41 protein-coding genes and 1 pseudogene are annotated in these 50,025 nt (G+C 45.3%); 10 read left to right on the top strand and 32 right to left on the bottom strand.

The window, feature by feature from the left end; all coding sequences use genetic code 11:
• Window positions 1-418: 418 nt before the first annotated feature.
• The 8 genes from ACTTJ8_RS03235 to ACTTJ8_RS03200 all read right to left on the bottom strand — a co-directional run bounded on the left by ACTTJ8_RS03235 (window position 419) and on the right by ACTTJ8_RS03200 (window position 10,094).
• On the bottom strand, window positions 419-1,246 hold the full coding sequence (locus ACTTJ8_RS03235; RefSeq protein WP_442720294.1) for an EFR1 family ferrodoxin: 828 nt from the start codon (window positions 1,244-1,246) through the stop codon (window positions 419-421).
• 264 nt (window positions 1,247-1,510) lie between these two features.
• Window positions 1,511-2,857, bottom strand: a complete 1,347-nt coding sequence (locus ACTTJ8_RS03230) for a butyryl-CoA:acetate CoA-transferase (RefSeq protein WP_442720293.1) — start codon at window positions 2,855-2,857, stop codon at window positions 1,511-1,513.
• A gap of 11 nt (window positions 2,858-2,868) precedes the next feature.
• Window positions 2,869-3,648, bottom strand: a complete 780-nt coding sequence (locus ACTTJ8_RS03225) for an enoyl-CoA hydratase-related protein (protein ID WP_442715070.1) — start codon at window positions 3,646-3,648, stop codon at window positions 2,869-2,871.
• A gap of 18 nt (window positions 3,649-3,666) precedes the next feature.
• On the bottom strand, window positions 3,667-4,506 hold the full coding sequence (locus ACTTJ8_RS03220) for a 3-hydroxyacyl-CoA dehydrogenase NAD-binding domain-containing protein (RefSeq protein WP_442715071.1): 840 nt from the start codon (window positions 4,504-4,506) through the stop codon (window positions 3,667-3,669).
• Window positions 4,507-5,131: 625 nt separating this feature from the next.
• Window positions 5,132-6,436, bottom strand: a complete 1,305-nt coding sequence (locus tag ACTTJ8_RS03215; protein WP_442715072.1) for an FprA family A-type flavoprotein — start codon at window positions 6,434-6,436, stop codon at window positions 5,132-5,134.
• 66 nt (window positions 6,437-6,502) lie between these two features.
• The gene (locus tag ACTTJ8_RS03210) at window positions 6,503-7,282 is read right to left on the bottom strand and encodes an FAD-binding protein (RefSeq protein WP_442720292.1); all 780 of its coding nucleotides are present in this window, start codon (window positions 7,280-7,282) and stop codon (window positions 6,503-6,505) included.
• A gap of 303 nt (window positions 7,283-7,585) precedes the next feature.
• Window positions 7,586-8,755 carry an acyl-CoA dehydrogenase family protein gene (locus tag ACTTJ8_RS03205; RefSeq protein WP_442720291.1) on the bottom strand — a complete coding sequence of 390 codons (1,170 nt, stop codon included), beginning with the start codon at window positions 8,753-8,755 and terminating at the stop codon, window positions 7,586-7,588.
• A 130-nt stretch (window positions 8,756-8,885) separates the two neighbouring features.
• On the bottom strand, window positions 8,886-10,094 hold the full coding sequence (locus ACTTJ8_RS03200; RefSeq protein WP_442718661.1) for an acetyl-CoA C-acetyltransferase: 1,209 nt from the start codon (window positions 10,092-10,094) through the stop codon (window positions 8,886-8,888).
• A gap of 418 nt (window positions 10,095-10,512) precedes the next feature.
• Between ACTTJ8_RS03200 and ACTTJ8_RS03195 the strand changes: the two genes are divergently transcribed.
• Window positions 10,513-11,628, top strand: coding sequence for an ABC transporter ATP-binding protein (locus tag ACTTJ8_RS03195; RefSeq protein ID WP_442715076.1), 1,116 nt, complete (start codon window positions 10,513-10,515; stop codon window positions 11,626-11,628).
• 648 nt (window positions 11,629-12,276) lie between these two features.
• Here ACTTJ8_RS03195 and ACTTJ8_RS03190 read toward each other — a convergent pair.
• From ACTTJ8_RS03190 to ACTTJ8_RS03175, 4 genes are all read right to left on the bottom strand, one after another.
• Entirely contained in the window at window positions 12,277-12,489 is a 213-nt protein-coding gene (locus ACTTJ8_RS03190; RefSeq protein WP_442715077.1) for a hypothetical protein, read from the bottom strand.
• A gap of 260 nt (window positions 12,490-12,749) precedes the next feature.
• Window positions 12,750-13,385 (bottom strand): HEAT repeat domain-containing protein, encoded by a 636-nt coding sequence (locus tag ACTTJ8_RS03185; protein WP_442720290.1) that lies wholly within the window; start codon window positions 13,383-13,385, stop codon window positions 12,750-12,752.
• Between the two features lie 107 nt (window positions 13,386-13,492).
• On the bottom strand, window positions 13,493-13,891 hold the full coding sequence (locus tag ACTTJ8_RS03180) for a GrdX family protein (RefSeq protein ID WP_442720289.1): 399 nt from the start codon (window positions 13,889-13,891) through the stop codon (window positions 13,493-13,495).
• 18 nt (window positions 13,892-13,909) lie between these two features.
• The gene (locus tag ACTTJ8_RS03175; RefSeq protein WP_442720288.1) at window positions 13,910-16,309 is read right to left on the bottom strand and encodes an asparaginase domain-containing protein; all 2,400 of its coding nucleotides are present in this window, start codon (window positions 16,307-16,309) and stop codon (window positions 13,910-13,912) included.
• Window positions 16,310-17,041: 732 nt separating this feature from the next.
• Between ACTTJ8_RS03175 and ACTTJ8_RS03170 the strand changes: the two genes are divergently transcribed.
• Both ACTTJ8_RS03170 and ACTTJ8_RS03165 read left to right on the top strand, forming a co-directional pair.
• Window positions 17,042-19,135: a methyl-accepting chemotaxis protein gene (locus tag ACTTJ8_RS03170; RefSeq protein WP_442715081.1), complete on the top strand. Its 2,094-nt coding sequence runs from the start codon at window positions 17,042-17,044 to the stop codon at window positions 19,133-19,135.
• A gap of 638 nt (window positions 19,136-19,773) precedes the next feature.
• Window positions 19,774-21,966 carry a methyl-accepting chemotaxis protein gene (locus tag ACTTJ8_RS03165; RefSeq protein WP_442720287.1) on the top strand — a complete coding sequence of 731 codons (2,193 nt, stop codon included), beginning with the start codon at window positions 19,774-19,776 and terminating at the stop codon, window positions 21,964-21,966.
• 140 nt (window positions 21,967-22,106) lie between these two features.
• On the opposite strand, the gene ACTTJ8_RS03160 is transcribed toward ACTTJ8_RS03165, so the two are convergent.
• The 8 genes from ACTTJ8_RS03160 to trkA all read right to left on the bottom strand — a co-directional run bounded on the left by ACTTJ8_RS03160 (window position 22,107) and on the right by trkA (window position 33,047).
• The gene (locus ACTTJ8_RS03160; protein WP_442720286.1) at window positions 22,107-24,194 is read right to left on the bottom strand and encodes a methyl-accepting chemotaxis protein; all 2,088 of its coding nucleotides are present in this window, start codon (window positions 24,192-24,194) and stop codon (window positions 22,107-22,109) included.
• 535 nt (window positions 24,195-24,729) lie between these two features.
• A complete protein-coding gene (ucpA, locus tag ACTTJ8_RS03155; RefSeq protein WP_442715686.1) occupies window positions 24,730-25,527 on the bottom strand; it encodes an SDR family oxidoreductase UcpA in 798 nt (265 codons plus the stop codon).
• Between the two features lie 434 nt (window positions 25,528-25,961).
• Window positions 25,962-26,975, bottom strand: a complete 1,014-nt coding sequence (locus tag ACTTJ8_RS03150; RefSeq protein ID WP_442720285.1) for a 5-oxoprolinase subunit C family protein — start codon at window positions 26,973-26,975, stop codon at window positions 25,962-25,964.
• Window positions 26,965-27,702, bottom strand: a complete 738-nt coding sequence (pxpB, locus tag ACTTJ8_RS03145; protein ID WP_442719526.1) for a 5-oxoprolinase subunit PxpB — start codon at window positions 27,700-27,702, stop codon at window positions 26,965-26,967. The genes ACTTJ8_RS03150 and pxpB overlap by 11 nt, the downstream gene beginning before the upstream one ends.
• Before the next feature lie 234 nt (window positions 27,703-27,936).
• On the bottom strand, window positions 27,937-29,124 hold the full coding sequence (locus ACTTJ8_RS03140; RefSeq protein WP_442720284.1) for an NRAMP family divalent metal transporter: 1,188 nt from the start codon (window positions 29,122-29,124) through the stop codon (window positions 27,937-27,939).
• 105 nt (window positions 29,125-29,229) lie between these two features.
• Window positions 29,230-30,003, bottom strand: a complete 774-nt coding sequence (locus ACTTJ8_RS03135; RefSeq protein WP_442720283.1) for a LamB/YcsF family protein — start codon at window positions 30,001-30,003, stop codon at window positions 29,230-29,232.
• A 180-nt stretch (window positions 30,004-30,183) separates the two neighbouring features.
• On the bottom strand, window positions 30,184-31,626 hold the full coding sequence (locus ACTTJ8_RS03130; protein ID WP_442720282.1) for a TrkH family potassium uptake protein: 1,443 nt from the start codon (window positions 31,624-31,626) through the stop codon (window positions 30,184-30,186).
• Window positions 31,623-33,047: a Trk system potassium transporter TrkA gene (gene trkA / locus ACTTJ8_RS03125; RefSeq protein WP_442720281.1), complete on the bottom strand. Its 1,425-nt coding sequence runs from the start codon at window positions 33,045-33,047 to the stop codon at window positions 31,623-31,625. The genes ACTTJ8_RS03130 and trkA overlap by 4 nt, the downstream gene beginning before the upstream one ends.
• Window positions 33,048-33,443: 396 nt before the next feature.
• Between trkA and ACTTJ8_RS03120 the strand changes: the two genes are divergently transcribed.
• On the top strand, window positions 33,444-34,181 hold the full coding sequence (locus tag ACTTJ8_RS03120) for a LysM peptidoglycan-binding domain-containing protein (protein WP_442720280.1): 738 nt from the start codon (window positions 33,444-33,446) through the stop codon (window positions 34,179-34,181).
• Window positions 34,182-34,400: 219 nt separating this feature from the next.
• Here ACTTJ8_RS03120 and ACTTJ8_RS03115 read toward each other — a convergent pair whose 3' ends face one another.
• The 12 genes and pseudogenes from ACTTJ8_RS03115 to ACTTJ8_RS03060 form a co-directional block, all read right to left on the bottom strand.
• On the bottom strand, window positions 34,401-34,571 hold the full coding sequence (locus tag ACTTJ8_RS03115) for a hypothetical protein (RefSeq protein ID WP_442715691.1): 171 nt from the start codon (window positions 34,569-34,571) through the stop codon (window positions 34,401-34,403).
• Window positions 34,572-34,666: 95 nt separating this feature from the next.
• On the bottom strand, window positions 34,667-34,819 hold the full coding sequence (locus ACTTJ8_RS03110) for a hypothetical protein (RefSeq protein WP_442715692.1): 153 nt from the start codon (window positions 34,817-34,819) through the stop codon (window positions 34,667-34,669).
• A 223-nt stretch (window positions 34,820-35,042) separates the two neighbouring features.
• Window positions 35,043-36,671 (bottom strand): ATP-binding protein, encoded by a 1,629-nt coding sequence (locus ACTTJ8_RS03105; protein WP_442720279.1) that lies wholly within the window; start codon window positions 36,669-36,671, stop codon window positions 35,043-35,045.
• Between the two features lie 80 nt (window positions 36,672-36,751).
• Complete coding sequence (gene era / locus ACTTJ8_RS03100; protein WP_442720278.1) at window positions 36,752-37,831, bottom strand: GTPase Era; 1,080 nt, start codon at window positions 37,829-37,831, stop codon at window positions 36,752-36,754.
• Window positions 37,832-37,846: 15 nt separating this feature from the next.
• Window positions 37,847-38,689, bottom strand: coding sequence for an RnfABCDGE type electron transport complex subunit B (locus ACTTJ8_RS03095; RefSeq protein ID WP_442715695.1), 843 nt, complete (start codon window positions 38,687-38,689; stop codon window positions 37,847-37,849).
• A gap of 15 nt (window positions 38,690-38,704) precedes the next feature.
• On the bottom strand, window positions 38,705-39,277 hold the full coding sequence (locus ACTTJ8_RS03090; protein WP_442715696.1) for an electron transport complex protein RnfA: 573 nt from the start codon (window positions 39,275-39,277) through the stop codon (window positions 38,705-38,707).
• Between the two features lie 139 nt (window positions 39,278-39,416).
• Window positions 39,417-40,073: pseudogene (rsxE, locus tag ACTTJ8_RS03085) on the bottom strand (electron transport complex subunit RsxE); the annotation flags it as partial.
• 12 nt (window positions 40,074-40,085) lie between these two features.
• Window positions 40,086-40,664, bottom strand: coding sequence for an RnfABCDGE type electron transport complex subunit G (locus ACTTJ8_RS03080; RefSeq protein ID WP_442720277.1), 579 nt, complete (start codon window positions 40,662-40,664; stop codon window positions 40,086-40,088).
• On the bottom strand, window positions 40,661-41,683 hold the full coding sequence (locus tag ACTTJ8_RS03075; protein ID WP_442719374.1) for an RnfABCDGE type electron transport complex subunit D: 1,023 nt from the start codon (window positions 41,681-41,683) through the stop codon (window positions 40,661-40,663). Before ACTTJ8_RS03075 ends, ACTTJ8_RS03080 begins: the two co-directional genes overlap by 4 nt.
• A 3-nt stretch (window positions 41,684-41,686) precedes the next feature.
• Window positions 41,687-43,063 carry an electron transport complex subunit RsxC gene (gene rsxC / locus ACTTJ8_RS03070; RefSeq protein WP_442715699.1) on the bottom strand — a complete coding sequence of 459 codons (1,377 nt, stop codon included), beginning with the start codon at window positions 43,061-43,063 and terminating at the stop codon, window positions 41,687-41,689.
• 186 nt (window positions 43,064-43,249) lie between these two features.
• A complete protein-coding gene (locus tag ACTTJ8_RS03065; protein ID WP_442719373.1) occupies window positions 43,250-44,017 on the bottom strand; it encodes a leucine-rich repeat domain-containing protein in 768 nt (255 codons plus the stop codon).
• A 55-nt stretch (window positions 44,018-44,072) separates the two neighbouring features.
• Window positions 44,073-45,557, bottom strand: a complete 1,485-nt coding sequence (locus ACTTJ8_RS03060) for a M81 family metallopeptidase (protein ID WP_442719372.1) — start codon at window positions 45,555-45,557, stop codon at window positions 44,073-44,075.
• Between the two features lie 434 nt (window positions 45,558-45,991).
• On the opposite strand from ACTTJ8_RS03060, the gene ACTTJ8_RS03055 reads away from it, so the two are divergent.
• The 6 genes from ACTTJ8_RS03055 to ACTTJ8_RS03030 form a co-directional block, all read left to right on the top strand.
• Window positions 45,992-46,828 (top strand): transporter substrate-binding domain-containing protein, encoded by an 837-nt coding sequence (locus ACTTJ8_RS03055; RefSeq protein ID WP_442720276.1) that lies wholly within the window; start codon window positions 45,992-45,994, stop codon window positions 46,826-46,828.
• Between the two features lie 76 nt (window positions 46,829-46,904).
• Window positions 46,905-47,594: an amino acid ABC transporter permease gene (locus ACTTJ8_RS03050; RefSeq protein WP_442720275.1), complete on the top strand. Its 690-nt coding sequence runs from the start codon at window positions 46,905-46,907 to the stop codon at window positions 47,592-47,594.
• The gene (locus ACTTJ8_RS03045) at window positions 47,587-48,324 is read left to right on the top strand and encodes an amino acid ABC transporter ATP-binding protein (RefSeq protein ID WP_442720274.1); all 738 of its coding nucleotides are present in this window, start codon (window positions 47,587-47,589) and stop codon (window positions 48,322-48,324) included. The genes ACTTJ8_RS03050 and ACTTJ8_RS03045 overlap by 8 nt, the downstream gene beginning before the upstream one ends.
• A 12-nt stretch (window positions 48,325-48,336) precedes the next feature.
• A complete protein-coding gene (locus ACTTJ8_RS03040; protein ID WP_442720273.1) occupies window positions 48,337-49,140 on the top strand; it encodes a hypothetical protein in 804 nt (267 codons plus the stop codon).
• A complete protein-coding gene (locus tag ACTTJ8_RS03035; RefSeq protein ID WP_442720272.1) occupies window positions 49,134-49,712 on the top strand; it encodes a GNAT family N-acetyltransferase in 579 nt (192 codons plus the stop codon). The genes ACTTJ8_RS03040 and ACTTJ8_RS03035 overlap by 7 nt, the downstream gene beginning before the upstream one ends.
• Before the next feature lie 66 nt (window positions 49,713-49,778).
• Window positions 49,779-50,025, top strand: a 247-nt coding sequence (locus ACTTJ8_RS03030) for an AAA family ATPase (protein ID WP_442720271.1), incomplete at its 3' end; no start/stop codon positions are given.

The following is a 50,025-nucleotide window of genomic DNA, read 5'->3' as shown; positions in this document are numbered from 1 at the left end:
TTAAAATGCAACAGTCTTCAGAAATATCAGTTTCTGAAGACTGTTGCATTGGTGCGCGGAACGCGCATACGTTAATAAGCGAGTTTGCGGGTGAGCAAACTCGACGTGTTTTTCAGCCGCGCTATTTTAGCGGCTGAAAATAAACTTTCCTTAAAATGCAACAGTCTTCAGAAATATCAGTTTCTGAAGACTGTTGCATTGGTGCGCGGAACGCGCATACGTTAATAAGCGAGTTTGCGGGTGAGCAAACTCGACGTGTTTTTCAGCCGCGCTATTTTAGCGGCTGAAAATAAACTTTCCTCAAAATGCAACAGGTGAACAAAATATCAATTTTGGAAACTGTTGCATTTTAGGGTTCCATTTGTGCGATTTAGAACTCGTCGACCTATTCGAAAACGCAGTTATCGAATAGGTCTATTCACACAAAAAACTCAGAAACGGCAGGGCGTGTGTAGTTCTGTTCCAGCATCGCTTTATGTGAAAGAAAAAGCTCGTTATCAAAATATTTTGCATTTGTATGGCAATGGAACACGCATGCCTGACACTTAATACAGGTTCCCGGTACTGAAGTAACATCATTTTTATCGATTGCCGCCATCGGGCAACGGGCAGCGCATACACCGCAGTTGTCGCATTTTTCCGTATCGGTAGCAGGTTTTGCTTTTAAGAAGTTAACCGGCTTTCCATCCAGCCCCAGCGGAACATAATACGCGGTAAGCGCTTCATTCCGCCGGACTGTTATACTGCTCTGCAGCAATCCGGTTTCTATCTGGAGTTTTTCTGCAACGGAATCGGTAAACGCAGCAAGAGCCTCCATATCTGCAGTATTCGGGCGGTCAATCCCTACTTCGGCAAAGGCATGGTGACAAACCACTGCTGCTGCTCCCAATACCGAAAATCCGTTTTTTTCCAATTCATCATGCAGTTCGCTTAAAGAATTGTCAAAACTGCGGTTGCCGAAAGTAACAACTGCTGCAGCCTGCGCTCTGTTGCCTTTAAATAAGGTTTGCACAAAGGGCAGCACCTTATTCGGTATACGCCCTGCATACGTCGGCACACCGAACACTACCAAATCCTCTGCACTATAGGTTCTTACTGCGGTATGGGCAGCAGGCAGAGTGAAATCGTCTTGTTCAACCGGAAGTCCAAGCTTTTCCGCTAAGCGGTTGCCGACAGCCTCAACCATCGCTTTTGTATTACCGGTTGGACTGAAAAAAACAAGTGTGATTTTTTTAATTTTTTGCATACTCTTCTCCCATAAAAATAAAAGTAGTGCCCTGTGTACGGCTTTTATTTTACATGCCTTCATTTAAAAAAAGACCGGATGTGCAAAAGCACATCCGGCTGCCGATACTCAGTAGGAGGCATACCATCGGCATTGTTTAGATCAAACCTGCTCGACAACTGCATTTTCGAACGGGTTTATTATTAATTTGACACAATATAACGCACCGCAAAACTGCGGGAGACGACGTTTTGTATTGCTCTTGTACGGTAAATGCCGAAAAGTCTATGAGCGCTTGTTGCTCCGTGTCCAAATATGGAGTTTTTCCGCCTCTGCGATAAGCTGATCCCGGAAATCAGGATGCGCTACAGAAATCAAGGCTTCGGCTCGTTGCCAGGTAGACAACCCTTTGAGGTTGACCTTACCGTACTCGGTTACAAACCAGTGGACATTGGTACGGGTGTCGGTAACAACGGAACCGTTTGCTAAGGTTGGGCGAATACGGGATATCAGCGTACCGTCTTTATCTTTGAAGGTTGAAGAACAGCAGATAAAGCTCTTTCCTCCCTTAGAAAGATATGCCCCCAACACAAAGTCAAGCTGTCCGCCTGCACCGGAGATATGCTTAGTTCCCGATGTTTCGGAATTTACTTGCCCGAACAGATCAATATCAACTGCATTATTGATCGACATAAAGTTGTCAATCTGAGCAATTACCCGTGCATCATTGGTATAGGACACCGGAGCGCCCATACATGCCGGGTTATTATGCACGTAGTCGTAGAGCTTTTTGGTTCCTGCAGCAAATGCGTACACCTGTCTACCAGTGTCGATTGACTTTCTAGCCCCGGTTATTTTTCCAGCCTGCGCAATATCGACAAAAGCATCAACATACATCTCTGTATGTACGCCAAGGTCTTTAAGATCAGACTTGGCAATCATTGCACCTAGCGTGTTGGGCATGCCGCCAATACCGAGCTGTAAGCACGCGCCGTTCGGAATTTCTTCGATAATAAGCTTTGCTACCGCCTTATCGACATCAGTAGGTTCACCCTTATCCACAAGCTGATCTATGGGCGGGTTATCGCCTTCGATAATCATATCAACCTTGGAAATATGAATCTTATCATCGACACCGTTTACAGCGTACGGCATATTCTTATTGACTTCAACAATAACGATGTCGGCACAGTCGGTTGCCGCTTTTAAGTGAGAAGCATTCAGACCGAAGTTGAAAAAGCCTTCACTATCCATCGGAGTTGTCTGGAAGATAGAAACATTCAAGTGTTTGATATTTTCGTAGTACCAGCGAGGTAATTCCGAATACCGGAGCGGCGCATAGTAGCCGAACCCGGCAGCGATCGTTTTGCGCTCATAGCCAGACATATGCCAAGAATTCCACGTAAGATGTGCAGCAGGATTTTCAATCTTAAAAATTTCCAGTTGCCGCAAAACAACTCCGCCGCGGAAGTTTACACCTTCAAGTTCAGGCAAGCGGGCGGCGATCGCTTTATCAAAAGCAGCAGAGGTAGAGTTTCCCCAGCCGAAGTCAACCCAATCACCCGACTTTACAACCTGTGCAGCTTTTTCAGCTGAGGTCAGTTTTTGTTTATATAATGCGGTATAGTCCATCGAGAAACTCCTTATCGGTTATAAAATTTTTCTACTTTTTCCTTTTTAACAAAAGCGTTCATTCCCATTTTTTGGTCTTCCGTTGCAAAACATTGAGCAAATTCTTCCGTTTCAACAGCAACCGCCTTATCAATACTTACCTGCAATCCTCTATTGATGGCTGCTTTTGCTTTTTTTATCGCAAAGGGTGCTTTTTGGCAAATAACTTGCGCCATAGCGACCGTTTCCGCCATCAAATCCTCCGGCTTTGTCACCTTATTGACAAGCCCGATTGAGAACGCCTCGTCTGCCTTGACATGACGACCCGTATAGATAAGCTCTTTGGCGCGCCCTGCACCGATAAGCCGTGCAAGCCGCTGTGTACCGCCGAAACCGGGCGTAATACCCAAGCCTGCTTCAGGCTGTGCAAAGCGGGCTGTTTCCGAGGCAATACGGATATCGCATGCCATTGCAAGTTCACAGCCGCCGCCCAAAGCAAAACCATTGACGGCAGCAATGACCGGGCAATGGAAGTCTTCTATACGGAAAAATATTTTGTCCGCAAATTCTGCATACTGAGCAGCTTGTTTTGCATCCATATCTTTCATCTCTGAAATATCCGCTCCGGCAACAAAGCTTTTTCCACCCGCTCCGGTAAGAATAACCGCATAAATATTCTCTACCTTTTCAACTTCGTCCAAGGCTTTATTAAGATCCGCCAGTACTGCCGTGCTGAGCGCATTTAAAACCTCGGGCTTGTTAATGGTAACCGTTGCAATATGATCGTTTATTTGAACTAAAACTGTACTCATCTGTATTCTCCCCACTGTTTATTTTGAATAATCGTAGAAACCCTTGCCGGTTTTACGACCAAGCAGCCCGCCCCGCACCATCTTACGGATAAGCGTACAGCAGCGGTATTTACTGTCGCCGGTTTCGCGGTACAATACATCCATAATTGCCAATACAACATCCAATCCGATTAAATCGCCGAGTGCCAAAGGTCCCATCGGGTGATTTGCGCCAAGCTGCATAGCGGTATCAATATCCGCTGCAGAAGCAATTCCTTCCTGTAAAATACAAGCAGCCTCGTTAATCATCGGAATAAGGATTCTGTTGACAACGAATCCCGGTCCTTCCTGTACTTCTACCGGTGTTTTGTTCAAGCTCTTTGCCAACTCGATAATCGCATCTTTTACCTGTGCCGGTGTGTTAATACCCGAAATAATTTCTACCAGCTTCATGCGGTCTGCAGGATTAAAGAAGTGCATACCGATAACATGGTGTTTAATACCTTTTGCAATCTCCGTTATTGATAACGAAGAGGTATTGGTTGCAAAGATTGTTGCTTCTTTGCAAATGCCATCCAGCTCGGTAAACAGTTTTTTCTTTGCCTCGCTGGTTTCTAATATTGCTTCGATGACAACATCGCAATCTGCTAAATCTTTATACTCGCCTGTTTTTAAATGACTTTTGACAGAATCGGCAAAATCAGCGGTAATTTTTCCCTTACTCGCTAATTTATCGTAATTCGCAGCAATCTTATCGATGCCCGACTGTGCCCACTCAATTTTTACATCGCAAACAGTAACCTGATATCCGCTTGCGGCAAACGCTGTAGCAATTCCTTGCCCCATTGTGCCTGCGCCTACAACACCAATTTTGTTCATACGAAAACTCCTTATGAGCCTTTTTATATGTGTTATTCAAAATTGCTTGTGGGAACCTCTAAAAACCTCAAGCCTATTGGCTTGTTCTGTAAGGAAATGATTAAACCCATTCGATAACTGCGTTTTCGAATAGGTCGACGAGTTCTCAATCGCACAAATAGCACGATTGAAAACATCGCATTTCATGGTAACCTGTTCGGCAACGTAAGTTTCCGAACAGGTTTATTTATCATATCCGCTCAAGCGGATCGCGAATCAGTTTTTAGAGGTTTTCCTCAGATTCTTTTTGGATAACGTTTTCCGGCAACGCCGATACATACGAAGTAAAGCCTCTGCCGCACCACTTGTGCTGTTAAGAAGCTCTCCTTCATACCCATTTAGCATAACACAAAATATACCGAAGATAAAGCCTCATTCAGCTAAGAAAAATAGTACACAATCTTATATTCATGCGGAAGATTTACCTCCCCCGATGCACTGATCGGGGTTGTTAATTTAAAATTTTACACTAAAAGAAAGCAGCCGCAGTAAAGGGTATCTCTCAAAATTCGGTTAGATTTTAGGGTATTTCCCAAATACTTTTAGTGCGGCTGCTTTATAATATCGTTTAGCAGCTCAGTGCGGATTACCGCCGTTCCCGTGCGAAATGAATACCGGAAACATCAAGCTGCGGAACACCTTCTGGTAAGGAAATATCCGTTGCATTGATAGAATCAATAACAGCTTGAGCCATAGAATCAAGTTCATACCCCTTGTCCGGACTCATTGTTGAAGCGATAGTAATACGTTCATTGATAATTTCCATATCATCCATGTTCTTTTCAATGAATTCCTGAATAAGATCGCCCGACCGTACTGCCCATGAACCATTTTCTACAATAGCAATCTTCCTATTCTGTAAGTTCAAGAGCCGCATGTGATCCAAGAACTCGTGTACCGGCGGGAAAATATTCAAGTTGTATGTCGGAGAACAAATGATAATATGGCTGAACTTGAATGCTTCGGAAATAAGATACGACACATGGGTACTTGATGCATCGTACACTGAAACGTTCGTCATGCCTTTTTCAGCAAGTTTTGAAGCAAGTGCAAAAGCCGCTGATTCCGTATTTCCATAAATGGAGCCGTACACCAGTAACACACCTTTTTCTTCCGGCGTATAGGTTGCCCAGTGCAGATATTTGTCAAGGATGTAGGGGAAGTTATCTGCCTCCCATACCAAACCGTGCAGCGAACAGATATACTTAATCTTAGGCAAGAGATCGAGCTTGAGTACCTTACCTACCAAGTGCATAACTTCCGGACCATACTTACCGACGATATTCGTCAGATAGCGGCGTGCTTCATCCATCCAGTCGCGCGGATAGTTTACTTCTTTTGCAAAGAGCTTACCGTCAAGCGCGATAAAGGAACCGAAGGCATCTGCAGAGAAGAGCACTCCGTTGGTTACATCAAGGGTAACCATAACTTCCGGCCAGTGCACCATCGGCGCTTCAACAAAGGCGATAGTGTGATCTTCAAATGTGCGGGTATCCCCTTCTTTGACGGTATCCGTTTTGTAGTTATCTGGATCATAAGCGAACTGACGCATCAGCATAAAGCCCTTTTCAGTCGAAATGATCGTCGGCGCCCACTTATCCAACACAGTGGTAACAGAGGAAGAGTGATCGCATTCCATGTGGTTTACAACAAGGTAATCGACCTTATCGCGTCCGTATTTTTCCAGCAGATAAGTGATGTTTTCCATCAGCTGCGGGCAGGATGTCCATTCTGCCGTATCAAAAAGGATGGTACTCTTCTTATCAAAAAGAAGATACGCATTATAGCTCACTCCGAGGGGTATCGGGTGCATATTTTCAAACAATGTTAAACGGTGATCGTGTCCGCCGACCCACCATACATCTTTTGTAACTTCACGTACACTGTACATAATAAACTCCTTAAAATAGTAAACAAGCTGCTTTTACGCGGTATATTCCGTAACAGTATTCGACTGTTAATTGTTGCGGAATGTCAGCTTGATAAAGCGGTCTTTTGCTTCACCGCAGTCGGGGCAGGTAAATTCAGGGTCAAGATGCTCGAACAAAGTTTCCGGCGGAATATCAGCATCCTTATTTCCTTCTTCCGGCACATACTTATAACCGCAGCCCAAACAAACATACTGCGACCCGATCCGGGACGGACGCGGCACAGGAGCTTTCTTAATTTTCGGATAGGGGAAAGTCAGCTCTTCTTTTGCAACAGCATTTAATTCTTCAATCAACAGAGGGATAACTTCTTCCAAATCCCCGACAATACCGTAGTCGCAATGAGAAAAAATCGGAGCTTTTTTGCTTTTATTGATGGCGATGATACGCGAGGCATCCTTGATACCTTTTAAGTGCTGAATAGCTCCGGAAATACCGATTGCAAAATAGAGATTTCCTTTAAACTTCTGGCCGGACATACCGACATACCGCTGCACGGGAACATACTTTAAGGTTTCTGCTGCGGGACGTGATGAACCGATTGAGGCACCGGCAGCTTTTGCTAAATCTTCTATTAAATGCCATGTTTCCTTGTCTTTTACACCGCGACCGCCGGAAACACCGATGGGAGCCATTGCCATAACCGAATTGATATCCACATCTTTGTAAAACTTGAAACGTTCAACCTCAACCAACTGCTGAACCAGTTTATGAACCTTTTCTTTCATCGTATCACCGTCAGGAAAGATACGTTTGCGCATTCCGGTAATACCAATTTTCGGATCACCTTTTAATCGAGCTACTGCCATTTCATACTCCTCTCATTTCTCAAATTCATATTAGGGCATCTCTAAAAACTCGGCTAGCTTTTAGGGGTACCCACTCGCTGACAGGTATATCTACCGGATATCCGGCAGTACACCCGCAGCAAAACGGAAACCCGAACAAACAATTTGTTCAAGTTTCCGCTGTAAAGCGCTCAAGGCTGTCTTAAAAGTTAGCAACTTTTGAGACAGTCCAAATGCCGTTAATGCAGCACATCATGGAAACGGTGCTGCAATACACACAACACGTGCGAATCTCTAAAGACTTCCGCTTCTACAGATTCCTAACTAGCGGTTTGCCTTTCCTAGTTTACCCAGTATCTTAGATGCAATAACGAGGCGCTGGATTTCATTGGTGCCTTCGTAGATGGTGGTGATCTTTGCATCACGGTACATCTTTTCAACCGGCATACCCTTAATAAAGCCTGAACCGCCATGGATCTGCAATGCTGCATTCACCACTTCCAGTGCGATATCGGAAGCATAGAGCTTTGCAATAGCGGAATCGAGACCATAGTCTTCATGGTGCTCTTTCTTTTCTGCTGCTTTGTAGATCAAAAGCCGGGCTGCTTCAATCTTTGTCAGCATATCGGCAAGTTTAAATGCCAGATTCTGCTGTGCTCCGATCGGTTTTCCGAACTGTTCACGGCTGCGGGCATATTTTACCGCTTCTTCATAAGCGCCTTGGGCAATACCGAGCGCCTGACTTGCAATACCGATACGCCCGCCGTCGAGGGTTTTCATAGCAATCTTGAATCCTTCGCCTTCCTTACCGAGCAAGCGGTCATGCGGCAGTGTTACTTCATTGAAAATCAGCTCTGCAGTTGCAGAAGTACGAATACCGAGTTTGTCATAGTGTTCGCCGAACTCGAAGCCTGCATCGCCTTTTTCTACGATAAATGCACTGATTCCCTTGGTTCCGGGAACATCGGGATTTGCAGCAAACACAACGTAGGTATCCGCCTTAGGTGCATTGGTAATGAATATTTTTGAACCGTTCAGAATATAGTTGGAACCATCGTCAATATATTCGGTTTCTGTACCGCCGGCATCACTTCCTGCATTCGGTTCTGTAAGACCGAACGCACCGATCTTCTCGCCCTTTGCAAGCGGAATCAAATATTTCTGCTTTTGTGCTTCCGTACCGAATTCTGCAATCGGATACGAGCCAAGGGATGTATGCGCGGAACAGATAACACCGATACCGCCGTCTACGCGGGAGAGTTCTTCTACAACAATCGCATAGCTCATAACATCAAGCCCTGCACCGCCGTATTCTTTTGCATAAGGAATACCCATCCAGCCATGAGCGCCCATTTGTTTTACCTGCTCTTCCATCCACGCATCTTCAACAGAACCGCGGTCTTTTTCGAGCACGATCGGTTTCACTTCTTTCTCTGCCCATTCACGTACCTGCTTGCGCAAGGCTTCATGTGCTTCAGTTGTCTTGAATAACATTATATACCTCCTGACATTATTCATTTGGGATATCTAAACACACAGTGAGTTTTAGAAGATACCCCTTTATATGGTAGAAAACCTGGGGACGGCTCAAAACCGAGAGCGTTTTTGCCATCCTCGGCTACCCCTAGCGTTTTACGATAACGGCTGTTCCCTGACCGCCGCCGATACACAAGGATGCAAGTCCGATTTTTTTATCTGCCCGGATCATTTCATGGAGCAAGGTTACCAAGATACGGTTACCGGAAGCCCCAACCGGGTGACCGAGTGCGATTGCTCCGCCGTTGACATTCGTGCACTTGAGTAATTCATCGCGGTTTACTCCATGCTCTGCTACCAATTCGTGCACAACTCCGAGAGACTGTGCAGCAAAGGCTTCGTTCAGCTCTACCAGTTCCACATCGGAAAGTTTAATCGATGCGGATTTCAGTGCATTGCGGATTGCCGGTACCGGTCCTAAGCCCATAACCAGCGGATCTACACCGCCCTGCCCTATACCGATAATTTCTGCAATCGGCTTTAAGTTATATTTTGCAACCGCTGCTTCGCTTGCGATAAGAACAAACGATGCACCGTCGTTAATACCGGAAGCATTGCCGGCGGTTACCGTACCATCATTTTTGAATGCAGGACGGAGCTTTGCCAATTTTTCGAGGCTGGTGGTGCGGTTGGGGAATTCATCGGTATCAAAGACAATATCTTCTTTTTTGCCGTGAATAACAACCGGTACAATCTCATTTTTAAACTTACCGGCATCGATTGCTGCAATCGCTTTTTGCTGGGATGCAAAGGCGAAGGCATCCTGCTCTTCCCTGGTAATGCCGAAGCGGGCGGCGATATTTTCCGCGGTGATACCCATGTGAATATTTGCCCGTGCATCGGTTAAAGCATCATAGATCATGTGGTCTACCGCCTGCCAGTTACCCATTTTGTTACCGCTGCGGGTATTTGCCGGCACAAGATACGGAGCCATAGACATGGACTCTACCCCGCCTGCCACTACGATTTCGTTAAAACCGGACTGAATAGACATCACCGCTTCCATCACCGTGCGCAAGCCTGAACCGCACACCATATTTACGGAGTGTGCGCACACTGTTTCAGGAATACCGGCTTCCAACAAAATAGTCCGTCCGATATTTTGCCCCAACCCTGCACCAAGCACGTTTCCGCAGATCAGCTCTGAAACCTGATCGGGCTTTACCTTTGCATCTTCCAACAAGGCTTTCACCACTGCCGCGCCCATCTCCTTGGGCTGTACAGCAGATAATCCGCCGAGAAACTTACCAATAGCAGTGCGCTTTGCACTGACGATAAACGCTTTTGATCCTGTCATTTTTTGACCTCCTTACGCTCAGAAATAAGAGCCGCTGCAATAAACGCATAAAAGACATACGCCTTCAACAGTTTTACTCAAGCTTTCTTACGCTCTCTTTCTAAGCCCTATCACACATCATAGCACGGCTGAGAGCATCATACCAGAAAAATTTCCACTATTATTCTTTTTTATGGAGACCCGCTCTCTGCGTATAGTTCGAGCGGTATCCAATACTTTATTGTAAGGCAGGTTCAAAAGGTTTGTCAACTAAAAATTCGGAATTATTCCTAAAATTATTTTCAAGACGATTACGCAGCTTGGAAAAATGATCTTAACCAGATGATTTTACTTTACATAACATCAATGATTTTTGTATTTGACAGATGCTGTATTTGAATGTATACTTTTTAGTATAGGATAATTTTAGGAGGCCTTTATGGCAAAAGTTGAACTAAAAGGTATCGGCAAGATATACGATGGCGGTGTCCGTGCGGTAGAAAACGCCAATATCACTATTGAAGACCAAGAATTTGTAGTATTCGTCGGTCCTTCCGGATGCGGTAAGTCTACTACGCTCCGTATGGTTGCCGGTTTGGAAGAAATCAGCGAAGGTGATTTATATATTGATGGAGAGCGTATGAACGATGTTCCGCCGAAAGACCGGAATATTGCGATGGTTTTCCAGAACTACGCGCTCTATCCGCACATGACCGTGTATGATAATATGGCATTCGGCTTAAAAATCCGCAAGGTTGATAAGCAAGAAATTGAGCGCCGTGTACACGAAGCGGCACGCATCCTTGATATAGAAAAACTCCTTGACCGGAAGCCTAAAGCCCTTTCCGGCGGTCAGCGCCAGCGTGTTGCGGTAGGACGTGCTATTGTCCGTAACCCCAAGGTATTCTTATTTGACGAGCCGCTTTCCAACCTTGATGCTAAGCTCCGTGTTCAGATGCGTGCGGAAATTTCTGACCTGCATAACCGCTTAAAGGCAACGATGATTTATGTTACCCACGACCAAGTTGAAGCAATGACGATGGGCGATAAGATTGTTGTTATGAAAGACGGAAAGGTGCAGCAGATCGGCTCTCCGCTCTATCTTTACAATCACCCCATTAATAAATTTGTTGCAGGCTTTATTGGATCACCGCCCATGAACTTCTTAAGCGTGAAGGTTGTTGAAAAAGACGGAGGTATTATCGTTGATGAAGGTACCTTTGTCTTGCAGCCTACAGAAGAGCAGCAGCAACGATTACGCAAATATGCCGGTAAAAATGTTTTCTTCGGCATTCGTCCGGAAGATTTGCAGCTTGTGCCGGCAGATGACAATGCAAAGAATAGTATGCGGTTGAAGATTACTGTCAAAGAGCCGCTTGGTGCAGAAACCCACCTCTATTTGACTTCTAATAACCAGCAGGTTATTGCCCGCACCTTTAATGCTGTCGATGCAAATATCGGCGACTCACTGCACTTTGTACCGAATATGGAAAAGGCTCGCTTCTTTGATAACGAAACCGAAGCCAATATCTGTGAAGACGTGAAAAAGCAATAAGTAGAGCGCTATTGGTATGAATATCCCGCGGCGCAGCCAGTCGGGATATCCGGCAGCCTGAGCATATAATAAAAGGCTGCCTTTAACCTCTTTCTAATACTCTAGCGTGAGTGCTGTGAGGGGCTTTTGTTTTAAAGAAACCGTATGGAATAGAGCCGGCAGATTATTTAAAATCTGCTGCCATGCTAGCATGACTGCGAATCATTTGAGGTATGAGGCAATGCGGAAAATCAACATTTTTAGCATTGTGACGGTCTCATGCGCTGCTGTAAAACGCTGCGGAGCCCTAGGGTTAGCGATGGAAGCTGCGCCGAAGGCGTTCCGGAACGAAGTGAAGGAATGGAGCGGAAGCGGAACAGCGGACGTAGCGACCCGAATGGAGTGAGGGGAACCCCCGGAACAGCTGTTTTATATTCATAAAAGACATGACATTACGGTGAAAAAACTAAGGAAGGACAGACTGCGGCAATTTTAGATACGACCGGCTCGGGAAAAAGCCCGCTGAAGCATTTGCTTGACAGGCTGTGCGGCTATACCTCCGGGTCAATCACTTAAAAGCAGACTGCTTCCGGCATACACGGATGCATGCCGGAGGAATGTACACGGAAGTACATTTTTCATGATAGATAATCTTAGAAACGCAAAATTTTAAGCAACAACGTGGGAAACTTCAGAAACTTCGCTGATATAACCGGTGCGTAAGCACAGAGCAAACATATCGTTATCTAAAAATTCTTCACTGATTTTTTCATAGCCTTCTTTATCATGGCAAATACGGATGAAATAGCCTTTGTCTGTTTCATTGAGAATTGAAAAATACGAAACATCTCCGGGATTACTTTTTATTGAATACAATTTCATAAGTGACCTCCATAATCTTAATAAACGTTCTCGATCAGTGCGTTTGTATTAAGCTGCCAACCGTGTTACACCGTACAGCAAAACAACGTAATGCACTGAGCTGTTGTAACGCTCCCTTATAGTTTCGGCATAGGAAACAAGAGCTTTACCAAGAAGTCCTAAAAAAATTGCATACATTGCGGTATGTTCTGTAAAAAGGTCATTTCATGCAGCGCCCCGCCTATGCAAGAAGAAATAGCGGCGTACCAATCCGGCAGAGCTTATACGGAAGGGGTTCGGCGTAAAAAGGTTTCGATGGTTCGGATTGCTTCAATTGTTTGATCTTTTGTCACCGGCGACGCTTTCTGCAGTTTGTCTTTTAACAGTACTAAAGACCGTTCAACTATTTCCGGCTCATACTTTCCAATAGTACGGAAGATTTGCAGGGCATATTTCTGTACAAGGGCTTCGTCAGGATCATCGAGCAGCCGCTCAAATAAGCCGATGTACGGCTGAAAAACCGATGCCTTTGTACAGGCAATATTCTGACAAGCAGCCAGCATAGCTCCTCGTACCTTAGGATCGGAATCACAGTGCATTTGAAGGATATTGTCGAGTTGGTTTGATACTATTGTTATATTATGGCGGCCGGTATTTCCGAGAGCTAAAAGCGCTTGCTCCCGTATATCACTATTCTTATCTTTTAAGGCGGAAAAAGCACGGTCGATTAAGTGCCGAATAAGTTCAGAACGGTTCATACCGATATGTCCCATCGTTGCGTATGCCTGCGCAACAACCTTTTCGTTAGAACTTTGTAAACTGTTGGTTACAAAGTTTATATCTGTCGACGTAATACTATCAGGATTAGTACGTGCTGTGGTAGAAATTTCTTGTAACCGTTCAATATTCCTATTCATTTTGTTCCTCTATTTTGCTGTATGCTAGAATAGACCTGTTCAGAAGCGTAAGTTTTCTCATCAGATTTAATCTCTAAAACCCTCAGGAGTTAGGATTTTTCATCTACTCAATTAGAAGGATATATTATACTGCTAAAAAGAGAAAAATCAAGCGCTTGGAAGTCCTGCAGCACTTGCTCCGAATAATCCGGTATGCGTCCCCGTTTTACCCGCTCCATTGCTTGCTCCCACAGCAGCAATGATGCTGAATCCAACTGAGTTTCTTCACATAACACCATACTGCGGTATGGCTGTTTATGCAACTGGATGTTTCCATACATAGCATGATTTTGCAATTTCCAGTTCCGATGAATGTAATCGCGAACCTGCATATATACCTCATCCCGTGTTTCGCAGAAGACGAGTAGTATAGGAGAAACTGTTTCTCCGGCACTCTCCTGCTGCGGATACTGCGAGCGGATATACTCGGCAGTTTTAGGATTATTTGTAATAACAACAAGTTTCATGTTCTATACTCCTTATCTCTATCTCGGCTGAAAGTAAGCCGCTGTTTCCATAATATGGTCCAGTTCATCTTCTGTATCACACACAAGCGAAGCTGCATAGTAGAGCGCTATCGCAGTTTCTACCGTAAGCATCCCTATCGGAATTATGCCTCCGTTATGCACGGGATGTTTTTGATTCTCTCCTACAAAGCCGGTCTCCCCCTCTTGCCGGAAAGTAGTATAAAATCGGCATTGCTGTTTTTTGCCCCGTTTCAAAAATTCTTTTAGAAAAGAAGGATATTCCTCTGCAGGCATCGGTTCATTTTCGTGCAATTCTAAAAAGAAGGTATGGATATCATTTTTTAAAAGGGGAAGGAGGTATGATTGCGGTATCCCCGGGTAGGTTTTAATCAAAAACATACGCTCAGCAGCCTCGCTGAGAAGACTTTCAAAAACGAGCCGGTCGCTTCCTTTATAATCGGTCAGCAATCCTTCATCGTGAAAAAGAGGCTGCTTCATATTCCAATTTGTCAAGCTGCTTTGCCGACTGCTGCTCCCACTTTCGTACTTTAAATTGAGCGGAGACAGCACAAGTCCATTACTCAAAACATAGATGCCGCGATCTTTTTGTGCAGCAAGCCGGATTGCTTCATTGAGCGTGCACTGCATACCCTCAGTGTCCGGTACAGCAACAGAAGCCGTGAGGACAATCGGAATAGGAGAATCGGCAAAGAGCCAATACAGAAGCGGTGCGGTATACACAAGGTGCGCGGCTTCGTACAGCACTACCAGCCCTTGAGCTGTTCCCGAGGCAATTTTACCGCATATCGTATGAATCAGCCGTGCCCAGCATTCGGGATTTAAGACTTCTCGCGAGAGTCCGCCCGAAGGGAGCTGTTCAACACAAACACGGCATTCCGTTTTATCAGTTTCTATCAATTTGGAAAAAGCGGAACTTTTTTCCGTATTCTGCTGAGTCTCCGGCTTATCGGTAAGAGCAGTTGCAAGATTCCCCATAGCAATAACGTAGATGATATTGATCGGCAATTCTTCTTTTATGATGTGTTTTACCAGCTCTTGATCCGCAAATCCGCCGGTTTTTTTCATAACAGCCCCGCATAGGATATCCAGATACCTCAGTGCTCCGGCTTTCAGCTGTGCCGCCTCTTTGGGATATTGAGCGAGAGCTTCCCGTACCAGTGTCTGCAAGGTAGTATAATCGGATATTTTTGTCCATTCTTCTTGTGCAAGTATTGCAGCAGGGTCGGCATCCTCTACAATTATTCTATAAAGCAATTTACGGAGTATCGTATGATTGATTGTTCCCTTTTGAAAAATACTCAAAAGCTGCGCATAGTGGTCAGGCAGCAGCGGCACTTTGCTAATCGTTTTATTTTCCCGCTTTAACAGTACCGCAATATCCGAGAGGATTCCTCTCGCAGCTGCCTTTGGGTCTATCCCTAATGCTACGACAGAATCGAAAAATGCTGCCAGCTGAGCATCGCCACACAGAGTTTTAGCAGCCGGTACGGATAGTCCAAAGGATTGAACATAACGCAGCTTCCGTGCATGCTGATTTTCGGGGGCATTTTTCAGCACTGCCCGGAGGAGGGATTGAGGGGCTGTATAAAAATACTTTTCCTTTACGGGGGCAACTTGTATGCAATCAATAAACTCTCGTGCTTGATACGGTTCCGTGCGTTCAAGCCGGGCATTCCAGATGCGGCTTTCCGAGGTTAGCGTTTCTCCTTGTTTGAGCAACTCTTCTTGCCGCCGCAGATCTTCGTTCACCGCTTTCCGCACAAAATTAAAAGAGTTAAGATTCCGCAGCTTGACATAATGCTGCGGCACAGCGGGTATCTCGGTTGATGCAGTATAGGCATTGCAGCGTATCTTGTGGCTCGTATCAGAATCGGTTAAAAGACCGATATACCGCATACGGCTGCTCAGCTCCGTTAGAAACATTTCTGCCTCTTCTCCGAGCTCTATATTATTACCGGTACGGATTCTAATGCTCGGCATACCGGCGGTGCTGTAATCCATAAAAGCTGTTCCATCTGCGTGAATAAGCCGCCCGGCATCCTCTTCAATGCGTATTTCTACAATTTCTATTTGCTTTCTATGTTTATGAAATTCAATATCAAGCGCTCCCTGTTCTGCAATTTTGACGGATGCACCGGATAAATGGTATTCTGATGGTAAAACAGGCATACCTGACGGATATTCATAGGGTGTTGTTTCAATAAGCTTACAGCCGAGGCTCTGCGCAAGCCGATAGGCATCTTGGGCAGCACGTTTTTTCAGTACCGGGGGCATACCATCCATCCGCATACAAATCGGACAACACTCAGCTGATGTACCGGTTTTACAGCAGCAGAATGCTTTTTCATCCGATACAATTAAAACACGGATTTCAAGAAACACAAATGATTGATACAAGAAGCCCTCCCTATAGACCCTTTAGTAAATAGGCACCGATTATACACCAAAACAGAAAAGGGTGATAGCATTTTTTACCTGTTCTGCAGGAAATAATAGTTTACAAATTATAATTTTATGATATTATTATTACTGAGGGTATTCGGAAAAATCTTTTGTTTAATTGTTTGTCCGAATACCAAAAAAATCGGGAAGCGCTATATTTGAATAAAACTCAAAATATATGCTTCAATATACGAATAATCTTACAATTTCATTAAAAAAGAGGTGTAGAATTTATATGGATAAGAAAAACACCCCCCCCCCCCCCCCCCGCATCTTTTAAAAATATACAGACCTTTGCGCTGTCACTTCATAAAAATAGTCCTCATTGTATCAAAATATCCATAAATAGACGAAGAAATATTAACACCGGATAATTTCTTTTTGTTACCAAACAAATCCAAGCCCTCTATTTCGATTTCATACCAGCGATAGGGTTTTCCAAATAACACTCCCTATATACGCAGACGTATATTTTTCAATAGATGTCTTATGGATTGAGACTGGTCAATCTAAAAATACAGAATAGAGCATCTTTAAAAGCTTAGGTATAATTTTTAGAGATGCCCGGCGAGTTTTCCATAAGTTTTAATACGTTAATAACTTATGAAAAACATGGAGTTCTTAGAGACCCCCTAAACAATTCTTTTGAAGAAAGAAGAGGTCATAGGGGAGGAAAGGAGGTTTACCATGAAAAAGCGTTTTTCTCTTCGCTACAAATTGATCACCATTTTCAGTCTTTTGATTGCTGCAGCATCGCTTGTTGAGATTGTCCTTGCAGTTCAAACTGCCCGTAAAGCGGTCATTGAAAAGATTGAAACACATCTTATCGATAAAGCGCAGGATACTGCAGAGGTTATTGACGGACGGGTTATGGCATTTTGGCAGTTTCTTGAAGGTATCTCCCGTATGCCGGCGTTCCGCAATACAGAAATGTCCTATACGGAAAAAAGCCGATTATTGGATAAAGAAGCTGCTTTTAACGATGAAATTCTCGACTTAAACATCGCCGATAGAAACGGCATACTCTATACCAGCGACGGCAAATCAACGAATATTTCTCATCTTGCATGGTACAAAGACTCTAACGGTGGGCAGCGGTATTTTGCAGAGCCGTTCATGTCGCCTGTTCTACATAAACTGGTTCAAGCCATCATCGTTCCCGTTATGGACGACAATAACAATCACATTGCTTCTTTAGTTGCGCTCATTCCGGGGCTATGGCTTACCAACCGTGTAGACGATATTCGCGTAGGAGAAACCGGCTACTGCTACGTTTTATCGAAGAAAGGCGTTGATATTGCTGATAAAGCGATCGATTGGGTAGAAAATATGAGAAGCTCGATAGAAGCGGCTAAAACGGATGCAAGTCTTCAAACCGTTGCAGACTTTGATAGCAAAGCTATCGCTTCATCAGATTCCGGTACGGGAAAATTCGTGTATCAATCACTTAACTATCTGGCGTCGTATGCAACAATGAAAACAACTGGCTGGACAGCCGTAATTATGGTTCCCTCCGACGAATTTATGGGAACAGTACGCACACTCCGTACATCTATGACATTGATAGGCGCCGTTATTTTACTGGCGGCAGTTCTTGTCGTCTATTTTGTTGCCCGCACTATCATTAAACCGATCCAAACGGTGGTTTCGGCGTTGCAGAATATCGCACAAGGAGACGGGGATTTGACGGTCCGTCTACCGGTACATGGCAATGATGAAATTACCGATATGGCTGAATACTTCAATGAAACACTCGAAAAAATCGGATCTTCTATCAGGCAGGTTGGTGTCAATAGTGACGCAATGGAAGAAATCGGAAATGAACTTGCCTCCAATATGACAGAAACAGCCAGCGCTGTGCATCAGATAAGCGCCAACATCGACGGGGTAAAACAGCAGGCGATGACGCAAGCGGCAAGCGTTACTGAAACAGCGGCTACTATCGAAGAGATTGTTCGTACCATTAAACAGCTCAATAACAGCATTGAAACGCAGGCGGCAAGTGTCGCTCAGTCTTCCTCTTCCGTAGAGGAGATGGTTGCGAATATTGCCTCTATCGGGCAGACACTCGACAAAGCCGATGATGCCGTGAAAGAACTCACCGCAGCTACCGGCGACGGCAAAGCCACGCTTGTTACCTCAAATACGGTAACGCAAAAGATTGCCGAAGAATCCGGCTCATTAATGGAAGCGTCAAACGTTATTCAGCATATCGCTTCGCAAACGAATTTGCTTGCGATGAATGCTGCTATCGAAGCTGCTCATGCAGGGGAAGCGGGGAAAGGCTTTGCCGTTGTTGCGGACGAAATACGTAAACTCGCGGAGGAGTCTTCTACGCAGGGCAAGACCATCACCGCAACGCTGAAAACCTTATCGGGAGAAATTGAAACGCTTTCCGCTTCTTCCAAAACAGTAGAGGAAAAGTTTAATGCAATCTTCACCCTTGCCGAGCAGGTTAAGGATATGAGTAACCGGCTTACCGAAGCGATGCAGGAGCAGGAAAACGGCAATAAGGAAGTATTGATTGCGATTAAAAGCATCAACACGGTAACAACGGAAGTACAAGCCGGTTCGGAAGAAATGTTGAAAGGCGGAGAAGGCGTTGCAGCGGAGATGCAAAAGCTCGACAGTCTTACCCGCGTTATCACTGACAGCATGAACGAGATGGCTTCCGGCGCGGTGCAGATCAACAACGCCGTACAGGAAGTCAACGAGATTACGCAAAAGAATAAACGGAGTATTGAGGCATTGGCACAGGAGGTAAGCAAGTTTAAGGTCTAATTGGTATAGATAGAGGAACGCCTTTCTTTTTTTTCGATAAAAAAAGAAAGGCGTTCCTCTACGTTCCCATCCAAAGAAAAACTACGACTTAGGGTTCTGCCCTAAGAACCCACCCTGGTTCCAAAGCATGGTTCTGAAAGGGTCAGCTGAACGATGAAGCTTTTTACGCTAACTGAGTTTCAAAAGCGACAAGGAAGCCGCTCGTACTAACCAGCAGAGAGTTTTGCGTTTACTCAAAAACGTAACCAACTTATAAGACATCCCCACTGTCAAAACTATGCATTCATTACCGGTCTTTTTCACGCAGAGGACAAAAAACTTAATGCATAATTTTAATTCATTTTTCCTTTCTTTGCGGCGCTTTTAATTATGATAAATCTCTAATGTGTTTACTTTGCACCTTTTTCCGCTACGGTTAATATTTTTCTTGCGGGTTCCTTTTTCCTGTGATATAATTAAGTATCTTTGGAAGTACGATGAGTTTTAAGCTATTCAAGTAAATAGCGTGAAAGACAAGTTTTTGGCCACTATTTTTAGATGAATTGTAATAAAAACACTGCTTTATAGCAAAAAAGAGGTTAACAATGAAAACACCCCCTCCCCCCAGCAAATATTCTTCGAACAAAGGAAACCCTACTATGAAAAAAAGAAGTATCGGTAGAAAACTCATCTTAATTACCTCGCTCGTATTTGCGGTTATGTTCGCAGGAAAAGGTATCTATGACGGTTTAGCGGATTACCGGGTATCAATAGACAAAAATAATGAAATCATACGGAACCAAAACGACAGTATCACCCATGATCTTGAAGCTATTTTTGCCGAAGTCGGGCAATCGGCACGGGATATGGTGTCGCTCATAAAAGCGGAGCTTGAACTGCCGATTGAACAAAGAAGTAGAGATCGGCTATTGCAGTATTCAAAAACCATTTTGGCGGAAAACAGTACGCTTGAAGCCTTCGGTATTCTTTTTGAACCGAACACCTTTGATGGAAAAGATACTGATTTTGACGGCATCCCCCTCTATAGAACCCATGGGCGGTTTATTACCTACACACATAAAACATCGGCAGGAATTGTTATAGATGGCGTTGACGATCCTGCGAATGAATATTGGTACTATGAACCGATACGGCAGAAACAGCCTGTCTTATGCCCTCCATATCAGTATGAAGCGAATATCGTTACAACCCTCGCTATTCCGATTATCTATCACGGAAGAGTTTTAGGCGCACTGAATGCCGATATAAATGTTACCTTTATACAAAAAAAATTAGCTGAAATACCGGGAACATCGAAAGAAAATTTTAAGATTTTATGTGCAGACGATGGAAGTGTTATTGCTAACGGGGCTGATGCTTCAAAAGTGATGACTAATCAGCTTGAAGTAAGTCCTGACTTTAAAACCTTTTTTGAGGTCACGGAACGAGGCGAGAAAAAAGACTATACAACATTTTCTCGCATTTCAGGCTTACTGTCTACCGTACAATTCAGTCCTGTTACCATCAAAGGCGTAGATACAAAATGGACATTTATTTCGGTTATATCCATTCATTTATCTACCAAAAATGTCATGCGGACGGTTATTGTCAATATGCTGCAGTATGCAATTGCACTCATTTTGATGGTCGGCTTGCTGTTCATACTAGTGCGCAATATGGTATCAAAACCGCTGCAGCGAACTAGTAATGCGTTGAGGGAAATTGCCGAAGGGGAAGGCGATCTCCGCGTACGGCTCCCGCTTACCGGCAATGATGAGATTACGGAATTGTCCGGTTATTTTAACGATACCATGCAAAAAATTGAGCACACCATCCAAACAATCGGCGGTAATACACAGGTTATGCGGGATATAGGTAGGAATCTTGATGCCAATATGATGGAAACCGCAGGTGCAATTAATGAAATTCACGCAAACATCAATGAAGTAAAACAGCAGGCTGCTCACCAAGCAAAGAGCGTTACCGATACGGCAGCAACGGTCGAAGAGATGGCCGACACTATTCAGCGGCTGGCGCAGCGCATTGAGCAGCAGGCAGAACGGGTGAGTCAGTCATCAGGTTCTGCAGAGGAAATGGCAAAAAATATTGCGGCTATTACACAATCGCTTGCCGATAGTACCGCCGTTATTTCTCAACTTGTCCAAGCAACCGGAGACGGTAAAGAAACGCTTTTAGCTACCAATAGCGGAATACAAAAGATTATGGAAAGCTCCGGCGGTCTTATGGAAGCATCGAATATCATTCAAAATATTGCAAGTCAAACGAACCTCTTGGCAATGAATGCAGCAATCGAAGCCGCGCATGCCGGTGAAGCGGGAAAAGGTTTTGCTGTTGTCGCCGATGAAATCCGTAAACTTGCTGAGGAATCGAGCGCGCAAGGAAAAATGATTACCACAACACTGAAAAACCTAGGGCTGGAGATTGAAAATCTTTCTTCCTCTTCAAAAGCGGTAGAAGGTAAATTCAATGTCATTTTTGATGCGGCGGGTCAAGTAAACAGTATCGCTTCATATCTAACGAAAACACTGAAACAGCAGGAAGATTCAAGTAATGCGGTACTAGCTGTTATCAAGGATGTTAATACTGTTACGCTTGAAGTGCAAGAAGACTCGGCGATGATGTTCAAGGGAAGCCAAGAAATTGCACGGGAGATGCACAAATTGGATGATTTGACAAAGGCTATTTCGGTAAGTATGACTGAAATGGCAAATGGCGCTACAAAGATAAATAATGCCGTTAGCGATATAACCCAACTGACCAGAAAAAATAAAGAAAGTATTGAAGGGCTTTCCGATGAGGTACGTCAGTTTAAGGTTGGAACCGGTGATTAAAAAATAGAATAGTTAATTAAAGAATATACGCTGAATCAACACCCCCGGTGCTTGGCGTCGGGGATGTTGATTTTGTTCACCTGTTGCATTTTAATTCAGAAAAAGTCTGCTGCCGCCGGCGGAATGTCAACAACTCACATTTACACCTTGAACTGTCCAACTTCACTTGCAAGATTCTCAATACTTCGCTTATTCTTCTGCGTAATCTCGTTGACTTCCTGCACAGCGTTGTTAATCTGCACAGCTCCCGATGCCATCTCATTCATACTTTCGGTGATAACACGGGTAAGATTACCGAGCTTACGCATTTCGGATGCCACCCCTTCGCCCCCTTTCAGCATTTCTTCAGAACCGGACTCTACTTCTGTTGTTACTGTGCTGATACTTCTAATAGCCGCTAATACTTCTTTACTGCCATGCTCCTGCTCGCGCATTGCTTCAGTCAGCCGGTTACTCATTTCTTTTACCTGTTCAGCAAGAGCGAAAATCGCATTGAACTTTTCTTCGACGGTTTTAGAAGAAGCGGAGAGTGTTTCAATTTCTCCACTCAAAGTTTTAAGCGTTGCAGTGATGGTCTTGCCCTGCGTTGCAGAATCCTCTGCCAGCTTTCTAATTTCGTCTGCAACGACGGCAAACCCTTTCCCTGCTTCCCCCGCGTGGGCAGCTTCTATCGCGGCGTTCATCGCGAGCAAGTTCGTTTGTGAAGCAATATGCTGAATAACGCTGGATGCCTCCATCAGCGAACCTGATTCTTCGGCGATTTTCTGCGTTACGGTATTGGAGGTAACAAGCGCGGCTTTGCCATCGCCGGTTGCATTTGTGAGACTTCTGATGGTATCACCGGTTTTGCCAAGTGTCTGCCCGATGGAGGCAATATTCGCAACCATCTCTTCTACGGAAGAAGAAGATTGTGCAACGCTTGCGGACTGTGTTTCGATACTGGTATTCAACTGCTTAATAGTGCGGACAATTTCTTCGACAGTCGCAGCGGTTTCGGTAACGCTCGCAGCTTGACTCATCACCTGCTGCTTAACTCCGTCGATATTAGCGCTGATTTCATTTACTGCGCCGGCAGTTTCCGTCATATTGCTCGCAAGCTCATTACCGATTGCTTCCATTGTTGTGGAACTCATGCCTACCTGCTGAATGGAAGCAGCGATTTTCGCAATTGTTTCGTTAAAATATTCGGATAAATCCGCTATTTCATCATTGCCGGTAACAGGCAGGCGAACCGTTAAGTCACCATCACCTTGCGCAATATTTTGCAAAGCCAATACGACAGTTTGAATAGGAGCAGTTATTGAGCGGGCAACAAAATAAACTATAAGAAGAGCTGTGAGCAAAACAATCAGACCGGTAATATATAATGACCAGCGTAGCGTGTTAACATCTTCCATAACTTCATCGTATGGAGCAGAAATAATCAGTTTATTCACAGCAATTTTAGCATTGGAGGCAATGTAACGTTTTCCATTGTAATCGTAAACACCTATCGTATTCTTTTCTTCATGCAAAATTGATTCGATGAATGCTCCATACGATTTATATACACTGTCATGCTTACTGCTTTCAATAGCGTTAAATTGCTGTTTTACCAAGTCGAAGTTTCTATGAGCGATCACTGTACCTGTAGGATCAACAATATGGCAATATCCGGTTTTGCTGATCACGATATCGGTAATTTGCTCGGAAAGCCATTCTGCAGGAATACTGGCTGCAAGCACGCCTTTTATTGCCCGGTCATTACCGTATACCGGCACAGCAAAAGCAATAACAAGCGCATTGTCGATCCGTGAAATAAATGGAGCGGTTAAAAACTTACCGCCTTTTATCGTTACTTGAAAATAAAGGCGGTCTTTTAGAGAAACGATCTTACCTCCCTGCATATGCCAATTACCTTCCGGATCGATCAGATACATGTTGGTTATATTGGTATGCAACGCAGCCTCTTGTTTCAATAATGCAAATTTTTCATGGTACGAAGCCTCATCATCGGCAAGAAGCGGCATACGGGCAATCCCGTCAAGAAATTGAAAAAAAGCGGTAACTCGTCCTTCAATAATTTCCGCAACATCGCCTGCCTTATCCATAAGATGTGTTTCGATCTTTTCTGTTACTGCTTTACGAGCAGTTCTAACGGCAAGTAGACCTTCAACAAGAGATGCTATCGCAATTAATAGCCCGAAGATAAGAATAAGTTTGAAGCGAAGAGAAAAGCGTTTTTTCATTGTAAGCCTCCTTGTGTAATATATCCTAACGGACATACTGCCCGTTACGCCTAAAGGGAACACCCTTTGAAATCCACTACTTCTGAAGAGGATGAACCAGACCATTATAGAAGTAATTGGGATTCTCTTTTGTGCATATTGCGTATTACGTTTCATCGTCTTTGTTAGTTTAAACAGAGCATGGACGAAGAAAAAACAAATTATAAATTGAGCACTTTAAATTACATATTGAGGAAAGAATGGTTTTTATGTGAATTTACCGTAAATACCGCCTAAAAGCGGTATCCAGCGGTAAAATCAGTACGAGACCAATTATAACACAGAAAAGAAAAAGCTGCAAGAAATAAAACTAAAACGGCAGGGCATATCGTTGATGGGTTAAGGATTTTAAAAAACACCACGGGTGATACCGGCTTTAACAGAATCGATATTTCACATTTACGAGACACTCGTCGGGGACGTCCCAAAAGCAGGTTATCTTCGGAACATCCACATGATACGGCAATGCAGATGCCCCCATATTTGCAAAAGAGGTTTAGTTGGTACCCATACTCATCGTCTCCGGCAAAGTACTGCCTCCATCTATGACGATTTGCGCTCCGGTGATATAGCTCGCCTCATCGCTTGCCAAAAAGGCAGTGAGTTCACCGACTTCCACCGGCTGTGCAAGCCGCCCCATCGGTACGCCGAGGGCTATATCGCGAATTGCTTTTTCAGGATCGGCAGGATTCGATTCTGCAGCCATACCCTCCACCATTGGCGTACGCGCATAGCCAAGCTGCGTACAGTTTACCCGGATATTCCGTGCCGCATACTCTACCGCTAAGCATTTCGTCAAACCGACTAATGCCGCTTTTGTAGTCGCGTACGCAGCTTCTCCCGCATCGGCTACAATGTCACCAGTAACCGATGAAGCAATGACAATACTGCCGCTGTGTTGCTGCAGCATATATGGAATAACAGCCTTGCAGGTATTCCATGCACCTTTGATATTCACATTAATATGAAAATCAAACATCTCATCGGTCATCTGCTCAAATGGAGCCAACTGACACACCCCTGCATTACAGCATGCAATATGCACCGCTCCGAACGTATCAACGGTCTTTTTTACAGCCTCTTCTACCTGTTCCCGATTAGAAACATCTGCAATCGCCGTGATGATCTGTGCGTTGTATTGCTTGCGCAGCCTTTCCGCCGTTTCTTCGACCCGTGCGGAACGGTTTATCATACAAATCTTTGCACCGTGTTTCACAAAGGCTTCCGCAATACCGGCACCAAGTCCTACTGCTGCTCCGGTAATAACAGCTACTTTACCATCTAATTTTCCCATATTTACCTCCGTTATATTAAACCTGTTCGAAAATGAAGTTATCGAACATATCTATTATCCGGTTTTATGAAAATCCCTCTAAAAACCAGCAAACCTTGGGCTTGATATAGAAGAACATACACCATATCTGCGGAAGATAATTGCGAATGAGTTTTTAGCGGCGCTTAATTATACATGAAAGCAAAAAAGTATGATAGCAGGTTTTGTATCTTGTCAAGACATTCTGCATTAGATGCTTCGTTTTTATTTCAACATCATTTATTCGTGCGGAGAGTATTCAAACCTCTGCACAAATCGGGCTTTAGAGCTTCTCAAACATAATTTCAACGGTTTTACCGTTTAGCTGTGCCGAAAATTTCCGATACTGTAACTGAGGGAAGCGTCGAACCCTTTCCCCCATCTTCTTACCCTCCTACCCGGCGCTTCCCTTTCTTTTATCTTCGCCGAACGAGATGGCGAAGCCTATCCCTCAATGAAGTATGAGATTGCATTTTGGTAGTGCGTGAATCCTGCAAAGTCTTTTGGATTTCTTCCAGTTTTTGATAAAAGGCACGGTATTTTTGCTGTGCATCTTCCATCGAAATACGGCAGAATTGAACAGTATCTTTTGATGCCATTTGGGCTAATTTGATAATGTCTTCTTTAATGACCGTACCGATTTTTGCATATCCGCCGGTTGTTTGCCGATCTGCCATGAGGATGATGGGCTTGCCGTCCGCCGGAACTTGGATGGAGCCGATAACCGCCGCATCGGAGATAATATCCGCCTTTGTTTTATGCACAACGGCTGCTCCGTCAAGACGGATTCCCATACGGTCGGCATTTGCCGTAATTGTGTACGGCTGCCGGAAGAAATCAGCGATTCCTTGTTCGGTAAAGTAATCGTCTTGCGGGCCGAGGCATACGGATATATCATTGCTGTGCGGGTACACCGGAATAAACCGGGCAGGCAGCCGTTGCGGGACGGAACCATGCCTGACACAAATAGCAAGTTCATCTCCTGCTTGCAGCATTCTGCCTTGAAAACCGCCGATTTTCGATTTCATCAATGTAGACTTACTGCCGTTCACGGGCGGTACATCAATGGAACCTGCAAATGCGATATAGGCGCGGACTCCGCTCTTTACACTGCCGAAACTCAGCACATCGTCTTTTGTAACCGTAAAACTTTCCCAAACCGGCACCGGTGTACCGTTCAACTTGGGGCTTACATCCGCACCGGCAATGCCGATCAGCATCTCTTCCTGAAACGCGAGGGTTGGACCGAGATAGGTAATTTCGAGTACCGCTTCATTCCGCTCGTTTCCCACGAGAAAATTTGCAACCGAAGCGGCGAATTCATCCATAACGCCGGCAACCGGAATGCCGAATTTTTGATACCCAATTCTGCCGAGGTCTTGAATGGTTGTACAGACTCCCGGTCTTATCACTTTTATACTACACTTCATGCAAATCACCTCGTTTTATTGTTTGCATACTAACCTGATACGTTCCCTTCTCAACGCTTTCTGCGATTGCCGCATATTCTTCCGGTGTAACGGAACGGTACCGGATATAATCGCCGGCTTGAATAAACACCGGAGGATTTTTATCGGCAGCATAGAGCTTGAGCGGTGTCCGTCCGATAATTTGCCATCCGCCCGGCGACAAAGAGGGATAGATACCGGTTTGTGTTCCCGCAATACCGACGGAACCCGGCTGAATTTGCAGGCGCGGTGTTTTTAAACGCGGCGTTGCAAGTGATTCATCCATACCGCCCAAATAGGTAAAGCCGGGGATAAAACCCAACATATACACGAGGTAATCGACGCTGGTATGGCGTTTGATCACTTCTTCTTTCGGCAGCTTGGTATGCTCTGAGACAAAATCGATATCGGGACCGTATTCCCCGCCGTAGAGCGTTGGAATTTCGATCAGCGTAACCGTATCGCTTTCGCTGCCGCTTCCTTCTATATTGAGCTGTTGCAGCCGTGCTGTTATATCGGAAAATGTCCAGCGCAGCGGATCATACTGTAACAGAATAGACCGATACGTCGGCACTATTTCTACAATGCCTTCAATGCGCTGTTTTTCAATTTCTAAAATCGTTTTCCGAATCTTTGCGTTGATTTCTTTTGAAATCTCATTTCCGAACTCAATCGTAATTGCCGTTTCCCCGCAGGGAAGATACTTTATTTCCGAATACGTACATTCCTCCCATAAAAAGTCAAGAAGAAAGTATCAACTTTCGATTGACTTTTTAGGCACGTTCGCAACGAAGTGAGAACGTGCAGATGATATACAAGTTTGCGCCTGAGCAAACTTGAGTAAATAAAAGCCGTGCCATTTGTACGGCTTTTATTTTACACGCCTTATTGATTTGTACGGAGGGGTTAATACCCTCCGTCCTCGGCAACGCTCTGCGTCTTTCTACGCAAACAATTTCAGCAGTTGCTTTAAAGAAAGAATACCGATATATGCCGTCAAAAGCGTTACTATCCAGCCTAGCACAAAAAGAATAGTGGAATGCTTATAATTGCCGACGATCTTTGTTTTCTTGCTTGCAATAAGGATCGTTGCCAAGGTAACAGGCAAGATCAGTCCGTTCAAAGAACCTGCAAGAATGAGCAGTGTTGCGGGTCTTCCGATAAAGATAAAAATCAAGGTTGAAGCAACAATAAAGCCGATAATAAAGAGATTTTCCTTTGCTTTTACCGGTGCAAAGAGCGTTTTTAAGAAAGAAACACTCGTATATGCCGCTCCTACAACGGATGTTATTGCTGCAGCAAAGAATACAATACCGAATATCTTATACCCTACCGTGCCCGCGGCAATCTTGAACGCATCGGCAGCAGGATTACCCTTATCCAATGTGCTGCCGGCGCTTACCACACCGAGAACCGCTAAAAAGAGGAAAATACGGACGATTGAAGCAACTCCGATCCCTAAAAAGGCGGATTTATTCACTTTGCTTAAATTCTCTTCTCCGACAATTCCTGCATCGATTAAACGATGTCCGCCTGAAAAGATGATATATCCGCCGACGGTACCGCCGATAAGGGTGATAATAGCCATAATGGACAGGGTACTCGGCATTACGGCTTCTTTGAGCGCTTGTCCTACCGGCGGATGGGTGGTAAAGGTTACATAGCCGATAAGTAGAATCATTAAAGCACCGAGTATCTGCGTTAATTTATCCATCAATTTGGAAGCTGATTTTACCGAGAAGACCAGAATTCCGATTGCCCCGCCGATGCAGGCTGCCAATTTGAGGTCTATGCCGAATAAGACATTGAGTCCCAATGCAGCGCCGCCTATGTTACCGATATTAAACGCCAAGCCGCCTAAGCAAATCAGAAAGGTGATAAAGTATCCAAGACCGGGCAGTACCGCATTCGCAACATCCTGTCCCCGCATTTTTGAAACGGCAAGCACCCGCCATACATTGAGTTGTGCAACCAAAGACATCAGCAAAGAGACGATAATGACAAAGGCAAAAGACGCTTTTAAATCCTGCGTAAATTGGGCTGTTTGTGTCATAAATCCGGGGCCGATTGCCGAAGTTGCCATTAAAAAGGCTGCCCCCAACAAAACTGAAATAGTATTCTTTTCTTTCATGTTGATACTCCTCATACTTTTGAGCATCTCCAAAAACTTACGGTTTTTAGAGATGCTTTCGTGGGCATTGCTTAAAACTTTGGTCTTTAGAAATGCCCTGCTTTCCTACTTTATCCATTTTACGAGGGGCTGTACCTCGATACCTGAAGCTATCAGTGCTTGTTTTATTCGTGCCGTAAACTCGATTGCTTTCGGGTTATCACCGTGTACGCAAATCGAATCTGCATTGATCGAAATTTCTTCGCCGCTTACCGCTGTTACCTTTTTCTCTTTCACCATTTTGATAACACGTGCAATCGCAGCATCAGGATCCTTTACAAATGCACCGGGTAATTTCCTGTTCACCAAGCTGCCGTCGGCATTGTACCCGCGGTCGGCGAATACTTCTTCCGCAACCTTTAAGCCCCGTCGCTTGGCTTCCTGCGCCATGTAACTGCCGCTCAAGATCATTACAATGAGATTTTTATCATAGGCTGCTATACCGTCGAGTACCGCATCGGCAAGTTCCTTGTTATTTGCCGTATCGTTGTAAAAACCGCCGTGCAGCTTCATGTGTTGGAGCGTAACACCATAGGCTTTTGCGAACGCTGATAATGCCCCTACCTGGTACAGCATATAATTCTTAGCTTCCTCAGGCGTTATCACCATTTTCCTCCGTCCGAACCCAAGCAGATCGGGATATCCCGGATGGGCTCCTACCGCAACATTCAGTTCTTTTGCTAATTTAACCGTAGCATCCATGATGAGCGGATCCCCCGCATGCCAACCGCAGGCAAGATTGATACTTGTTACCTGCTGCATAATTTCATCATCCAAACCCAGTTTATAAGCGCCGAAACCTTCGCCTATATCGCTATTCAAGTCTACACAGAATTTCATAGCTACCTCCGGTTTAAATTATAATAGGGGAGAATTTATTTTGTCAATCTTTTGTTCGTGTAGGTTAGAGTAGGATAGAGGCAATAGACCTGTTCAGAAACGGAAGTTTCCAAACAGGTTTAATATATCAGGATATCAGGCTGTCTTTTGAGCTTCTGGATGTCTGCGCCCGTAATGCGTTTACCGCCTCCAGAAGGCAGGAACACACAGGATAACAATGGTGTAAAGTTCCAGCCTCCCTGCCAGCATAGAAAAAGAAAAGAGTATTTTTGCCCAATGCGGAAAGAACGAGAAATCTCCGCCACTGCCGATTCTGCCGAAGGCAGCGCCGATATTGCCGACTAGGGTCAAGGCTGCGGTAATGCTGGTCAGTATATCCTGTCCGCTCAATGTTGCAGCAAGAAAACTGATTAGAAGGCAGATGCAGTAGACAAAGAGAAACCCTGCAACGCTGTATACTACGTCTTTCCGTCCCGGGCGGCGATTGAGCTGGATGCTGAATACCCCATGCGGATGGATGAGCCGCTGCATTTCATTGTAGGCTTGCTTTCGTAAAATGACCCAACGGATCACCTTAATGCCGCCAGCAGTTGAACCGGAGCAGCCGCCGGTAAACATCAGCAAAAAGAGCAGCGCTTGCGCAAAGGGCGGCCATGTACAGTAGTTGACAGTAGAAAAACCGGTAGTGGTAATAATAGAAGCAACATGAAAAAAGCTGTGCCGGAAGGCTGCGGCTGCTCCATATATCGGGATCAATACAAGGGCAATACCGATAGCAGCGGCAAATACAATCCTCAGATATGCCCGCAGCTCGGAATTTCTGAAAAACTCTTCAGGATTGCCGGTGAACAGGTGAAAATACAAGCTAAAATTGCCCCCTGCCAAGAGCATAAATACCGTACAGATAATTTCTATTGCAGAAGACTGATAATAGCCGATACTGGTATTTTGCGTTGAAAAGCCGCCGGTACCCAAGGTAGAAAAGCTATGGCACATTGCTTCTAAAAAGGGCATACCGGCAACGCACAGCAGCAGTATTTGCAGTATTGTCATCCCAAGGTAGATAAACCACAGCGCTTTTGCCGTATGGGTAATCTTTGCAGTAACCTTTCCTTTATCTGGTCCGCTTGTTTCGCTTTTGATAAGCTGGAAGCCTCCAACTCCCAGCAGGGGGAAGAGGGCAACGGTTAGGGCAACAATTCCCATTCCGCCCAGCCAGTGCATTTGGGTACGCCACACCCGCAGCGCCATCGGATAGCTTTCGATATTTTCTAAGGCGCTTGCTCCTGTTGTGGTAAAACCTGATACGGATTCAAAGATAGCATCACTGAAATGAGGCACATATCCTGACAGCATAAAGGGTACCGCCCCAAGGAGTCCTGCTCCGATCCATGCAAAACAGACCAAGAGGATACCTTCCCGTGTGGTAAGACGGATAGGGCTGCGCTTTGTTTTGAGAAAAAGGGCAAGCGTTATCGCCCACAGTACACCTGCGGGGATGCAAAACGCCGGTAATACCGCTAATTCATGCAAATAAACAGCTGCTGCTGCCGGAATAATAAATGTTCCTGCAACAATCGAAAGAATCATACAGATAATGGTAAGACACTGGAAGAATTTCATTTTTTACCGGCAAAAAATTTGATAATTTCATCGCTTTGAGCGACTTGAACAATAACTGCAAGTTTATCACCTGCAGCAAGAACGGTATTTCCGCCCGGAATGCTGCAGCCTGATGCATTGGTAACCAGAAGGATGAGGAAAACACCGGGCATTGCAATATCTTTGAGGCTTTTGTCCACTGCGGCGGAATGGCTTGAAATAGTAATTTCGAGAACCTCAAGCTCACCCGCCCCCATAGTGTGGATTCTGGTAAGGTGTTTACCGCCTAAATGGCTCATAATAGTGTCAACAGTAACGTCTTTGAGCGGAATAGCAACGTCTACCCCGATTTTATACGCCACGTTTGACATAACAGCGCCCTGTACTAAGGCGATTGTTTTGCGGATGCCGAGCGTTTTGAGGTAGACAGAGGTAATCATATTTAATTCGTAGTTTTGTGTTGCAGTGATGATTAAATCGTAAGAATTGAGTGCAATCTCTTCGACAAAGGCCTCATCGGTAACATCTCCGCTGTAAACACGTGCATCAGGGTATTCCCCCGCTGCATACTTGGTTAAGGAGCTGTCTTTATCGATCAGCGCAAGCTCCCACCGCAGTTTAGAGCGAATCCCGAACAGCCGTTTGAAAAGTCCCAATGGACGGCGTTCAATAAGACCTGCTGCAACACGCTTGCCTACCTTTCCGATACCGACCAAGGCAATTTTTTTGATAGGCTGTACGGTAAAACCAGCTAGAGTATAAAATCGCTCAATATACTGCGGCAGCGTCAACACGGAAATCCGCATACCGGCGTGTAGCACCGTGCCGCCCGAAGGAATTACCGTTTTATTGTCTTGCTCTATGGAAACAACTACAAATACGAACACATCGTCAATAACGGTACGGATATTGATTAAGGAAATACCGTCCAGTTTACTGCCTGCTCCGATTGTAAAGCACGTGAGTTCATACGGAGAGTCTTCAAACGCAATAATATCGCTCACCGCCCCATGCTCAACTGCATTGATGATGGCAAGAGCCGCTTCCTGGTCGGGATGTACGAGAAAGTCTATCCCCAAAGTACGGTCTTTGCCGGTATTCAGAGAAGCAACATAGTTTTCGTTCCTAACACGGGCAATTTTAAGCACCTTCGGCGCAAGCGATTCTGCAACGCCGCAGATAATCATATTGAGTTCATCGCTATCGGTTACTGCAACGAGTGCATCCGCCTTTTGTATGTGTGCTTCTGTTAAGACTCGCGGATCATTTCCGCTTGCTTCCGTAACCGTGCAGTCAAGCCGGTTTGCCGCATGGCGGGCTGTTTCTTGATCCCGGTCGATCAATACAACATTATGTTTTTTAGCAATCAATCTCCGGGCAAGCTCTGTCCCTGTTACGCCTGCCCCGATAATAATAACGGTCATTGCAGGGTATACTAGCATAAAAAGCATGGTATGGACAGGGGCTGATTAAACCTGTTCGGAAACTTCCGTTTCTGAACAGGCTACCTCGAAATGCGATGTTCTAAATCGTGCTATTTTCACGATTTAGAACTCGTCGATCTATTCGGTAACACGGTTATCGAGTATATCTATTGTTGCCGTATGCAGTACAAAGCGCCATCCCTCATTCCCGCTGATCCCAGACATGATATATTGGAAGCGTTCGGCAAAAAACAGAACTAAGAATTTATAATCCTCCTTACGAATAAATCTTGAGTTTTGATAACATATTTCCGATACTTTAAGATGATTATGTATAAGCGCCGCATATTTTTGATATGTCTCATACTTTCTTTTATATCTCCAATAATCTGTTCCTCTGATATTTTACATGTATTGGAAAAAGGCGAAACGCTGTATTCATTGAGCCGTAAATATTCTGTTCCGCTGACGCTCATTCTGGAACGGAATAAGATTAATGACGCAAGAAAGATTGCAGCAGGACAGAAAATCTATATACCGGAAACCTATACGATTCAAAAAGGTGATACCTTGTACAGCATTGCCCGAAAATTTTCCGTAACCGTTGATGCTTTAATGAACGTAAACAGCCTTACCGATGCCGCAGTATTAAAAGTCGGAAAAATATTAATTATTCCCGAATCGATAATAGGAAAAAAAGAAAATATAGCCGCAGTACAAAAACCGGAACAACAGCAAAGCCCTTCTGTTTCGTGGGATGACCCCCGCTCTTATACAAAAAAGGCCGTCGATAAAAATATACTCTGGCCGGTTCCGGTTGGAGAAATCGCATATTTATCGGGAAAACTTTACGGAGTCGTTATCGATTCAACAGTCAATGCTTCTGTCCATGCTATTGCATCCGGTACAATTATTTCAATTGGACCACACCGAGGTTATGGGCAAGTTATTTTTATTCAATCAAAAACAAAACATGTCTATGTATATGCGGGTTTAGCCAGTGTGCTCCCCAAAGCAGGTACTCACATTGCTGTTGGGCAAGCCTTGGGTACCCTAGCAGCAGATGCGGTAACCGGCACTCCCCGCCTGTATTTTATGGTATATCAACATAATAAACCGCTCGATCCCGCTAAAGCACCACGTGGTAAGTAAAAAACTCCAGCATTATCGTTACCGCCATTTTAAAGCCAATTAGAAAAAAGTAACAAAACCTTGCAGAGAAAACACAGACTATAACCATGGATTAAAAAGTTTTACAAATAAAGAGACACCTAAGAACAATTTAACTGCTGCCCTTTGGTTCACAAGGAAGCAGCAGATATGGGTAAGATTAGACTTTTTCTAAAAACAAATATTTTTAGAGAATCCCAATTACTTAAAATCTTTGGGGCGGCGTTCAATACGATGACATTTTGCACATTCAGCAATATTTTTAATTTTACCGTTTTCGACCATTGTCTTTAATTCAACCTCACCACCGCAGGGACAGCTAAATTTCTGTGTAGCAACAGCTGTACGGGAGTTTTTACTTGCACCAGCCATACTCCGTGCCTCCTCTTAAAAAATTTTGGTATACATTATAGAAGATAAGCAAGTCACTGTCAAGCCGTCATAAATACTATGCCAGGGATTCCGCATTATAAAAATACTAGAGACTTTTTCTCATCAACAACCCCGACGCGGCATGCAAGCATCACCCCTTGCATCTGCTCTACCTCGGATAATAACGTCATTGAGCTTGAACCCATCTGCAATAATACTAATCGTAATATATTTGTGTAAGCTGCCATACGATTCTTCATTGCATCACCGCCGTCCGTGGCAAGTTCAAAAATTGACCTCCTTGTCAATTTTTGAACGCGAATTTTGGCAAAGCCAAAATATCGCTACTGCTGGGAACCACCGCCGTCCGTGGCGCTATTGAACAGCATACGTCCGTGTACGCTGTTCAACGACAAGTTTTTCTCACTGAAAAACTTGCTTCTGTATTGTATCACCGCCGTCCGTGGCGGTTCAGTTGTTAAGCTCTTCCGTTTTCCACTCTTTAATTGTCCGTGCTTGTTCATCAAATGAGCTGCCGATAAGCACGATCTTCTGCCCTCTTCCCTTGTACGGTGCCGCATACTCTTGCGTTTTTATCTGGTTGAGAGCCTCTTCCGCACTACCGTTATCGGAGAGCTTAAACTCGAAGATATACACAGTATCAGCCGTTTTGACTACACAATCTGCACGTCCCGTAGCACAATGCACTTCCGTTTGTACAAACTGGCCCATCAGTTTAAAAACGAGATACACTGCCGTCTGGTAGTTTTGTTCCCTCAGTTTTAAGTTTTCGGCGGTGAAGTTGTCGTACGCAATACTGGAAATAATCGACTTCAGCCGCTCCATAAACTCGTCCACATTCCCCTTGCGGATGTCCTGTACAAACCGTCCTATCCATACCCCGCTTTGACTCAATGTTAAATCGGAATACGCAGGCAAGAGATTCTCCAAAAAGCCGTACCGAACTTCATCATTCGGAAAACCCAGCTGATACAGCCTCAGATCGCTGATATACTTCTTGATGGTAAGGTACCCTGCTTGAAACAGAATGGGCAATGCATCCTGTGCCACCGCCCGGTACGTTTCCAATCCTGTTTGATTCAACTCAACATTGCCATCCAAGTCAGGGATATAATAATGCGCTTCTTTTAAGAAGTTAACTAAAAAAGTCGGTGTTCCCGTGCCGAACCAGTAACTGCTAATCTCTTTTTTGGCTAAGGCGCTCAACACACTAAAGGGGTTGTACATCCCTTCCCCGGCAGGATGGAACAAATAGCCGTCGTACCACTGCTTTAAGGTTGTTAATGCCTGCGGATAGTCCATAGTCTGCCGTGTTGCAAGTGTTTGTATATCCGGTTGGAAGGTTTCTTCAAGCTCTGTTTGCGTAATACCGCAGATACCGGCATAGTCTTCTTCCATCGATATATCACGAAGATTATTCAAATCGCTAAAAATACTAATCTTACTGAACTTTGTTACCCCGGTTAAAAACGCAAAACGGATATATTCATCACAGGTTTTTATAACAGAGTAAAACGCTTTGAGTGTATTACGGTAGTGTTCGTTCAGTTCTTCGTTCACACCCATCGTTTGCAGAAGCGGCTTATCGTATTCATCTACAAGGATGACGACCTGTTTTCCCGTTTGCTGATAGGCAGCCTTTATCAGCCGTTCAAAGCGTGAGGCAAAAAACGGCTTTTCCTCTTTTGCAACGAGTATACTATAGAGGCTTTCTTGCTCCTTTAATAAAGAATCGAGCCGTTCAGTCAAAGCCTCTCTTTCAAGATACTGTCCGATATTAAAATCAAAATACAGTACCGGATATTCCAGCCATGCCGATCGCTGCTCTTGTACAGCCTGTTCTTCCTCTACCTGTTCAATATACAAGTCTTTGAACAGCTCTTTTTGACCCCGGAAGTATGCAGCGAGTGTCGAAAGAAACAAGCTCTTGCCGAACCTGCGCGGACGGCTTAAAAAATACGGATTAGAGTCTTGTACGAGCTGCCAGAGAAATGCTGTTTTATCTATATAAATATATCTGTCCCGGCGGAGTTTTTCAAAACTTTGGATGCCAAGCGGTAGTTTGCGTGGTGCGTTCATAAAGATAGTATAGCAAGATTATTGCATTAAGCCTATCCTTGCGCTTCCTCAACATCATGGTAACCGCTCAAGGGGCAGCCCTATTCTAAAAATATCGAATTAAGAACGGAGTCTTTCTGGCGCCAGTTTTTATCAACACGCACCTGCAAATCCAGTTGAACACGGTATGGAAAGATTTTGCATAATTCTTTTTGGGCTTCAATCCTAATTGCTTTAATAACGGAAGCGCCCTTCCCGATAACCATCGGCTTTTGACTTTCCCGTTCCACGCAGAGAAAAGCCCGGACAAACAGTTCTTTTCCGTTTTTTTTCATCTCCATATCTTGAATGTTCACGTAAAGCGCGTGTGGAATTTCTTCATAGAGACGGCTGATTGCTTGCCCGCGGATAATCTCTGCAATGCGGAAATCGACCGGCTGATCGGTATAAAAATCTTCAGGGTAGTATAAACTGCCTTCAGGCAGCAAGCTGTAAAGAGCGGTGAGCAGGGGATCGATCCCTGTCTTTTTTTGTGCAGAAAGATCAAAAATATGCTCTTGCGGAAGGTTCGGAAGGGCTTGCATCAGACTGATGCGGGTTTGTCCCAAGCGGGCAAGCGGACTGTCCGCCTTGTTGATCCCCGCAATCAGCCTATCCTGCTTACTTTTAAGCAAATTGCAAATTGCGAGTTCTTCATCGCCAAACGGACGGGTTGCATCGATAAGGTATAGGACTGCCTCAGCTTCCTGCAAGCGGTTTTCCGCAATAAGCTGCAAGCGGCGGTTCATTTTTTTTTCGCTGATATGGTAGCCGGGCGTGTCGATAAAGATAATCTGCCCCTGCGTGGTTGTTAAAATACCGCGGATAGAACTGCGGGTTGTCTGCGGCAGCGCGGACACAATAGAAACAGTACCGCCGCAGATGCTGTTCAAAAGGGTAGATTTTCCTGCAGAGGGGCGACCGATAATACAGACCACCCCGCTCCGCGTCTGTGCAGCCTGATCACCGGCGGATTCGTTTTGTGCAATATGCACCGGCGCTTCTGCACCGGTACCATCCTGCCCCGGAATTCTGCTGCCTTCCGGCACGGTCTGTATAATACCGTCCGCCGACTCAGTTATGCCCGTTTCCGGTACCGGTATCTGTTCTTCCCGTACTATCATTCCGTCCGTATCCGCCATAATCCGCTCGTCTGCTTACGATGCTGCACAAGCGCTGCAGGGAGATTGCACGGCAATCTTATCTTCAACCAGCGTAAGAACCTTTGTCGGACATCCCTTAATACAGATACCGCAGGAATCGCAGAGTTCGTAATTGACTTCCGGAATTCCATTGATAACCTTAATTGCGCCTTTAGGACAATTCTTTTCGCACTTCATACACTTAATACAGCCGCGCTTACAGTTTTTCATAATAACGGCTTTTTTCGGGTTACGGCATGAACACAGCGCAATAGACCCCTTACGGGAGGTTGAAACCGTCGTAAGAATATGCTGAGGACAAGCTGCAACACAAACGGCACAGCCGGTGCATTTTTCGTAATCAACATGCGGAATACCGTCTTCGGTAACGTGGATCGCATCAAAAGGACACGCCATTTCGCAGTCGCCGAGACCGATACAGCCCCAGTCGCATTCACGCAGTCCGTTTACTGAAATTTTTGCAGCGCGGCAGGTTTTAACCCCGACATAATCAGCTTTCTCTTTACAAACGTCATGGGAACCTTGACACAGCAGAACGGCAACTTTCTTATCCGCATCGGCAGTTACCCCCATAATCGCGCCTACTTTTACCGCAACAGGTCCTGCCCCAACGGTACAGCCGTTTACCGGAGCATTGCCGCTTGCAACCGCAGCCGCAAAACCGTCACAACCCGGAAATCCACACGCGCCGCAGTTTGCACCCGGCAGCACCTCTCGGATTTTGGCAACCGTTTCATCAGGCGCTACATAGAATAAGCGCTTAAAAAATCCTAATAAAAAACCTATTGCAAGCGATAGAACCAACGAAACAATAAGTGTTAAAATGATTGATTGCATACTCTTCTGCCCCTCTTAAATCATACCGGCAAAGCCGCCGAATGCTAATGCCAATAAAGCAGCAGCGATAAACAAAATAGGAGTACCTTTAAGATACTTCGGTATCGGAGCAATATCAATGCGCTCACGTAACCCGGCAAACAACACCATCGCAAGCATATAACTGATTGCAACACCGATTGAGTACACCATCGACTGAATAAAGGTATAGTCAGCAGCGATAACGTCTAAGGTAACCGCAAGGATTGCACAGTTTGTGGTAATCAGCGGTAAATACACTCCCATCGCAGAATAAAGCGCGGGCGCAGACTTTTTAAGATAGAACTCTACCAGCTGAACTAAACTGGCAATAACCAGAATAAACAGCAAAGTCTGCAAAAAGCCGAGGTTATATGGTGCCAGCACGAGCTTATAGAGCGGATAGGTTGCTGCAGTTGCAATAACGGTAACAAAGAGAACCGCCCAGCCCATACCGGTGGATTTTTTTACATCCGAAGTCATACCGACAAAAGAACAGAGCGCCAAAAACCGAATAAAAACAATATTCTTTACAAAGACGGCGGCTAGAAAAATTTTAAACAGCTCCATTTTTGTTCTCCTCTGCTGCTGGAGCAGCTTCTGCAGATGGTTTGTCCGATGCAGCGGCGTGTTGTTTTTCTGCTTCTGCTTTTAAGGCAGCGGCTTTCTGTTCAGCTTCTTTCGCTGCCGCTGCTTCCTTGAGAGCAGCTTCCTTTGCTGCGGCTTCTTTCAAAGCAGCTGCTTTTACTGCTGCCGCTTTGCGCTCTGCCTTCAACTTCTTTTGATCCTGCATCAAATACGTCAATGCGATTAAAATACCGAATACAAAGAACCCCCCCGGAGAGTTTGCGAAAAACTTAATCAAATAATCATCAGGAAGGATATGCACTCCGAATACCGTACCGGTTCCCAAAAGTTCACGGATGGCGGACATAACAACCAAAACCCAGGTAAAACCCAATCCCATACCGAAGGCATCAGCCATTGCCTTTAAGGGCGACTCCTTCGATGCAAAGGATTCAACACGTCCCATAATGATACAGTTTACAACGATGAGTTTGATGAAGATACCCATTGATTCGGAAAGTTCCGGCAAAAATGCCTGCATCAAAAGGTCTACAATAGTAGTAAACGATGCAATAACAATGATAAAAATCGGGATACGGATATCATTTGGGATAAACTTGCGGAATATACTGATAATCATTTCGCTCAATACAATAACAAAGGTCATTGCGAGTCCCATACCAATTCCGTTTGCAACCGATGTGGTAATAGCGAGCGCGGAACAAAGTCCGATCATCAGCATAATGAGCGGATTTTCTTTTACTAATCCATTTGTAAAAATGCGTACATACTCTTTCATAACCGTTCTCCTTTACTGCCCGCTGCCTGCACTGCCGATACCTTGGCTCGTCATATATGAAGAAGCGGCATTAACGGCTATTTTTACCATTTTAGTAACAGCTGTGGAGGTAATGGTTGCTCCGGCAATGGCTTGTACATCACCGCCGAGTGCAAATTCATCGGTAACGGGCTTATTACGGAACTGTCCGATAAAGGGTTCATCCTTTGCCTTTGTTCCGATACCCGGTGAATCGGTTAATACTAAGAATTGGATCATCTTGAGCTTCCCGTCCGTATCAATTCCGGTCAGAATAGTCGCTTGATCATAAGTATGCCCGCTCACCGTTACAATGACACCGGCAGGCTTATCACTCTGCATCGCCACGAATGCATCACCAAACGCAATCTTATCAACGGATTTCGGCATTCCTTCGGTTATAGGGCGGAATGAATCGGCATCAGGGAAGATTGCCTGCAAAGCGAGCTTTGTTTTTGCTTCTTTTGCGGCAAGAATGCGGGGTGAGGTCAGCATATTGACTGCAGCCAGCGCGAGGCAGGCAATAACTGTATAGATCGCCAACATCACGGATAATTTGAGCATCTGTTTCATTTTGCTGCCTCCTTTCCCGGTTTCGGCTGCTTAACCGGCTTTACAAAGCCGTATTTCCGTTGAATCAATTTATTTAAGAAGGTTACAACCGAATTCATAATCAGAATACTATACATAACGCCTTCCGGCATTCCGGCAAACAGACGCATTAACGCAGTAATCAAGCCGCAGCCTGCACCGAAAATAATCTGACCCTTAAAGGTTACCGGAGATGTTGCATAGTCTGTTGCCATAAATACAGCGCCGAACAGCAAACCGCCGCTTAACAGCGTCAGCAGGGGATCAACACCTGCAATGGCACCGGCTGCTACTGCCGTTACCACCATCGAAACCGGAATCTGCCATTCAATAACCTGAGTAACCAGCAAATAGACAAAACCCACCAGAATGAGCAATGCACTGGACTCACCGATACAACCGCCGTGATCTCCAAGGAAGAGTTTGAGGTATACATCGCCGGATGAAGCTAAGCCCATCTTTTCTGCGATTGCAGCAGCGGTGGAAATACCGCCCTCGGATGGTTTAAGATACGAAAGCGGAGTTGCAGTACTCACTGCGTCAAAACCTTGATGCGGCATAACCCATGAGGTCATCAAACGTGAAAAGCTCACAAACGCAAAGGCGCGTCCAACCAAGGCAGGGTTGAAGGGGTTTGCTCCCAATCCGCCGAAAAATTCCTTTGCAACCACAATAGCAAAAATTGCGGAAAGGATTACGATCCATATCGGGATGAGCGGCGGCAATACAAGCGCCAGCAACAAACCGGTTACCGCTGCAGAACAGTCTTTTATCCGAATATCCCGCCCCATTATTTTGCGGAATCCTGCCTCAGAGCCGATTGCGGTTGCTACCGAAACAAGAATACGGATCAACGCAGCAGCGCCGTAGAGATAGATACCGTAGAGAGCAAGCGGAGCAAGCGCAATGAGCACATGGATCATCAGCTTCCGGCTGGTTACAGAACTCGTAATATGCGGCGCCGGGGAAAGATAAATTTCGTTTTTATCGGATTCACCCATAGTTTACTTTCCTCCCTGTGCAGCGGCTGCTTTTGCCGCCTCTTTTTGTTTTGCTTCGCGTAAAAGCTGTTTACCAACCTTAAAGCGCTGGACAAGTTTGAGATGCGCAGGACAAACATACGAACAAATCCCGCATTCAACACAGTCCATCAGCCCGCAGCGTACAGCTTCTTCCATCTTATGCGCTTTTAATGCACGGATGATCAGTACCGGCGAGAGACGGCAGCTACAGTGCGCAACACACTTACCGCAGCCGATACACGGGCTTTCTTCATCAAGAGAAACTTCTTCACGTGTTAAGAAAAGCACACCGGAGGTATTCTTCTGTACGGGAAAGTCTGCATTTTTCATTGCAAAGCCCATCATTGGTCCGCCTGAAATGATCTTTGTTACACCGGGCTTTAAGCGTACTACTTCCGGAATAAGATCACCGATACAGGTACCGATAGGAGCAATAACGTTGATAGGATTTTCACAAGCCCCGCCGGAAATTGTCAGCGGACGGTCGATAAGCGGCATACCTTTTCGGAAGGCATCGGAAATAGCCTTCATCGTACCGACATTCTGAATGATACAGCCGATTTGGAAGGGCAGCCCGCCTGAGGGGATTTCTCTACCGACAACGGCAGAGGTTAAGTTTTTTTCTCCGCCCTGCGGATATTTTGTTTTACATAATTCAACGGAAATGTCGTAAGCTCCTGCACCGACAGGATTTTCCTTGATTTTGGCGATTGCCTTTTGAAACACCGGCACAAGATGCGTCTTATTATCTTCAAGAGCGATAATGCCTTTACCGGCTCCGGTAATGTGCATGATAATCGCCATTCCATCGATAATTGCTTCAGCAGAATGATACATAGAAGCGGCATCGGTACACAGATACGGCTCACATTCTGCAGCATTCCCTAAAATGTAGTCTATCTTGGCATCTTTTGGAGGGCTGAGCTTGACGTGTACGGGAAAAGAAGCGCCTCCCATACCGGTTATACCCGCCTCGCGGATACGCTTAAGCGCGTCTTCCTTTGTGCAAGTAAAGGGATCAAGCGGTTCCATAAAGGATTCTGAAAGTTCTTCACCGGCTTGAATTGCGATACAAAGTGCATCCGTATTGCCCGTAACAAGGTGCGGTTCGATTTTTTTTACGGTACCGGAAATCGACGCATGAACAGGAGCAGACATAAATTTGTCTGTTTCCGCTATCTTTTGCCCCCGTATAACCGTATCACCAACTTTGACTAACGGAGTATTCGGAGCGCCGCCTTGGGTAACCGGAATCCATACCATCTTAGTAGACGGCATCACGGCTAAGACCTCGGATTCGGCGGAAATCGCTTTCCGCTCGGGAGGATGACACCCCCCTTTAAATGACTTAGTACTCATGCTTTTATTATATAGTAACAGTATCTTGTCAGTCAATAAACAGATACCGTGAGAACAGGGATTCCTCCATCTCTCCGGCATAACAGCCCGATAAAATTGAACAAACCGCAGAAAAAACACCGCTAAAATAGAAAATCGGTAAGCGGTACCGCCAGCAGATTCATATCGGCGGCACCGCCCTTGTACTTACGGTTCTATCGGGGCATTGCCGCTATCGAGGATAGCCCATCCTTTCTCCCAAGCCTGCTGTAATGCGGCAGCAGAGGGCTTGCCGTTCTTTATTTTATCCCCCACTGCTAAAACGCGGGCTTCGCGGACTACGCTGCCGTTTCCGGCTGCTGCGGGAAGGCTTTTCAGCAAAGCGTCCATTGCCTCCGCTTCGATTGTATTCATGTAGCACCGCAGCTGTGTGAGTTTTTTACAACTTGATACATCGAGCGCCGATAGCTGATTGATACCGCACCACAAAAGTTCAAGCTGGGGCTGCTGTGAAATATCCAAAGTATGCAAGCGGTTATTATAGCATTGCAGCCGTTTTAAATTTTTATTGGCGGATAATTGCAGCTGCTCAATTTTATTACCTGCACAGTAGAGCACTTCAAGATCGGGACAGCGGGAAACATCAATATGTTCTACCATACCGTTATCCTTAATATCAAGTTCGCAAATATTTCCGGTAAACACAAGCGCTGTGCCCGCAGCCTTCAGCAGCTGCATCGGTTTGTCCTCGTTTAATTCGCGGACATCATCCGTTCCCGGCAGAGCTGTTTTATCGGCGCCCTGTACCTTTACTGCTGAGCCGTCCTGCGTTTTTATCCTGACCGATAGCGTAGCCCCTGCAGGAACGGTAATTGTTACCGATCCCATTTTCGGCACCGAAGCCGGTACCGCCGTACAAGCGGCAATTATCACCGCTGCTGCAAGCAAGATGCTCGTTTTCAAAGCTGTTTTCATAGATTAACTCCTTCATTTCTCCTCATTGAGATTACGTTCCGCGTATGCTTTCGGCTTATTTAACCGATGCGGCACTCCACTCCATGTCCTTGTCCATCGGATACATCGGACTCGGTAAGTGCTTATAGTGTAGGCGGGAGAATATTTCGTTGGTACTTCCATCGGTAAGTACTAAAATAGAACGTTTTGCAATCGCACGGATTTCCGGTTCAAGATAGCCGAGCTTCACCACGATAATTTTGCAGTGTTCCGGTTCAACGCCGAGCGCCCGCATCATTTCAGGATCGTAGCAGCCGACGTGCTTTGAGGTTACTACCACATCGACACCGTTCACATCCAAGAGCGCCATATCGCTTTGCTGTGCACCTGCCCACGCCTTACAGAGCTTCTTTACGGGTGCTTTCACCTGAATAGGCGAACTTTTTTCCGTATCGAAGGCAGCGCCGAGTGTACCTTCAACGATATGCCCCTCCCCTACTTTAAAAGCAGCTGCAACTAAGGCGGGATCATAGAATGCCTGATAGCAGAGCGGCGGATTGAGTGAGGTTAAAACAGGATCGGCAAGGATTGTTTTTAAGAAATTAGTTACATCCTGCGAAGAACCGGCGGTAGGATTGTCTCCTGAGTCAGAAAGCACAACAGGATATACGCCTTGCTCAACGCTTGTGCGAGCATGGGGCAGTGCGTCGGCAGGTTCACGAGTTTCGTTGTAAAAGCAAAACTCACTCCGGGTATCCCAAAATAGCTGCGCAAGCTCCTCAGCCTTCTGTTGTGCAAGCGCTTTATCGCCGTCGGTTACGACCATTGCTGTAACACCGTTGTCCGCCGTGTCTGCCCACGGGAAGCCTAAAAGATACGAAGCTGCCATGATATGCGGCTGTTTTTCATATTCACGCAGCGTTGCGGTCAGCTTTTTCATCGGCTCCACACTTGTTTCAGACTGTTCCCCTGCAATAAGGAAGGGGATTTTTACCGCTGCAAGCACCGGCCGTATGCCTTTTTCAAGGGTATCAATCGTCATACGGGCTGCATGAATACCGATTTCGTAGGTATCTGTGTGAGGAGCACATTTATAGCCGACATACCCATCTACATAATCAAGCATCCGTTGGGAAATGGTTGCGTGCATATCGAGCGATGATAAAATCGGAATATCGGGGCATATTTTCCGTATGTCTTCCAATAAATCACCTTCTGCCTCACCGATTTCACGAACCCGCATGGAACCGTGCAGCGAAAGACAGAGTGCATCCAGCGGCAGCGCATCCTTAATTGCTTGCAAGAACTCATTTTTAAGCGAAAGATAATACGCTTTATCCCATTCTCCGTTCGGCACTGCCCGCGCAATTAAAGCCGGGATTACTTCATACCCCGCTTCTTGCAGTGTTGTAATAGCCCCGCATACAGAGCTTTGCCCCTTCGCCTCCAAAAGTTCCTTTCCGCGTAATACCCAAATATCATCGCGTCCCGTGGTAATCGGATTAAAGGTATCGGACTCATGGTGCATTCCGCCCACCAGTACCCGCTTTTTTCTATTCATGTAAAAATGCCTCCTTCACAAAAGATGACCGTAATCAACAACGCCGGCACGGCGTGTGAGCATTAACCCTCCGCACGAATAAAAAAGCACATAGAACTCATTCGATTTTAGCAATTCCCGCAAAAGCTCTTTATCACCTTTTATTCGTACAAAGATAATTATACATCTATTTTTAAAAAAAGTTTTTAAAAGTTCATTAAAATGCAGTCAACACCGCTTACGACTAATATGCACAAATATACGGTGCAGTAGAAGCCCTCTATTTTTAAAAGAAAGCCGGTGTGTTTATCTGACAGCCGATCACCCCTACTGACAGAACTACGGGTTTATGATATGATTATCGTTTAATACCGTTAATATCCAAAAAGTACGGTATCCGTTCAAACCCGAAAGGGCTTTTGGCGGATTCGCAATACTATGAGATAAGGATGAAAATGATGAAAAAACATGGATTACAGATTATGAGTTTATTGTGCTACGCCTTTGTGCTGCTTTCGTGTACGGCAGCAAAAAAGCAAAGCCGGTATGACGCTATTCAAAGTGAGAAAAAACTGGTATTGGGTACATGTGCGGACTATGCGCCTTATGAGTTCCATACTGAAAAAGATGGAAAAGATACTATTGTCGGATTTGATGTGGAAATTGCCCGTGCAGTCGCACAGGATATGGGAGCAGAGCTTGTAATCCGGGATATGGATTTTGACGGACTCTTAGCAGCATTGGTTTCAGGTTCCGTAGATATTGTCTTAGCTGGAATGACACCGACTGATGAGCGCAGGCAAAATGTTGATTTTACCGATATTTATTATACCGCCGAGCAGGGAATTATCATCAGAAGCGCTGATGCAAAGCTATACGCAGACTCTCCGCTGGGGCTGGCAGATAAAATGATCGGTGCACAGCGGGGAACCATTCAAGTTGGGATCGCAAAAACCGAAATAAAGGGAGTTGCTGAATCTGACATGGAAAAACCGCATAAGCAAATTAAGGAACTGCCGAAATTGCCTGATTTGATTATGGAATTAAAAAGCGGTAAAGTCGATGCGGTTATTGTTGAATTGCCGGTAGCACAAAACTATGTTGCAGTACACGACGATTTAATGCTTGCGTCCTATACCTTTAAGGATTCTGCAGGCGGCTCTGCTGCGGCTGTAAAAAAAGGTGAGCAAAAGCTGCTGGAAGCAGTGAATGCTTCTCTCAACACCTTAAAAACAACAGGAAAGATCAGTCAATTCGCAGCATCGGCTATCGAGAGTGTGGAACAGCAGTAATGGCAGAGGGCATCTTCTAAAAGCTCTACCTGAGTTTTTGGATATGCCCTCAGTGAGCTTTTAGAGGTTTCCCATAATGAATTTTTCATTTTTAGCTAAATATTGGCCCTATTATCTTGAAGGGATGAAGAATACCGTTCTCCTCGCATTGGTAACGGTACTATTGGGAGGACTGGTCGGGCTTCTTTTGGTATTGGGCAGGATCAGCGGCAGGCGGTCATTGCGTTTTTTGGCAGGAGCGTATGTTGAATTTATCCGCGGCACCCCGCTGTTGGTTCAGCTTTTTATCATCTATTATGGATTGCCGGCATTGGGTATTAAGTTTTATGATAATGCGGCAGCATCAACAGCGCTCGGTATTGGTCTTTCCGAATTTATTCCGGGAGTAATTGCACTCGGACTCAACTCAGGGGCGTATGTCTGTGAGATTTTCCGTTCGGGTATTCAGTCAATTAACGGCGGACAAACAGAGGCTGCGCGGTCGCTCGGCTTATCCCATTGGCAGACCCTCCGCTATATTATCTTTCCGCAGGCATTTAAGGCGGTGCTCCCCACGCTCGGCAATGAGTTTGTCGCTATTATTAAGGAATCTTCCATTGTATCGGTGATAGGGATTGCAGACCTCATGTATAAAGCGAATGTCGTACGCGGGAATACCTTTCTGCCGTTTGAGCCGCTTTTAATTGCAGCGCTCTGCTATTTTTTACTGACCTATCCGCTATCCCGGCTCCTTGCCCATATCGAAAAAGGAATGAACCATGCTTAAAGTTGAAGGTCTTAAAAAAAAATTCGGAACTTTGGATGTACTATGCGGTATCGATGCGGAAATCCGGAAAGGTGAAACAGTAGTCATAGTCGGACCTTCGGGATCAGGGAAAAGCACATTCTTACGCTGTCTCAACCTTTTAGAAACACCCGACGAAGGGCATATCTTTTTTGAAGGAAAAGATATGACTGACCAGCGTAATCAGCAACGCGGCGGACTGGATAGATACCGGAAAAATGTCGGGATGGTATTTCAGCATTTTAATCTCTTTCCGCATAAAACCGTTATCGAAAATATTATTTTAAGTCCTATCCTTGTAAATAAGGTTTCCGAAGAAGAAGCCCGTGCTCAAGCATCACAGCTGCTGGAACGGGTTGGACTACAGGATAAAAAAGATACCTATCCCGATCAGCTATCAGGAGGGCAAAAACAGCGGATAGCTATTGTCCGAGCCTTGGCGATGAAGCCGCAAGTGCTGCTTTTTGATGAACCGACAAGCGCCCTTGATCCTGAAATGGTTGGCGAAGTACTGACTGTTATGCAGGATTTAGCAACAGGAGGGATGACGATGGCAGTTGTAACCCATGAAATGCGCTTTGCCCGGCAGGCTGCTAACCGGATTTTCTTTATTGACGGCGGTTGTATTGTGGAACAAAGTGATCCTGAGCTGTTTTTTACTGCGCCACGCGAGCAGCGTACCAAAGATTTTCTCAAAAAAGTTATGAATTAAAACGGATAGGATATGACGCTTTCTGAATGGCAGGCATTGAGCTTATTTAGAGATGATTTTAAAGCAGCATGCAAGGACTGGCTGCACCGCTGCGGATATACCTATTCTGCCCCCGCCGAATCACAACCCGCCCTCCCCTACCTCAACAGCAGCACGGAAGGTACACCGTTGCATCTTCTACAGCAGGAGGCTGCAAAAGCCGATGGGACACCGTTCTACCCGGTCGAAACCCCTATCGTGTACAATCATAGTCTCGACGAAGTGCAAGAAGCCGATCATGTTAAGCTCATTATCATCAGTGATAATCCGGGAAAAAACGAACAGCTGCATATCAATCAGCGCTATTTGGTAGGACAGGCGGGGAAAGTTGCAGAAGGCTTTTTCCGCCGGAATCCTTCTCTTGATATTGATTTTAGGCAGAATGCTATCATCCTCAATAAAACACCGGTGCATACGGCAAAGACAAAGGAACTCAAGTATGTATTAGACAATGCCGGTTCATCATTCCGAACGCTTTTTGAAGAAACACAAGTATGGCTTGCAGCCCGGACTGCCGCCCTGCAGCAGGCGCTTCAGTGTCCGCTGTGGCTCATCGGGTACGGCGAGCTGAGAAAAAAATCTTTGTTTACCCCCTATGCGGAAGAGCTCAAGCGGCAGTATGCCAGCCATGCTGATGCCCCGGTCTTTGTGTTTCAGCATTTCTCAATGAATTGTTTTGCTATTGATCTTAAAAAACAGAGCAACCCCGCTCTATCTATAGGAGAAAACCTGCGGACAATCGGTTTACGGCACCGGCACGAGGTACTGGGATGGTAGGATGTCATCTTTCAGGACAGCAATCCTATACGATACGGCAAGCCTACACCGCTGATATTGCAGCCGTGATGCAGATTGAAGTGCAAAGTTTTGATGCCGGTATTGCTGAAGACGAGGCAGTCTTTGCCGAGCGGCTTGCAGAAGCGGAAGGCTGTAATTACGTGCTTGAAAATGCTGATCATGCAGTATGTGGGTATTTTACAGCCGAGCTATGGACAGCAGCTCAATTCACCCCTTCGTTCTTTGACCTGGGGCATTCGGTACGGGACCGCCATGATCCTGCCGGTACAACACTCTATATTTCTTCTTTTGCATTGCTGCCGGAGGTGCGGGGGCAGCGGACAGCGGACAAAACATCCGGTATTGCAGAATACTTTTTTTCTGCAGCCCTGGATTACATCACGGCTGCTTTTCCGCAGCTTCAACGGATTATTCTGCTGGTACATGAAGATTGGCACAAAGCCATCACTATTTATGAGGGGCAGGGCTTTACCCGCATACAGGTACTGGATAATTTTTCATGGTTTGCGGGTAAAAAGGCATTCATCTACCAAAAAATGACCCCGTATTAAAAGTGTTCTGGGCATTTGCTCTCAGGTCTCATTGCGCATCTCCTTCTTCTATGTTACACTACCGCCATGAATACTGTCAAAAGGAAAATGCCTATCGGCTCGCAAAGTTTTAAGGGGCTACGGGAAGGCGGCTTTATCTATGTCGATAAAACAGAATTTATATGGAAGCTTGTCACGTCGAGTAGAATCAATTTTTTAAGCCGACCGCGCCGATTTGGTAAAAGCCTGTTTCTTTCTACACTTGCAGCCTATTTTCTCGGACAAAAAGAGCTGTTCACCGGCTTAAAAATTGCTGAATGGGAGGCACAGCAGG

It is taken from the genome of Treponema sp. (genome assembly GCF_052169735.1).
GTDB lineage: Bacteria > Spirochaetota > Spirochaetia > Treponematales > Treponemataceae > Treponema.
This window is presented reverse-complemented; position numbering and strand designations above follow the sequence as displayed.

Excerpts from the sequence above, each read along its gene's own strand:
- ACTTJ8_RS03235 (WP_442720294.1), bottom strand. The coding sequence starts at position 1,246 with ATGCAAAAAATTAAAAAAATCACACTTGTTTTTTTCAGTCCAACCGGT.
- ACTTJ8_RS03230 (WP_442720293.1), bottom strand. The coding sequence starts at position 2,857 with ATGGACTATACCGCATTATATAAACAAAAACTGACCTCAGCTGAAAAA.
- ACTTJ8_RS03225 (WP_442715070.1), bottom strand. The coding sequence starts at position 3,648 with ATGAGTACAGTTTTAGTTCAAATAAACGATCATATTGCAACGGTTACC.
- ACTTJ8_RS03220 (WP_442715071.1), bottom strand. The coding sequence starts at position 4,506 with ATGAACAAAATTGGTGTTGTAGGCGCAGGCACAATGGGGCAAGGAATT.
- ACTTJ8_RS03215 (WP_442715072.1), bottom strand. The coding sequence starts at position 6,436 with ATGTACAGTGTACGTGAAGTTACAAAAGATGTATGGTGGGTCGGCGGA.
- ACTTJ8_RS03210 (WP_442720292.1), bottom strand. The coding sequence starts at position 7,282 with ATGGCAGTAGCTCGATTAAAAGGTGATCCGAAAATTGGTATTACCGGA.
- ACTTJ8_RS03205 (WP_442720291.1), bottom strand. The coding sequence starts at position 8,755 with ATGTTATTCAAGACAACTGAAGCACATGAAGCCTTGCGCAAGCAGGTA.
- ACTTJ8_RS03200 (WP_442718661.1), bottom strand. The coding sequence starts at position 10,094 with ATGACAGGATCAAAAGCGTTTATCGTCAGTGCAAAGCGCACTGCTATT.
- ACTTJ8_RS03195 (WP_442715076.1), top strand. The coding sequence starts at position 10,513 with ATGGCAAAAGTTGAACTAAAAGGTATCGGCAAGATATACGATGGCGGT.
- ACTTJ8_RS03190 (WP_442715077.1), bottom strand. The coding sequence starts at position 12,489 with ATGAAATTGTATTCAATAAAAAGTAATCCCGGAGATGTTTCGTATTTT.
- ACTTJ8_RS03185 (WP_442720290.1), bottom strand. The coding sequence starts at position 13,385 with ATGAATAGGAATATTGAACGGTTACAAGAAATTTCTACCACAGCACGT.
- ACTTJ8_RS03180 (WP_442720289.1), bottom strand. The coding sequence starts at position 13,891 with ATGAAACTTGTTGTTATTACAAATAATCCTAAAACTGCCGAGTATATC.
- ACTTJ8_RS03170 (WP_442715081.1), top strand. The coding sequence starts at position 17,042 with ATGAAAAAGCGTTTTTCTCTTCGCTACAAATTGATCACCATTTTCAGT.
- ACTTJ8_RS03165 (WP_442720287.1), top strand. The coding sequence starts at position 19,774 with ATGAAAAAAAGAAGTATCGGTAGAAAACTCATCTTAATTACCTCGCTC.
- ACTTJ8_RS03160 (WP_442720286.1), bottom strand. The coding sequence starts at position 24,194 with ATGAAAAAACGCTTTTCTCTTCGCTTCAAACTTATTCTTATCTTCGGG.
- ucpA (WP_442715686.1), bottom strand. The coding sequence starts at position 25,527 with ATGGGAAAATTAGATGGTAAAGTAGCTGTTATTACCGGAGCAGCAGTA.
- ACTTJ8_RS03150 (WP_442720285.1), bottom strand. The coding sequence starts at position 26,975 with ATGAAGTGTAGTATAAAAGTGATAAGACCGGGAGTCTGTACAACCATT.
- ACTTJ8_RS03140 (WP_442720284.1), bottom strand. The coding sequence starts at position 29,124 with ATGAAAGAAAAGAATACTATTTCAGTTTTGTTGGGGGCAGCCTTTTTA.
- ACTTJ8_RS03135 (WP_442720283.1), bottom strand. The coding sequence starts at position 30,003 with ATGAAATTCTGTGTAGACTTGAATAGCGATATAGGCGAAGGTTTCGGC.
- ACTTJ8_RS03130 (WP_442720282.1), bottom strand. The coding sequence starts at position 31,626 with ATGAAATTCTTCCAGTGTCTTACCATTATCTGTATGATTCTTTCGATT.
- trkA (WP_442720281.1), bottom strand. The coding sequence starts at position 33,047 with ATGCTAGTATACCCTGCAATGACCGTTATTATTATCGGGGCAGGCGTA.
- ACTTJ8_RS03115 (WP_442715691.1), bottom strand. The coding sequence starts at position 34,571 with ATGGCTGGTGCAAGTAAAAACTCCCGTACAGCTGTTGCTACACAGAAA.
- ACTTJ8_RS03110 (WP_442715692.1), bottom strand. The coding sequence starts at position 34,819 with ATGGCAGCTTACACAAATATATTACGATTAGTATTATTGCAGATGGGT.
- ACTTJ8_RS03105 (WP_442720279.1), bottom strand. The coding sequence starts at position 36,671 with ATGAACGCACCACGCAAACTACCGCTTGGCATCCAAAGTTTTGAAAAA.
- era (WP_442720278.1), bottom strand. The coding sequence starts at position 37,831 with ATGGCGGATACGGACGGAATGATAGTACGGGAAGAACAGATACCGGTA.
- ACTTJ8_RS03095 (WP_442715695.1), bottom strand. The coding sequence starts at position 38,689 with ATGCAATCAATCATTTTAACACTTATTGTTTCGTTGGTTCTATCGCTT.
- ACTTJ8_RS03090 (WP_442715696.1), bottom strand. The coding sequence starts at position 39,277 with ATGGAGCTGTTTAAAATTTTTCTAGCCGCCGTCTTTGTAAAGAATATT.
- ACTTJ8_RS03080 (WP_442720277.1), bottom strand. The coding sequence starts at position 40,664 with ATGAAACAGATGCTCAAATTATCCGTGATGTTGGCGATCTATACAGTT.
- ACTTJ8_RS03075 (WP_442719374.1), bottom strand. The coding sequence starts at position 41,683 with ATGGGTGAATCCGATAAAAACGAAATTTATCTTTCCCCGGCGCCGCAT.
- rsxC (WP_442715699.1), bottom strand. The coding sequence starts at position 43,063 with ATGAGTACTAAGTCATTTAAAGGGGGGTGTCATCCTCCCGAGCGGAAA.
- ACTTJ8_RS03065 (WP_442719373.1), bottom strand. The coding sequence starts at position 44,017 with ATGAAAACAGCTTTGAAAACGAGCATCTTGCTTGCAGCAGCGGTGATA.
- ACTTJ8_RS03060 (WP_442719372.1), bottom strand. The coding sequence starts at position 45,557 with ATGAATAGAAAAAAGCGGGTACTGGTGGGCGGAATGCACCATGAGTCC.
- ACTTJ8_RS03055 (WP_442720276.1), top strand. The coding sequence starts at position 45,992 with ATGATGAAAAAACATGGATTACAGATTATGAGTTTATTGTGCTACGCC.
- ACTTJ8_RS03050 (WP_442720275.1), top strand. The coding sequence starts at position 46,905 with ATGAATTTTTCATTTTTAGCTAAATATTGGCCCTATTATCTTGAAGGG.
- ACTTJ8_RS03045 (WP_442720274.1), top strand. The coding sequence starts at position 47,587 with ATGCTTAAAGTTGAAGGTCTTAAAAAAAAATTCGGAACTTTGGATGTA.
- ACTTJ8_RS03040 (WP_442720273.1), top strand. The coding sequence starts at position 48,337 with ATGACGCTTTCTGAATGGCAGGCATTGAGCTTATTTAGAGATGATTTT.
- ACTTJ8_RS03035 (WP_442720272.1), top strand. The coding sequence starts at position 49,134 with ATGGTAGGATGTCATCTTTCAGGACAGCAATCCTATACGATACGGCAA.